The 57,671-nt window shown below is 28.6% G+C and carries 62 protein-coding genes and 3 tRNA genes (2 of these 65 only partly in view); 35 read left to right on the top strand and 30 right to left on the bottom strand.

Annotation, left to right across the window (positions count from 1 at the left end; genetic code table 11):
- From purF to trxA, 4 genes are all read right to left on the bottom strand, one after another.
- On the bottom strand, positions 1–223 hold the beginning of the coding sequence (gene purF, locus ATR_RS01565) for an amidophosphoribosyltransferase (protein WP_115427744.1). 1,124 nt of this gene lie to the left of the window's left edge; the window shows 223 of its 1,347 coding nt (coding positions 1–223); its start codon is at positions 221–223; its stop codon lies off the left edge, out of view.
- Positions 224–236: 13 nt separating this feature from the next.
- Positions 237–1,010: a 4-hydroxy-tetrahydrodipicolinate reductase gene (gene dapB, locus ATR_RS01560; protein ID WP_115427743.1), complete on the bottom strand. Its 774-nt coding sequence runs from the start codon at positions 1,008–1,010 to the stop codon at positions 237–239.
- A 3-nt stretch (positions 1,011–1,013) separates the two neighbouring features.
- Positions 1,014–1,943 (bottom strand): thioredoxin-disulfide reductase, encoded by a 930-nt coding sequence (trxB, locus tag ATR_RS01555; protein WP_115427742.1) that lies wholly within the window; start codon positions 1,941–1,943, stop codon positions 1,014–1,016.
- A gap of 210 nt (positions 1,944–2,153) precedes the next feature.
- A complete protein-coding gene (gene trxA / locus ATR_RS01550) occupies positions 2,154–2,471 on the bottom strand; it encodes a thioredoxin (protein ID WP_115427741.1) in 318 nt (105 codons plus the stop codon).
- 197 nt (positions 2,472–2,668) lie between these two features.
- Here trxA and alaS point away from each other — a divergent pair, with 197 nt between their 5' ends.
- Both alaS and ATR_RS01540 read left to right on the top strand, forming a co-directional pair.
- A complete protein-coding gene (gene alaS / locus ATR_RS01545) occupies positions 2,669–5,224 on the top strand; it encodes an alanine--tRNA ligase (protein WP_115427740.1) in 2,556 nt (851 codons plus the stop codon).
- A gap of 149 nt (positions 5,225–5,373) precedes the next feature.
- Entirely contained in the window at positions 5,374–5,844 is a 471-nt protein-coding gene (locus ATR_RS01540) for a hypothetical protein (RefSeq protein ID WP_115427739.1), read from the top strand.
- Between the two features lie 15 nt (positions 5,845–5,859).
- Here ATR_RS01540 and ATR_RS01535 read toward each other — a convergent pair whose 3' ends face one another.
- Both ATR_RS01535 and ATR_RS01530 read right to left on the bottom strand, forming a co-directional pair.
- Entirely contained in the window at positions 5,860–6,570 is a 711-nt protein-coding gene (locus ATR_RS01535) for an SIMPL domain-containing protein (protein WP_115427738.1), read from the bottom strand.
- Positions 6,571–6,572: 2 nt separating this feature from the next.
- Positions 6,573–7,136 (bottom strand): hypothetical protein, encoded by a 564-nt coding sequence (locus ATR_RS01530; protein ID WP_115427737.1) that lies wholly within the window; start codon positions 7,134–7,136, stop codon positions 6,573–6,575.
- A gap of 79 nt (positions 7,137–7,215) precedes the next feature.
- On the opposite strand from ATR_RS01530, the gene ATR_RS01525 reads away from it, so the two are divergent.
- Entirely contained in the window at positions 7,216–7,644 is a 429-nt protein-coding gene (locus ATR_RS01525; RefSeq protein ID WP_115427736.1) for a hypothetical protein, read from the top strand.
- Between the two features lies 1 nt (position 7,645).
- On the opposite strand, the gene ATR_RS01520 is transcribed toward ATR_RS01525, so the two are convergent.
- The 4 genes from ATR_RS01520 to ilvD all read right to left on the bottom strand — a co-directional run bounded on the left by ATR_RS01520 (position 7,646) and on the right by ilvD (position 12,779).
- Entirely contained in the window at positions 7,646–8,875 is a 1,230-nt protein-coding gene (locus ATR_RS01520) for an ArsS family sensor histidine kinase (RefSeq protein WP_115427735.1), read from the bottom strand.
- The gene (locus tag ATR_RS01515) at positions 8,872–9,549 is read right to left on the bottom strand and encodes a response regulator transcription factor (protein ID WP_228254256.1); all 678 of its coding nucleotides are present in this window, start codon (positions 9,547–9,549) and stop codon (positions 8,872–8,874) included. The genes ATR_RS01520 and ATR_RS01515 overlap by 4 nt, the downstream gene beginning before the upstream one ends.
- Before the next feature lie 12 nt (positions 9,550–9,561).
- Positions 9,562–10,986 (bottom strand): Do family serine endopeptidase, encoded by a 1,425-nt coding sequence (locus ATR_RS01510; protein ID WP_115427733.1) that lies wholly within the window; start codon positions 10,984–10,986, stop codon positions 9,562–9,564.
- Between the two features lie 104 nt (positions 10,987–11,090).
- Complete coding sequence (gene ilvD / locus ATR_RS01505; RefSeq protein WP_115427732.1) at positions 11,091–12,779, bottom strand: dihydroxy-acid dehydratase; 1,689 nt, start codon at positions 12,777–12,779, stop codon at positions 11,091–11,093.
- A gap of 186 nt (positions 12,780–12,965) precedes the next feature.
- On the opposite strand from ilvD, the gene ATR_RS01500 reads away from it, so the two are divergent.
- The 4 genes from ATR_RS01500 to ATR_RS01485 all read left to right on the top strand — a co-directional run bounded on the left by ATR_RS01500 (position 12,966) and on the right by ATR_RS01485 (position 13,658).
- Positions 12,966–13,052: transfer RNA gene (locus ATR_RS01500), tRNA-Leu, on the top strand.
- 10 nt (positions 13,053–13,062) lie between these two features.
- A tRNA-Ser gene (locus tag ATR_RS01495) sits at positions 13,063–13,151 on the top strand.
- Between the two features lie 43 nt (positions 13,152–13,194).
- Positions 13,195–13,270 (top strand) — tRNA-Cys (locus ATR_RS01490).
- A gap of 118 nt (positions 13,271–13,388) precedes the next feature.
- Positions 13,389–13,658 carry a hypothetical protein gene (locus ATR_RS01485; protein WP_115427731.1) on the top strand — a complete coding sequence of 90 codons (270 nt, stop codon included), beginning with the start codon at positions 13,389–13,391 and terminating at the stop codon, positions 13,656–13,658.
- Between the two features lie 35 nt (positions 13,659–13,693).
- Here ATR_RS01485 and ATR_RS01480 read toward each other — a convergent pair whose 3' ends face one another.
- Genes ATR_RS01480 through ATR_RS01465 form a run of 4 tightly spaced genes read right to left on the bottom strand, consistent with a single transcriptional unit; the run spans position 13,694 to position 16,688 of the window.
- Positions 13,694–14,659, bottom strand: a complete 966-nt coding sequence (locus ATR_RS01480; protein WP_115427730.1) for a hypothetical protein — start codon at positions 14,657–14,659, stop codon at positions 13,694–13,696.
- Complete coding sequence (locus tag ATR_RS01475; RefSeq protein ID WP_115427729.1) at positions 14,652–15,323, bottom strand: ABC transporter ATP-binding protein; 672 nt, start codon at positions 15,321–15,323, stop codon at positions 14,652–14,654. Before ATR_RS01475 ends, ATR_RS01480 begins: the two co-directional genes overlap by 8 nt.
- Entirely contained in the window at positions 15,320–16,477 is a 1,158-nt protein-coding gene (locus ATR_RS01470) for an ABC transporter permease (RefSeq protein ID WP_115427728.1), read from the bottom strand. The genes ATR_RS01475 and ATR_RS01470 overlap by 4 nt, the downstream gene beginning before the upstream one ends.
- Positions 16,467–16,688 (bottom strand): hypothetical protein, encoded by a 222-nt coding sequence (locus ATR_RS01465; RefSeq protein ID WP_115427727.1) that lies wholly within the window; start codon positions 16,686–16,688, stop codon positions 16,467–16,469. The genes ATR_RS01470 and ATR_RS01465 overlap by 11 nt, the downstream gene beginning before the upstream one ends.
- Positions 16,689–16,807: 119 nt before the next feature.
- Between ATR_RS01465 and dksA the strand changes: the two genes are divergently transcribed.
- Together dksA and ATR_RS01455 are read left to right on the top strand one after the other, a co-directional pair.
- Positions 16,808–17,179 (top strand): RNA polymerase-binding protein DksA, encoded by a 372-nt coding sequence (dksA, locus tag ATR_RS01460; protein WP_115427726.1) that lies wholly within the window; start codon positions 16,808–16,810, stop codon positions 17,177–17,179.
- Complete coding sequence (locus tag ATR_RS01455; RefSeq protein WP_115427725.1) at positions 17,176–18,174, top strand: tRNA pseudouridine(13) synthase TruD; 999 nt, start codon at positions 17,176–17,178, stop codon at positions 18,172–18,174. Before dksA ends, ATR_RS01455 begins: the two co-directional genes overlap by 4 nt.
- A gap of 26 nt (positions 18,175–18,200) precedes the next feature.
- Here ATR_RS01455 and ATR_RS01450 read toward each other — a convergent pair whose 3' ends face one another.
- Positions 18,201–19,184: a hypothetical protein gene (locus tag ATR_RS01450; protein WP_115427724.1), complete on the bottom strand. Its 984-nt coding sequence runs from the start codon at positions 19,182–19,184 to the stop codon at positions 18,201–18,203.
- A 9-nt stretch (positions 19,185–19,193) separates the two neighbouring features.
- Entirely contained in the window at positions 19,194–19,820 is a 627-nt protein-coding gene (locus ATR_RS01445; RefSeq protein ID WP_170126875.1) for a hypothetical protein, read from the bottom strand.
- Positions 19,821–19,885: 65 nt separating this feature from the next.
- Here ATR_RS01445 and ATR_RS01440 point away from each other — a divergent pair, with 65 nt between their 5' ends.
- Genes ATR_RS01440 through argS form a run of 10 tightly spaced genes read left to right on the top strand, consistent with a single transcriptional unit; the run spans position 19,886 to position 27,423 of the window.
- Positions 19,886–21,184 carry a S41 family peptidase gene (locus ATR_RS01440; RefSeq protein ID WP_115427722.1) on the top strand — a complete coding sequence of 433 codons (1,299 nt, stop codon included), beginning with the start codon at positions 19,886–19,888 and terminating at the stop codon, positions 21,182–21,184.
- A gap of 13 nt (positions 21,185–21,197) precedes the next feature.
- On the top strand, positions 21,198–22,151 hold the full coding sequence (locus tag ATR_RS01435; RefSeq protein ID WP_115427721.1) for a phosphoribosylaminoimidazolesuccinocarboxamide synthase: 954 nt from the start codon (positions 21,198–21,200) through the stop codon (positions 22,149–22,151).
- Between the two features lie 46 nt (positions 22,152–22,197).
- Positions 22,198–22,443: a phosphoribosylformylglycinamidine synthase subunit PurS gene (gene purS, locus ATR_RS01430; protein ID WP_115427720.1), complete on the top strand. Its 246-nt coding sequence runs from the start codon at positions 22,198–22,200 to the stop codon at positions 22,441–22,443.
- 1 nt (position 22,444) lies between these two features.
- Positions 22,445–23,116 carry a phosphoribosylformylglycinamidine synthase subunit PurQ gene (purQ, locus tag ATR_RS01425; RefSeq protein WP_115427719.1) on the top strand — a complete coding sequence of 224 codons (672 nt, stop codon included), beginning with the start codon at positions 22,445–22,447 and terminating at the stop codon, positions 23,114–23,116.
- A 22-nt stretch (positions 23,117–23,138) separates the two neighbouring features.
- Positions 23,139–24,209, top strand: coding sequence for a hypothetical protein (locus tag ATR_RS01420; RefSeq protein ID WP_115427718.1), 1,071 nt, complete (start codon positions 23,139–23,141; stop codon positions 24,207–24,209).
- Positions 24,196–24,882 carry a lysophospholipid acyltransferase family protein gene (locus tag ATR_RS01415; protein WP_115427717.1) on the top strand — a complete coding sequence of 229 codons (687 nt, stop codon included), beginning with the start codon at positions 24,196–24,198 and terminating at the stop codon, positions 24,880–24,882. The genes ATR_RS01420 and ATR_RS01415 overlap by 14 nt, the downstream gene beginning before the upstream one ends.
- Positions 24,872–25,264, top strand: coding sequence for a fluoride efflux transporter CrcB (gene crcB / locus ATR_RS01410; RefSeq protein ID WP_115427716.1), 393 nt, complete (start codon positions 24,872–24,874; stop codon positions 25,262–25,264). The genes ATR_RS01415 and crcB overlap by 11 nt, the downstream gene beginning before the upstream one ends.
- 60 nt (positions 25,265–25,324) lie before the next feature.
- Positions 25,325–25,555, top strand: coding sequence for a twin-arginine translocase TatA/TatE family subunit (gene tatA / locus ATR_RS01405; RefSeq protein ID WP_115427715.1), 231 nt, complete (start codon positions 25,325–25,327; stop codon positions 25,553–25,555).
- Positions 25,556–25,573: 18 nt separating this feature from the next.
- The gene (gene tatA / locus ATR_RS01400; RefSeq protein WP_115427714.1) at positions 25,574–25,798 is read left to right on the top strand and encodes a twin-arginine translocase TatA/TatE family subunit; all 225 of its coding nucleotides are present in this window, start codon (positions 25,574–25,576) and stop codon (positions 25,796–25,798) included.
- A gap of 35 nt (positions 25,799–25,833) precedes the next feature.
- Positions 25,834–27,423, top strand: coding sequence for an arginine--tRNA ligase (argS, locus tag ATR_RS01395; RefSeq protein WP_115427713.1), 1,590 nt, complete (start codon positions 25,834–25,836; stop codon positions 27,421–27,423).
- 19 nt (positions 27,424–27,442) lie between these two features.
- On the opposite strand, the gene rsfS is transcribed toward argS, so the two are convergent.
- Together rsfS and nadD are read right to left on the bottom strand one after the other, a co-directional pair.
- Positions 27,443–27,769, bottom strand: coding sequence for a ribosome silencing factor (gene rsfS, locus ATR_RS01390; protein WP_115427712.1), 327 nt, complete (start codon positions 27,767–27,769; stop codon positions 27,443–27,445).
- A complete protein-coding gene (gene nadD, locus ATR_RS01385; protein ID WP_115427711.1) occupies positions 27,766–28,311 on the bottom strand; it encodes a nicotinate (nicotinamide) nucleotide adenylyltransferase in 546 nt (181 codons plus the stop codon). Before nadD ends, rsfS begins: the two co-directional genes overlap by 4 nt.
- Before the next feature lie 90 nt (positions 28,312–28,401).
- Between nadD and gap the strand changes: the two genes are divergently transcribed.
- The 10 genes from gap (at position 28,402) to ATR_RS01335 (ending at position 40,049) form a co-directional block, all read left to right on the top strand.
- Positions 28,402–29,400 carry a type I glyceraldehyde-3-phosphate dehydrogenase gene (gene gap, locus ATR_RS01380; RefSeq protein WP_115427710.1) on the top strand — a complete coding sequence of 333 codons (999 nt, stop codon included), beginning with the start codon at positions 28,402–28,404 and terminating at the stop codon, positions 29,398–29,400.
- Positions 29,401–29,408: 8 nt separating this feature from the next.
- Positions 29,409–30,611, top strand: coding sequence for a phosphoglycerate kinase (locus ATR_RS01375; protein WP_115427709.1), 1,203 nt, complete (start codon positions 29,409–29,411; stop codon positions 30,609–30,611).
- Entirely contained in the window at positions 30,611–31,324 is a 714-nt protein-coding gene (locus tag ATR_RS01370; RefSeq protein WP_115427708.1) for a triose-phosphate isomerase, read from the top strand. The genes ATR_RS01375 and ATR_RS01370 overlap by 1 nt, the downstream gene beginning before the upstream one ends.
- A complete protein-coding gene (gene fabI, locus ATR_RS01365; RefSeq protein ID WP_115427707.1) occupies positions 31,321–32,142 on the top strand; it encodes an enoyl-ACP reductase FabI in 822 nt (273 codons plus the stop codon). The genes ATR_RS01370 and fabI overlap by 4 nt, the downstream gene beginning before the upstream one ends.
- Positions 32,143–32,441: 299 nt before the next feature.
- Positions 32,442–33,647, top strand: a complete 1,206-nt coding sequence (gene lysA / locus ATR_RS01360; protein WP_115427706.1) for a diaminopimelate decarboxylase — start codon at positions 32,442–32,444, stop codon at positions 33,645–33,647.
- 9 nt (positions 33,648–33,656) lie between these two features.
- Positions 33,657–34,736, top strand: coding sequence for a chorismate mutase (pheA, locus tag ATR_RS01355; protein ID WP_115427705.1), 1,080 nt, complete (start codon positions 33,657–33,659; stop codon positions 34,734–34,736).
- A 15-nt stretch (positions 34,737–34,751) separates the two neighbouring features.
- Positions 34,752–35,855, top strand: a complete 1,104-nt coding sequence (hisC, locus tag ATR_RS01350; RefSeq protein WP_115427704.1) for a histidinol-phosphate transaminase — start codon at positions 34,752–34,754, stop codon at positions 35,853–35,855.
- A gap of 8 nt (positions 35,856–35,863) precedes the next feature.
- Positions 35,864–37,672 (top strand): 1-deoxy-D-xylulose-5-phosphate synthase, encoded by a 1,809-nt coding sequence (dxs, locus tag ATR_RS01345; RefSeq protein ID WP_115427703.1) that lies wholly within the window; start codon positions 35,864–35,866, stop codon positions 37,670–37,672.
- A 122-nt stretch (positions 37,673–37,794) separates the two neighbouring features.
- Positions 37,795–38,817 (top strand): cytochrome-c peroxidase, encoded by a 1,023-nt coding sequence (locus tag ATR_RS01340; protein WP_115427702.1) that lies wholly within the window; start codon positions 37,795–37,797, stop codon positions 38,815–38,817.
- A gap of 92 nt (positions 38,818–38,909) precedes the next feature.
- Positions 38,910–40,049, top strand: a complete 1,140-nt coding sequence (locus ATR_RS01335; protein WP_228254240.1) for an MFS transporter — start codon at positions 38,910–38,912, stop codon at positions 40,047–40,049.
- A gap of 79 nt (positions 40,050–40,128) precedes the next feature.
- On the opposite strand, the gene maf is transcribed toward ATR_RS01335, so the two are convergent.
- On the bottom strand, positions 40,129–40,674 hold the full coding sequence (gene maf, locus ATR_RS01330; protein ID WP_115427701.1) for a septum formation inhibitor Maf: 546 nt from the start codon (positions 40,672–40,674) through the stop codon (positions 40,129–40,131).
- A gap of 67 nt (positions 40,675–40,741) precedes the next feature.
- Here maf and ATR_RS01325 point away from each other — a divergent pair, with 67 nt between their 5' ends.
- Entirely contained in the window at positions 40,742–42,019 is a 1,278-nt protein-coding gene (locus ATR_RS01325; protein WP_115427700.1) for a tellurium resistance protein TerC, read from the top strand.
- 1 nt (position 42,020) lies between these two features.
- Here ATR_RS01325 and ATR_RS01320 read toward each other — a convergent pair whose 3' ends face one another.
- Positions 42,021–42,596: an NlpC/P60 family protein gene (locus ATR_RS01320; protein WP_115427699.1), complete on the bottom strand. Its 576-nt coding sequence runs from the start codon at positions 42,594–42,596 to the stop codon at positions 42,021–42,023.
- Positions 42,597–42,679: 83 nt separating this feature from the next.
- A complete protein-coding gene (locus tag ATR_RS01315) occupies positions 42,680–43,306 on the bottom strand; it encodes a GDSL-type esterase/lipase family protein (protein ID WP_115427698.1) in 627 nt (208 codons plus the stop codon).
- A 128-nt stretch (positions 43,307–43,434) separates the two neighbouring features.
- On the opposite strand from ATR_RS01315, the gene ATR_RS01310 reads away from it, so the two are divergent.
- Positions 43,435–44,841: an anion permease gene (locus tag ATR_RS01310; RefSeq protein WP_115427697.1), complete on the top strand. Its 1,407-nt coding sequence runs from the start codon at positions 43,435–43,437 to the stop codon at positions 44,839–44,841.
- A 283-nt stretch (positions 44,842–45,124) separates the two neighbouring features.
- On the opposite strand, the gene dsbD is transcribed toward ATR_RS01310, so the two are convergent.
- The 7 genes from dsbD to ATR_RS01275 all read right to left on the bottom strand — a co-directional run bounded on the left by dsbD (position 45,125) and on the right by ATR_RS01275 (position 51,210).
- A complete protein-coding gene (gene dsbD / locus ATR_RS01305; RefSeq protein ID WP_115427696.1) occupies positions 45,125–46,897 on the bottom strand; it encodes a protein-disulfide reductase DsbD in 1,773 nt (590 codons plus the stop codon).
- Positions 46,898–46,906: 9 nt separating this feature from the next.
- Positions 46,907–47,266: a thioredoxin family protein gene (locus ATR_RS01300; protein WP_115427695.1), complete on the bottom strand. Its 360-nt coding sequence runs from the start codon at positions 47,264–47,266 to the stop codon at positions 46,907–46,909.
- 88 nt (positions 47,267–47,354) lie between these two features.
- Positions 47,355–48,287, bottom strand: coding sequence for a 30S ribosomal protein S6--L-glutamate ligase (gene rimK, locus ATR_RS01295; protein WP_115427694.1), 933 nt, complete (start codon positions 48,285–48,287; stop codon positions 47,355–47,357).
- A gap of 1 nt (position 48,288) precedes the next feature.
- Complete coding sequence (locus tag ATR_RS01290; RefSeq protein WP_115427693.1) at positions 48,289–48,711, bottom strand: ATP-dependent zinc protease family protein; 423 nt, start codon at positions 48,709–48,711, stop codon at positions 48,289–48,291.
- A 51-nt stretch (positions 48,712–48,762) separates the two neighbouring features.
- Positions 48,763–48,987, bottom strand: a complete 225-nt coding sequence (locus tag ATR_RS01285; protein ID WP_115427692.1) for a hypothetical protein — start codon at positions 48,985–48,987, stop codon at positions 48,763–48,765.
- A 59-nt stretch (positions 48,988–49,046) separates the two neighbouring features.
- Complete coding sequence (locus ATR_RS01280) at positions 49,047–50,420, bottom strand: EAL domain-containing protein (protein WP_170126874.1); 1,374 nt, start codon at positions 50,418–50,420, stop codon at positions 49,047–49,049.
- Positions 50,407–51,210 (bottom strand): phosphatidylserine decarboxylase, encoded by an 804-nt coding sequence (locus ATR_RS01275; protein WP_115427690.1) that lies wholly within the window; start codon positions 51,208–51,210, stop codon positions 50,407–50,409. Before ATR_RS01275 ends, ATR_RS01280 begins: the two co-directional genes overlap by 14 nt.
- A 102-nt stretch (positions 51,211–51,312) precedes the next feature.
- On the opposite strand from ATR_RS01275, the gene ATR_RS01270 reads away from it, so the two are divergent.
- Positions 51,313–51,555 carry a hypothetical protein gene (locus ATR_RS01270; RefSeq protein ID WP_115427689.1) on the top strand — a complete coding sequence of 81 codons (243 nt, stop codon included), beginning with the start codon at positions 51,313–51,315 and terminating at the stop codon, positions 51,553–51,555.
- Positions 51,556–51,600: 45 nt separating this feature from the next.
- On the opposite strand, the gene ATR_RS01265 is transcribed toward ATR_RS01270, so the two are convergent.
- Together ATR_RS01265 and ATR_RS01260 are read right to left on the bottom strand one after the other, a co-directional pair.
- Entirely contained in the window at positions 51,601–52,533 is a 933-nt protein-coding gene (locus tag ATR_RS01265) for a D-2-hydroxyacid dehydrogenase (protein WP_115427688.1), read from the bottom strand.
- Positions 52,534–52,558: 25 nt separating this feature from the next.
- A complete protein-coding gene (locus tag ATR_RS01260; protein WP_115427687.1) occupies positions 52,559–53,536 on the bottom strand; it encodes a hypothetical protein in 978 nt (325 codons plus the stop codon).
- A gap of 169 nt (positions 53,537–53,705) precedes the next feature.
- On the opposite strand from ATR_RS01260, the gene prpB reads away from it, so the two are divergent.
- The 3 genes from prpB to acnD form a co-directional block, all read left to right on the top strand.
- Positions 53,706–54,593 (top strand): methylisocitrate lyase, encoded by an 888-nt coding sequence (gene prpB, locus ATR_RS01255; RefSeq protein ID WP_115427686.1) that lies wholly within the window; start codon positions 53,706–53,708, stop codon positions 54,591–54,593.
- A 44-nt stretch (positions 54,594–54,637) separates the two neighbouring features.
- Positions 54,638–55,789, top strand: a complete 1,152-nt coding sequence (prpC, locus tag ATR_RS01250) for a bifunctional 2-methylcitrate synthase/citrate synthase (protein WP_115427685.1) — start codon at positions 54,638–54,640, stop codon at positions 55,787–55,789.
- A gap of 81 nt (positions 55,790–55,870) precedes the next feature.
- Positions 55,871–57,671 carry the 5' portion of a Fe/S-dependent 2-methylisocitrate dehydratase AcnD gene (acnD, locus tag ATR_RS01245; protein ID WP_115427684.1) on the top strand. The gene runs 791 nt beyond the window's last position, so 1,801 of the gene's 2,592 nt are visible here — the first part of the coding sequence; the start codon lies at positions 55,871–55,873; its stop codon lies beyond the right edge, outside the window.

Below are 57,671 nucleotides of genomic sequence, written 5' to 3'. Positions count from 1 at the left end.
CATAACGATTATGACCAATCGCCATATTTCCTCTTAAATAAGTTAAAGCCTCTTCGTTGAACACTTCAGAAACCAAACCTCTATCTTTTTTTGTATATATTTTTCCATCACATGATGATGAAATTCCAGTTGCCTCTTGACCTCTATGTTGCATGGCAAAAAGAGCTATTGAAGCTAATCTTGCTGCATTTTCATTTCCATAAATTCCTACTATTGCACACATTGTTGATTTCCTTTTATAGACCTAAAGCATCATTAATTGAGTAAAGATTTGCATCTTTTTTTACAAGCCATTTTGCAACTTTTAAAGCACCTTTTGAAAAAGTATTTCTAGCAGTTGCTGTATGATTTAGCTCTAAAAATTCTCCATCATTATATAAACCAACTGTATGTCTTCCAACTATATCTCCACCTCTTAAAGCCATAACTGCTATTTCATCTTTAGTTCTAGCTCCAATTTGTCCATCTCTTCCTGATATTCTTACGTTATCAAGGTCTAACTCTCTTGCATTTGCTGCATGCTCAGCTAAAGTTAAAGCCGTTCCAGAAGGTGAATCTACCTTATATCTGTGATGTTGCTCAACAATTTCAATATCAAAATCTCTTAATGTTTTAGAAGCAAGAGCCACAAGTTTATTTAAAACTGCAACTCCTAAACTCATATTCGTAGCATATAAAATAGGTACTAGCTTACTAGCTTCAAGAAGTAGGTTTTGCTGATGTTTACTAAGTCCTGTTGTTGCAATTACAAGTGCTTTTCTTTTTCCACCTTCTACAACTGCGCTCAAAAGCTCTTCTGTTGCAACTGGGCTTGAAAAATCAATAATTACATCACTCTCATCAAATAAAATATTAATATCATTTGTTACAACTGTATCATCTGGCAATACTTTTTCAATTTTATCAAAGACATGAACACATGAAAGTATAGCTTCACTATCATTTTTCAAATCATCTATTAATAGACTACCAACTCTTCCCGTACTTCCTAAAATACCTATTTTAATCATCTTTTATCCTAAATATTCAATTATATCAACAGCTGCAGTTGCTCCATCTCCAGCTGCACAAACAACCTGTTTTGCCGCATCAATTCTTATATCTCCAGCAGCATAAAGACCTTTTATATTTGTTCTCATTTTTAAATCAACTACAACTTCCCCATTTGGGCTCATCTCACATAAAAAAGTTCCATCTTCTTGTTTTAGTGGTGCATTTAAAACATTTCTTCCAACAAAAACAAATACACCAGGAGTTGGTAAATCTCTTATTTCTCCTGTTTTATTACATTTTACTTTAAGTCCTAATACTCCACTAGCATCTCCAAATACCTCTTCAACAGATACATTTGTAACTTCTTCTATATTATCAGCATTTTTCATATGAGCTATTGTACTAGGTGCCGCTCTATAAGTATCTCGTCTATGCACTAAATATACTTTTTTACACATTTTTGATAAATAGTAAGCTTCTTCTAAAGCTGAATCTCCTCCACCAACAACTGCAACTTCTTTTCCTCTATAAAAAAATCCATCACAAGTTGCACAAGTAGAAACTCCTCTTCCAAAAAACTCATCTTCACCTTTAAAACCAGCTCTTCTTGGAACTGAACCTGTTGCCATTAAAACTGATTTTGCTTCAAACTCTTTTTTATCACTTGTTAAAATCTTAAAAGTGTCTCCACTTTTAGTCACTTTTTCTACTTGAGCCATTTCATGTTTTAAACCAAATTTTTGACACTGTTCTGGCCATGATGCCATTAAATCCATACCAGTCATAACTTCACCTTGACCTGGATAGTTTTCAATCTCACTAGAACCAGTAATTTGACCCCCTGGCATTCCCATTTCAAACATCACAACATTTGATAAGCCACCTCTTGTAGCATATAAACCTGCTGTTAAACCTGCTGGTCCTCCACCAATAATTGCTAAATCCAACATTTTGACTCCTTTTTTATAATATATAATATACCATAACTCTTTTAAAATAGAATGGTACTAAAAAATTTCGTAAGCCAATATAAAAGTTCTTACAAAACTAAGGAAAAATTTTATCATTTAATATTTTATATCTATCTTAATTGGCTTTATAATTAAAAAAAGGAAGATGAAAAACACCTTCCTTTATACTCTTTTTATTTTTAGTAAAAATTATAATAAAGAGTTAATTTTATCTGTTAAGGCTTGTTTTGATGTAGCACCAATTAGTTGGTCTTTAACTTCACCATCTTTCATAAAAATAATTGTAGGAATAGATCTAATTCCGTATTTAACAGCTAAATCTTGCTCTTCATCTGTATTTACTTTACAAATATTTGCTTTTCCTTCAAAATCTCCTGCTAACTCATCAATAACTGGAGCAATCATTCTACAAGGACCACACCAAGGAGCCCAAAAATCCACTAAAGATACACCTTCTTTTGTTGTTGCATCAAAATTTGCCGATGTTAATTCAATATATTTACCCATTTTTTATCCTTAATATTAATTTTTTTTAAACTATATATTAACTTACCCTTGTATATTTACAATTAAAGTTCAAAGATTTTACCTTTAAAAACCTTAAATTTTGTTTTATTATTAATATTTTTTTAAATCTTACTAATCAAGAGTAAATAATATTTTTGATAAAATCAAGAAAATTTTTATAGATGGAAAACAGTATAATGGATATTAGAAAAGAGTATTTAGAGTTTTTTAAAAATAAAGGTCATGAGGTAATATCTTCAATGCCTTTAGTACCAGATGACCCAACTTTGATGTTTACAAATGCTGGAATGGTTCAGTTTAAAGATATTTTTACAGGAAATATCCCTGCCCCAAAAAATAAAAGAGCAACATCTTGCCAACTTTGCATAAGAGCTGGAGGGAAGCATAATGATTTAGAAAATGTTGGTTATACAGCACGACATCACACACTTTTTGAAATGCTAGGTAATTTCTCTTTTGGAGATTATTTTAAAGAGGATGCTATTGCTTATGCTTGGGAGTTTGTAACGGTTAATTTGAGCCTTCCTATTGAAAAGCTTTGGGTTACAGTACACAATAGTGATGATGAAGCTTTTAATATTTGGAGTAAATATATAAGCAAAGATAGAATTTTGAAATTTGGAGATAAAGACAACTTTTGGTCTATGGGAGATACTGGAGCTTGTGGTCCTTGTAGTGAAATTTTCTATGATCAAGGAGAGGAGCACTTTAATGGTCCTGAAGACAAAATGGGTGGAGATGGAGATAGATTTTTAGAAATTTGGAATTTAGTATTTATGCAGTACGAAAGAACAAAATCTGGAGAACTTTTAGCTCTTCCTAAACCATCTATTGATACAGGAATGGGTCTTGAAAGAGTTATTGCAATAAAAGAGGGAGTTCTTAATAACTTTGACTCTTCAAACTTCAAGCCAATTATTGAAACTTTAGAAGAAGTTGCGAATAAAAAAGCAACTAAAGAGAATATTGGTTCATATAGAGTAATTGCAGACCATTTAAGAGCAACTTCATTTATGCTATCTCAAGGGATTCTTTTTGGAAATGAAGGAAGACCTTATGTTTTAAGAAGAATTTTACGACGAGCAATTAGACATGGATATTTAATAGGACTTAGAAAACCTTTTATGGCAAAACTTGTTGATACTCTTGTAAATATTATGGGTGGACATTATGTTGAATTAAAAGAGAATTCAAACTATATAAAAGAGCAATTAACTCTAGAAGAAGAGAGATTTTTCAAAACTATTGATTTGGGAATGAGCTTATTTAGTGAAGAGTTATCAAATACTAAAGATATTTTTAGTGGAAGTGTTGCATTCAAACTATATGATACTTATGGTTTTCCTCTTGATTTAACACAAGATATGCTAAAAGATAGAGGCTTAGAAGTAGATTTAGTAAAATTTGAAGAGCTTATGAAAAACCAAAAAGCTATGGCAAAAGCTGCTTGGAAAGGTAGTGGAGATAGTGCAAATGGTGGAGATTTTAAAACTCTAATAGAGAAATATGGTTTAAATGAGTTTGTAGGATATACAAATATCTCTTACTCTTCAAAAATAGTGGCACTTTTAGATGAAAACTTCAGTGAAGTAGAAGCTTTAAAAAATCAAAAAGGATGGGCACTTTTAGATAAAACTCCATTTTATGCAACAAGTGGTGGGCAAAATGGTGATATTGGAGCAATAGAATTTGATAGTACAAATATTATGGTTTTAGAAACTTCTAAATTCCATAACCTAAATTTATCAAAAATAGATGTAAAAGATATAGGGATATCAAAGAATCAAATAGTTAAAGCTGTTGTTGTAAATAGATATGAGATTGCAAAACATCATAGTGCTACACACTTACTTCAAAGTGCATTAAAGATGGTTTTAGGAGATAGTGTTTCACAAGCTGGATCTTACAATGATGATTTAAAACTAAGATTTGACTTTACATACCCAAAAGCTATGACACCTGATCAGATAAATGAAGTTGAAGATTTAGTAAACTCTATGATAAATAGAGCATTAGTTGGAGTAGTAGAAGAGCTTCCACTTGAAGAGGCTAAGAAAAAAGGTGCTATTGCTATGTTTGGTGAAAAATATGGTGATATAGTAAGAGTTATTAGTTTTGGTGGAGATGTTTCTGTTGAGTTTTGTGGTGGAACACATGTAAAAAATAGTGCTGATATTGGAAGTTTTTATATAATAAAAGAGAGTGGGGTTAGTGCTGGAATAAGAAGAATTGAAGCAGTTGTTGGTGCTAGTGCTTTTAAATATACTAAAGAACAGATAAATAAATTGGCTCTATTACAAACTGAGTTTAAATCGAATGATATAATTTCAGGTGTTAAAAAACTAAAACAAGAGATAAAAGAGCTTAAACATGAGTTACAAAATGCTCAAAGCAAAACTTCAACTCCAATAAATGAAGAGTTAATTAACGATACTAAACTAATAGTTAGTGTTATTGAAAATGGTGATTTAAAGAAAATTGTTGATGATAGTAAAAATGCAAATGAAAAAGTTGCCATCTTACTTCTACAAGCAAAAGATGACAAAGTTTTAATAACAGCAGGAAGTAAAAACACTCCTATAAAAGCTGGTGACTGGGTAAAACAAATTGCTACTATCTTAGGTGGAAATGGCGGGGGAAGAGCTGATTTTGCAACTGCAGGAGGAAAAGATACAACAAAGATGGAAGAAGCAAAAGAAGCTGCTATTTTATGGGCAAAAGATAATTTATAAATTTAGGCTTTATTCTTGAAGACATTTAGTTTTTCTTACAAGGAATACTAAAAAACACAAGGCTACTTTTAGAAGATTCTTAATCTTGCTTATACAATATTATAAATATAGTTCCTTTTTAAATGGGAACTATTTAAAAAGGAGTTTTTATGACTGAATTTTTTTTGGAACACTCTAAATTAATTTTATTCTTTCACCTACTCTCTGTAGTTATCTGGATTGGAGGAATGATTGTAATTAGATTTTCAGTTCACTACTCTTTTTTTAAAATAGATGATGTTAAAACAAGACTAGAAAGAATATTAGAAAATTTAAAAAAGTTTTTTTATATGGTGATTATTTGTATTTTAGCTATCTATATAACTGCTATTTTAATGCATATTGGACTTGGTTTAAAAGCAAATTTTATAGCTATTTTAAAAGAGATTATACTTTTGATTATGACTTTTATCTTTATAAAAATTTTTATACAAAGATACAAAGCTGCCAAATTCTTTAAAAATAGTGAGTATATTTTAGCAAAGAAAGAGCTTGAACCAATAGCTAAATATCTTATTCCAATAAATATTGCTTTTGGATTAGTAGAGATTTATCTAGGAATAGCTCTAAGAGGATTTTAATCCTCTTAAAAAGTTTTAATCAGCTAAATAGTACTCAATAGTGGATACTACCCTAATATTTTTTATGTGATCACTATTTTTATCACGACTTACAACCTCAAACTGACCTTGACTAGCTTTTTTGATTTTTCCTAATTTACTATTTGAATCTTGTGCAAATTTTTGTGCAACAGCTCTTGCATTTGAAGTAGCTTCTTCAATCATACTTGGTTTTATTTCATTTAATTTTGTATAAATATACTCTATTTTACTATCGTAATCATCTATTTTAAATAAAACACCTTTTTGAGAAAGTTCTGATAGTTTACTACTTAAAGCTCTAATTTTATCAACTTCCATACTATAAATATTTATAACTTTTGAAGCTAAATATCTCATTGCAAAATCTTGATTTGAAAACTCATTAGCCATCTTATCAACTATTGACACTGCACCTAAAGTTATATCTTCATCTTTGATACCATTTTCTCTCAAGAATTTTATAACTTTGTTGGTATCTAGATCAATTTTTTGAATTAATGCCTCTAAATCATTACTTGTTTGTGTCATTTTTATTGGCATAATTACAACATTTGCTAAAACTTCTTTTTCAGATAAACCTTTAACAACAACCGTTCTATCAAGCTCCTTAAATTTTACAATTCCATTTGCTACAAAAACCCCCAATCCTATTAAACCAAAAAATAGGAATATTCCTAAAATAAATGATGAACTTCTACTTTGCATTTTTACCTCCCAAAATCTGAACTATCTTTTGAAAAATATGAATAAAAGAAATTGAACCTAACTAAACTACTAAAATAGTCTATATCTAACCTAGGTCTATTTATATATATATTTTCATAAGACATATCATAGTTTTTTATCAAAGATGTAGAGTAAACTCCACTATAATCTACCATTAGCTTATCTTCAAAAACTGTATATTTATTTATAATATTTACATAATATAAATTATCTACTAAATAAGTAGATACTTCTATATTATCAAACTCTTTTTTCTCAATCACTTTATACGATTTTGCCTTAATTGTATCCATAAAGAAAGATACAAAATAGCCTCTTGCTAAGCCATTCCATTTACATGAGCTATCAAGACTTATATACTCAGTAAATATTTTCCCATATTTTATATTATCAGCTAAACTAATATATGAGAAATTTGTACATCTATCATAGGTATTTTGCTTCTTAACTATATTTGTAAACTCATTTTGAATTAAATTTGATTTTGTAGTTGCACAAGATACAAAAAATAGTGAAATTAGTAAAATAGATATTAATCTAAACATTTCAAACTCCTTTTACAACTAAAATTGTACTCTTAAATAGATTTTAATATAATAAAGTATTTTATGTAAAAGAGTATTTATGACATATGAAGAGTGGTTTAAATCCCAAGCAAAATTGCACAAAACTATTATGAATAAGCTTAATAATAAATCAATAGGTGAAATAATTGAATATTTCAGATATGAAAATATGAAAATAAATGAACCAGATTTTTGTCCACTTTACAAAGAAAACAAAAAATGCCATGAAATGGAAAATTTAAACTGTTACTTATGTGCTTGTCCATATTTTGTATTTAATGATAATGGAATTTTAAAACAAAATGAAAAAACCCTATACTCATTTTGCTCTATAAAGTCAAAAAATGGCTCAACTTTTGAAGGAGATGATTATATTCATCATGATTGCTCTAACTGCACTATTCCTCATAAAGAAAAGTTTATTAAAAAAAGATTTAATAAAGATTGGTTAGAAATCATGAAAAATGTACTAATAAATAAGCTTTAAATTAATTATAATTTAATAGCTTTATGATAAAACAATTTTTACCATCAATATGCTCATACTCTAGCTTAAATTTATGTAAATTTACAATAGTTTTTACAATATAAAGCCCCAATCCAAAACCACTACTTCTTTTATCTTCCTGATAAAAGGCATCTGTATAAAAAGAGAGTTCATTCTTCAAAGGCTCTCCATATGATATTACTTTTATAATATTTTTATTGGCTTCTATAATTGCTTTTTTATTTGTTGAAAATTTAATTGCATTATCAAGTAGATTTTTAAGAGCTATTGACATCATATAAATATCAACTTCAAACCAAAAATCTTCTATTTTTTGCTCAATATTTTCTGAATTTATTAGCATCAATTCCATTGTTTTTTGAAAAATTGCTAAGAAATTTATCTTCTCTTTATAAATCATAGTATTTTGTGAAGTGAGTTTCTCTACAGTTGCCAACTCTTTTATAATATCATCCATTCTTCTAAATGCTCTTTGAAGATTCTCTCTTGTTTTATCATCATCAAGTGTTTCCGCAATAAACATAGCTTTAGTAATAGGAGTTTTAAGTTCATGCATCATATTTCTCATAAACAAATCTTTTGATTTTGATTGATTATTGATAATATTTATAGCTTCATTAAAATTTTTAGCTATTGTTCCTACCTCATCATGGCTTTTATATTCTAACTTTATATCTCTATTTCCATTTGAAAATTCAATAATTTGTTTATTTAAAAGCCTCAAAGGTCTTAATTTTCTATTTAATATTTCATACAAAAATATAAATACAATCAAAGAGAGAACAAACCCAGCAATTATAAAGGCAACATTATAATTATGTTGTTTTGTATCTCTTAAAATAATATTGTAACCATATCGTTGTACATATATATAATAAATATCATCAAATCTATATACTCTATAAGTTCCAAGATAATTTTGTGTAATTTTTAACTCTTGAGCGTTGTTTATAATCTCTAACTTTCTATCTCTATCTTCTATTGGCTTTACATTAAATTTTTTGTAAAGTTCATTTAATCTTTGAGCATTTGGATGGTCTTGAAAAAGTATTAAAAAGTTTTCAGCGATTAACTCATATCTATTTTGTAAACTTAAATCATACCTCTCTTTATCATATCTTATAAATATAGCAAAAGTTAGAAAAATAGATACAAAAGCTAAAGCAAAAATTATATTTACAAAAGTTGATATGGAGATATTTCTTATCATATTAGCTGATAACCAATACCTCTTACTGATTTTATATATTGTTTAGAATTATCAATATTTGCAAGTTTTGTTCTAATTCTTGAGATTATTACATCTATATTTTTTAAAGATGACTCATCTTCTATATTATCGCTATTATAAATAAAATCCTCTCTTGAAACAACTCCATGGTTTCTTTGAATAAGTAGTTTTAAAATATCATATTCAGCTAAAGTCAATACCAAACTCTCTCCTTTAAAAAGAATTTGCATATCACTCTCTTTTAACTCAAAAACTCTATTTCGTTGAGCTTTATTATCCTCTATTTTGTTATCTACTCTCTTCAAAATCGTTTTAATTCTAGCTTGAAGTTCTCTTGGATTATATGGTTTTGGCAAATAATCATCCGCTCCTCTTTCAAGTCCCATAACTTTATCCAAAATATCATCTCTTGCTGAACTTATAATTATTGGAATTTGAGATTTTTCTCTTATTTTTGGAATAAGTTCTAAACCATCTATTTCAGGTAAGGTTAAATCTAAAATTAAAAGTTGATACTCTTTACTTAAGTTTAACATTGATAGCCCATTATATGGACTATCCGTCGTTGTAACATCTATATCAAAAGATTTTAAATAATCTGTAATAATTTGAGCTAACTCCAAATCATCTTCTATCATAAGTATTTTAATAATAATTTATCCTTTCTATTGAATTACAAACATAATAGTTTGTCCATATCGATTTATATAAACTCTTTTATGCTCTTTATTATATCTCTTTAAAGCTGTTTCTATATTAGAATAATTTTTAATCTCAACATCTTCTATTTGAATAATTATATCTCCAGCTTGAAAACCTATTTTTTCAGCCTTAGATTTTGGTTCAACATCTGTGATTAATATTCCCATACTCTCAAGAGGTAATCTATATTTCTTAATAGTTTCAGGAGTAATAGTACTAACTTTTAATCCACTTAAAATTATTTGATTATTATCAGGTAATGCACCAGATATATTTGATCTATCTGCTAAAACTATATCCAAAACAATATCTTTTTTATCTCTTTCTATCTCTAATTTAATCTTTTCGTTTGGCATAAAAGATGCTATTGCATTTTGCAAACTATTTCTATCTTTTACCTCTTTACCATTTATTGAATAAACCAAATCACCTCGTTTTAATCCATACTTTGAAGCTGGTGTATCATTTGAAATATCTAAGATTATAGCCCCCTCTTTTCTCTTATAAACTTGTTGGCTATCTTTATCTAAATCAACAATTACAACACCTAAATAACCTCTTACAACTTTTCCATCACTTACAAGTTTACTTACTACATCTTTTACCATCTCAACAGGAATTGCAAAACCAATACCATCATTTCCACCACTTTTTGACAATATTGCAGTATTTATTCCTATTAGTGCTCCTCGGCTATCAACCAAAGCTCCACCACTATTTCCAGGATTTATAGAAGCATCTGTTTGAATATAATTTTCGTATCTATTTATTCCAACTCTATTTTTATTTAAAGCTGATATTATACCCATAGTTACAGTATTTCCAACTCCAAAAGGATTACCAATAGCAAATGTTACATCACCAACCATTAAAGAGCTAGAATCTCCTAATTTAATGGGAGTTAAAGGCTTATTTATATCAATTTTTACAACAGCAATATCACTATCCTTATCTTTTCCTATTAGCTTAGCACTATATTCAGCTGGGTCATCTCCAATAGTTACATTTATCTCTTCAGCATTCTCAACTACATGGTTATTTGTAACTATATAACCATCTTTTGTAACAATAACTCCTGAGCCTAAAGACCTTTGAACTCTATTTTGTTTAAACTGATTTGAGAACTCTTCTCCAAAAAATTTCTTGAAAAATGGGTCATCAAACATCTGTAAAGGAAGAGTGTCCATATTTGGGTTTACACTTCTTTTTGCAGATATATTTACGATAGAACTAACAGAAGATTTTATGCTATTTCCAAAAGATAAAATCTGATTTTGCTGATTTGGATTTACTCTTTGAGGATTTTTATCCATCTCTTCAAACTCAATATTTTTTGCAAAAAGCACACCAGCTAATGCTATAGATACAAAGAAAAGTTTTTTATTCACTTTTGCCTTCCTTATTTATTAAAATTATATTTATAAATTTAACCTATCAATGTAAACTATTCTACAATGATAGGTTAATAAAAAGTAAAATTTATATTGTAAAACTATAAATCTGTTCTTAATACAGCTCCACTGCTTGCATTTGTAACCAATGCTCTATATTGCCCAAGCCAAGAAGATTTTATTGGTTTTTTAAGTGGTTTAAAACTCTCTTTTCTTTTTGCAATCTCTTCATCACTTAAATTTACACTCAAAATATATTTATCAACATCAATATTTATTATATCTCCATCTTTTAAAAGCCCAATCATTCCACCTTCAGCTGCTTCTGGACTTACATGTCCAATAGAGGCACCTCTTGTTGCTCCACTAAATCTTCCATCAGTAATTAATGCAACACTATCTCCTAGCCCCATTCCCATAATAAGGCTTGTTGGTGCTAACATCTCTTGCATTCCTGGACCTCCTTTTGGTCCTTCGTATCTTATTACAACTACATCTCCTGCTTTTACTTTTCCACCTACAATTCCTTTTATAGCTTCAGCCTGACCATCAAAACATACAGCTTTACCACTCATAGCCCTAGCTCCTGTTATTCCAGCAGTTTTTATAACAGCCCCTTGCTCAGCTAAGTTTCCATATAAAATAGCTAATCCACCAACCTCACTATATGGATTATCAATAGTATGAATAATATTTGTATCAAGAATTTTTGAATCTTTTATTCTATCTTTTAGAGTTTCCCCTGTAACTGTAAGATTATCAAGTAAAATATCATCTCCTCTTTTACTCATCTCATGCATAACTGCACTTACTCCACCAGCTTTATTTATATCTTCCATGTGAACTGTTGTTAAGCTAGGAGATATTTTTGCAATATGAGAAACTCTTTTTGAAATATCATTAATATCTTTTAACTCAAAATTAACTCCTGCCTCTTTTGCAATTGCTAACATATGTAAAACAGTATTTGAGCTTCCTCCCATTGCCATATCAACTGCAAAAGCATTTTTTACTGCATTTTCATTTAAAATATTTTTTAATCTAAACTTATCACTATTTGCTTTATCAAGAGCAATTTCACAAATTCTTCTTGCAGCTTTTCTATACAGCTCTTCTCTCTCTTTTGTCAAAGCTAAAATAGTACCATTTCCAGGAAGTGCTATTCCCATAGCTTCCATAAGTGTATTCATAGAGTTTGCAGTAAACATTCCAGAACAAGAGCCACCACTTGGACATGCATTACATTCAATATCTTTTAGCTCTTCTTCAGTTATTTCCCCTGCTTCAAACTTTCCAACAGCTTCAAATGCAGTTGCTAAATCTATTGGAGTACCATCTTTTGAATATCCTTTTTGCATAGCTCCACCACTTACAAAAACAGTTGGTACATTTACTCTTAAAGCACCCATAATCATACCAGGAACAATTTTATCACAGTTTGGAATAGCAATCATGGCATCTAATTTATGTGCATTCATAACAGTTTCTATAGAGTTTGCAATTAATTCACGACTAGGAAGTGAAAAAAGCATTCCATCATGACCCATAGCAATTCCATCATCAACTCCAATAGTATTAAACTCAAAAGGCACACAACCCATAGCTTTTATCTCATCTTTAATGATTTTTGAAACTTTATCTAGAAAAAAATGTCCTGGAATAATCTCTATAAATGAATTAGCAACTCCAATAAATGGCTTATTAAAATCTTCATCTTTTAATCCTGTTGCTCTTAAAAGAGACCTATGTGGGGCTCTATCGTAACCTTTTTTTACTTCATCACTTCTCATACTAATCCTTATTTGATTTTTAAAAAATATGTCTTGATTATACAAATATTAATTTTTAGAATATATTAAATAGAGAGAAAAGATAAGAAATTAATTTTTTTATGAAAAACTCTTGACAAATAAAAAAAAAGCCACTATAATTCCAGTCCATTTTAAGTGAAGGCTTAAAAAGGTTCTTAAAAATATGCGAGTGTGGCGGAACAGGTAGACGCGCGGGACTTAAAATCCCGTTCCAGTTTTGGAGTGTGGGTTCGATTCTCACCATTCGCACCACTATAAGAGTAGAGGATTGACAGAGTTGGTCGATTGTACCGGTTTTGAAAACCGGCGAGGTGAAAGCCTCCGAGGGTTCGAATCCCTTGTCCTCTGCCACTCTTTAATAATAATCAAATTTTTCTTTTTGATTTACTTTGTTGGAGGTATAGCAAAGTTGGTAATGCCTCGGATTGCAAATCCGACATGCGTTGGTTCGAGTCCGACTACCTCCTCCATTTATATAATTTCATTTTAAATTACAAAAAAATATTCAATCCACAATTATTCTACTATTAATTTGCTATTATTCCGAAATTTGTTTTTTAGCAAATAAATATATAAAAAAGGTTTAAAATGAAAAAAGTATTATTATCGTTATCAGTAGCATCTCTATTATTTGTAGGTTGTACAGAAGATAAAAAACCAGCTGAAACAAAAGTTGAAGCTCCTAAAACTGAAGTTACAGCACCAGTTCAAGAGAAAAAAGAAGAAGTTACTGAAACTCCAAAAGAAGAGACTAAAGAGGAAGTAGCAAATACTGCTGAAGAAAAAGAGCTAAAAGCTACAGAAGAAGATAAAAAAGAAGAAGTTACTGAAACTCCAAAAGAAGATGACAAAAAATAATTTTAAAGATATATAAATCCGTGATTTACACGGATTTATAAAAAAACTCCATTTACTGAATAATATTTTAAAACAAAAAAACTCACTAAAAATACAAATAAAGTTGTAAATATTAAAGATAATTTATAAAATATATTCATATCTAAGCCTTTATTTTTATAAAAAATAGCTAAACATAAAGAGATGAAAAATCCTAAAAAAAGTGATGTCCATATAAAGTATCCAATAAAATAATACTCAGATTGAAGCATACAAAATGGACATTGATGTGTTGGAAGCTCATAAATATAAGTTGAAAAAAAGTACGTTACTGCAAAATATGAGATATAAAGAAACAGTATATTAAATAAAAAAAGAAAAATAGCTTTTTTCTGAATATTTAAAATAGCAATCAAAACAAATATTATATAAAATAGAATCACTAAGCTTGAATTATCCAATCCAAAAGGTATTTTACTAGAGATGCTACTTGTTTCAAATATAATAGAACAACACTCAACTGCTTTATTTATAGGGATATTAACTAAAAATACTAAATCTAAAATATACTCAAAAGTAAGAGAAAAGAATATAAAAATAAAAAGTACTAGTTTAACTTTTGTATATTTATAATCTTTTTGTTTCAAATCTAAAGAGTTTAAGACAAACCAAACTCCAATGAAAAATAAATTTATAAGCTTTAAAAAAAGAGTGATTTCCCCATATTCTAAAGAGAAAATACCAGCTGCACACATGGCCCCTTCTATAAAATGTGATAATTTATCAATAGAAAAAATAAAATAAAAGAAGAGTAAAATCTTTACCAAAAGAGTAAAACTAATAATTAAAATTACCAAATATGTTCTCTTTTCAAGTTTATATTGCAAAATTGTACTTTTTGTAAAATCCCAATTCCTTAAAATTGTTATTGAATATATAAAAGATATTAATAAAAGAGTATAGATAGTAGTTTGTAAAAATAGGAAAAGCAATATCTCATTTGATAAAAAAACACTATTCAACTAACTCTCCATTTTTTAATTCAAATATCTTATCTACAAAATCTAAATCAAAAAATAGTGGATCATGAGTCGCTACAACTATAGTTTTTCCAGCTTTTTTCAACTCTCTTATACTTTTAATAAAATTTAAAGAGTTTTCAAAATCAAGAGAAGATGTTGGCTCATCACACAAAATAGTGTTTGCCCTATTTACCAATGCTCTTGCAATTGCACATCTTTGTTTTTCTCCACCTGAAAGATTTGAAACTATCTCATCTTTTTTATGTATAATATTTGACAAACTAAGAATCTCTTCCACTTTTTCATCAATCTCTTTTTGTGAGAAACCCAAAGGAATTAGTGGAAAACTAACATTTGCAAAAACAGTTAAATCTTCAAAAAGATTAAAAGATTGAAAAATATAAGCTATATTTCTTGCTCTAAAATTACTAGAGTGAATATCTGGATACTTTGATACTACTTCATTATTAAAAAAAATTTCACCAGAACTAGGCTTTGAAATAGTAGCAAGTATCGATAAAAGTGTTGATTTTCCACTTCCACTTACACCTTTAAATATCACAAATGAACCTTCTTTTATCTCAAAATTTATATTTTTTAGTGCATAAAACTCTTTTTTACTACCTTCAAAATATATTTTACTTATATTTTTTACTACTATCATTTTAAACTTTCATATGGATTTATCGCTGAAATCCTCCATACAGGGATTAAAACTGAACTCAAAAATAAAACTATAAAAAATAAAAAAAGTGTTACAAAAGTGGAAAACTCAATATATGGGTAGATTATAAAATCATTTTTTATATTTGAAAAATCTATAAATATATTTTTTAGTATAGGAGCATTTAAAATAAATACAAAAATATATGCTAATAATATTCCAAAAAGGTAAGAGATAAAAGCTACAATAAAATTTTCACTCATTTTGATTTTTATAATATCTCGTACACTATATCCAATAGCTTTAAATATAGCTATTTGTTTCCTCTCATTTATGCTTATTGAAGAGTATCTTTGATATAAAATAATTATAAATGAAAATATAACTACCAAATAAAGTATCAAAAAAACTCCTCCTTTATAGTTAAAAATTGTCTCATATTTTTTTAAAATATCCTCTTTTTGAGTAATTTTTAAGTCCAAATCTAATCTTTGAAGTTTCTGTTTTATATTTGCCCTTTCAAGCTCATTTGGAACATCAAAAGCAATATTTGTTGAAAAATCTCTATTTATACCTAAAATATCCCTAGCAAGGTTTATATCCAAAATAATAATATCACTTGATACTATATTTGATTCTTTTTCTAACACTTTTACTATATTTACTCTTTTTACATCTTTATTTGGAAGCAAAAAATCATAACTATTTTTATATTGATATTTTTTTAGTAACTTAGATACTTCTAAACCTACAATCATCTCATCTTTTGATATATTTTCAATACTCAAATTTCTTAACTCTTTATTTATATTTGAAAAATCTACTCCAATAATAGTAAAATAAACATCTTCACTCAAAAATTTATATCTTCCATAAACTCTTTTTGAAATATTTTGAACTCCATAAATTTCTCTTATTTTATCTTCAATTTGATTATTTATATCAAAAATTCTTCCAGCAAACTCCCTTTGAATAATAAAATCATTGTGAGTTTCCAATGTTTTTAGAATCTCATTTTGCAAAGAAGATTTTATAAAAATAACTGTTGATATTAAAAATATTATCAAAGTAGATAGTATAAAAATAGATATGTATTTTGTTTTTTGCTTATGAAGTAACAAAAAAATAAGATTTATAAATACACTACTCTTCATATACAAATCCAAAACTACTTATTTTTGGGTTAAGATAAATTATATTATCAAAACTATTTTCATAATCTTTAAATCTGTAATCATAATTAGAATATGCAAGATTTGATAACTTTATAATAGATAATATATCTGAACTTAGTTTATTATTGTACAAAATATTTGTAGATAAAAATAAGAAAAGAGCAGTTATTAAAATAGATATAAAGCTCAAATATACTTTGCTTAATGTTGTAATGCCCTGCTCCTAATTATTATTAAAATATTTTACCAATTTTAAGTTAAATATCTGTTAATTATAGATATAATTGCGATTTTACACAGGAGAAAAAAATGGCAAATAAAAGTCAAATTGATGAGTTAAAAGCTATATTACTTGAGAGAAAAGAGACAATCTTAAATAATGTAAGAAATAGTAGAGATAGTATTGACCAACTAAAAGATCAAGATTTAAATGACGATTTAGATTATGCTGATTTTGTTAGTGACTCGTTTAAAGAGGGAATGATTGCAAATCATCAGTTAGATGAATTAAATCAAATTGAAGAGGCTTTAAAAAAGATAAACGATTCGACTTATGGAATATGTGATATGTGTGGAGTAAATATTCCAATTGGAAGATTAAAAGCAAAACCCTTTGCAAAATTTTGTACAGAGTGTAGAACTGTTTTTGAACAAGAGCAACAAAAAAGAGCGGCATATTGATAAAAAGAGTTTATCCATCGAATGATAAAGTTCTAAATTTCAAATTTACCCAAAATGATGTTGATTTTATTGTTGAAGAACAAGCAATAAAATTTTCATCATATGGTAACTTCTTAATTTTAAAAATCAAAAAACAAAACTGTGATACTTGGGAATTAATAGATAGATTATCAAAATTCTTAGGCATTTATTCAAATGATATTGGGTATGCAGGGCTAAAAGACAAAAGAGCAACCACAACACAATACATTTCTATCCCAAAAAAGTATCAAAAAGATATAAAAAACTTTAAATCAAAAAAGATAGAGATACTTGATACTTTTTTACATAATAAAAAGCTAAATATTGGTGATTTAGAAGGTAATAGATTTAAAATAAATCTTTATGAACTTGAAATAGAAGATCTTTTCCATATTGAAAAACTTCTTAAGTTTGTTTCAAAAAATGGTTTTCCAAACTACTTTGGATTCCAAAGATTTGGAAAAGATGTAAAAGAGAACTTAGAAAAAGCAAAAGATTTACTCTTTGGTGATGCAATAATAAAAGATAGAAAAGTAGCAAAAATGCTTCTTAGTGCTTATCAAAGTACATTCTTTAATGCTTGGTTAGTTGAGAGGTTAAATCTTGATAAGAGTGGATTTAAACTTTTAAATGGAGATATCTTTTATGATATAAAAAATAATAAATTTTTTACACCAAAAGTTATAAATGATAAAATTATAGAAGATTTCAAGAATAAAATCATAACTCCAACTGGTCTTCTTCCAGGTCGTGATGTTTTTAAAGCCAAAGATGAAGCTTTAAGAATTGAACAAAAATATGATAATAGTGAAATAACTGAAAAAGGTTATAGAAGAGAAGCTATTGTTTTTCCAGAGATTTTATCATGTAAATATGACAAAGAGAATAAAAGTTGCAGTTTGGATTTTATTTTACCAAAAGGTTCATATGCTACTGTTTTGATAGAACTCTTGGCAAATAGGAATTTGGATTAAGAATAGCAAGATTATCTTGCTATTTTTTATGGTAGAGTTATATAATCTGAGTTAAAATAGACTTTATTATCTATTGCTATTAATCTTTTTTCATTATCAAAACTAAATTCATACACAGTATCATTTCTAAAATCATCACTTATATTGATTAGAAAGCCTTGAGATTCAACAGCATATAAAGAGTTTCCATATGCTAAAGCATGAAATTTTGCATATTTATATTTTCTTTTTGCAACCTCTTCTAAATTTGGAGTTAGTTTTATAATATTTCCATCAACTGTTGCTATATAAATATACCCATTTTTTATAATAATATCTCTAATATCATACTCTTTACTAATAATATCTCTAGCAGATATAGCTACAACTTTATGTGCATTTGCAACAATCAAGCTCTCACTTTTTTGCTCAACTTCAAGGCTTATAATATTTTTAAAATCACTATCTGTATCAACAGAAATATTTCTTACAACCTCATTTGTTGCTGATGATAAAATTAAAACCTTTCCATTTAAAGTAGGAAACAGTATAAGGCTTCCCATAAAAATTGGGTTTGCAACTCTTGTATCATTTGCTAAAGACAATGGAAGATACTCTTTAAATAGAGTTTTATCTGTATTTATATCAATTAACTCCATACTATTATTTGAGTATATTAATGCTAATTTTTCATCTCTTTTTGCAGCTGCGACAACAACATCTTTAACTTTTCTCTCTCTTGTTCCAAGTAAGATTTTATCTATATAGTTTGTAGCAATAACTTCGCCCTCTTCTGTAAAGTTTATAAACTCAAAACCTTCTGGAAGTTGAAAACTAGAGATACCTTTTTTTGTAATAATCTCATTGTCTTCTAACGTTGCTCCAATTTTATTCATAGATTTTATTGAAGATGACATAGATTTCTTATTTAATTCAATATTGCTACTTGTCTCTTCTGGCTCATAGTATTTTTTTCCAGAACAAGCTGTAAAAAGTGCGATTACAACAACTGACAATAGTATAGATTTCATTTTTATTCCTTATTTTGTAACTAAATGGTGTTTTAAAAGTGTTGCTAATTCAAAAGCTCTTGAATCTTCAGATATTTTACTTAAAAGTTCTCTTGCTTCTTCATATTTTTGACTATCAACTAGCATTAATGCTTGATTAAAAATAGCATAATCTTTTAGCAAAAAATCTGCTTTTTTTGAAACTAAATCTAACTCTGTTTGATTTGAATTTAAAATTGCAACCTGAAAATCAAGTAGTTCTTTTAAATATTTTAGGTTAATATTGGCACTTTTAAACTCATTTTTTGCATCTAAATATAAAGCCACTTCATATAAATCTCTATTTTTTTCCTTTAGCTCTTCCAAAGAGTTCTTATCTCCTTTTTCAAGGAAACTATTTAGAGCAATATTTGCATCATATAGGTTGCTTTCATCTATTTTACTCTTTACAAAAAACGATACAGAACCAACAATTGCTACAATAAGCAATCCAAATATCAATTTCTTATATTTTTTAAAAAATCTTTCAGTTTTTACAAAACTTTCAAGAAATTTCTCTTCACTATTTAACTCATTTTTGATGTAATTTACATCATCTTTTATACTCATGTGCCTAGCCTTTTTAAAAAGTAGCTGATATATTACAAAATTTTTCATAAAATATTACTTTTATAAACTTTTTTGTATAATTTTAGCCTATAAATTTTAAAGGTTATCACAAAATGAATAAACTATTAATAGCAACATCTATTGCATTTGTGTTGTCACAAAATATATTTGCAAAAGAGGCACCTGTTGAAAACGAACAAACAAGATTTGAATCTTTATCAAAACTTACAAAAGTAATAGGAACTGTTGAAAAATACTATGTTGATGATATTAAACTTCAACAAATTGTTGATAAAGCTCTAAAAGGCTTAATGCAAGAGTTAGATGCGCATTCTAGTTACTTAGATAAAAAAGCAAGTAAAGAGATGAGTATTCAAACTCAAGGAGAGTTTGGTGGATTAGGAATTACTGTTGGTATGAGAGATGGTGCTTTAACTGTTATCTCACCAATAGATGATACGCCTGCATTTAAAGCAGGAGTAAAATCAGGAGATATAATTCTAAAAATAAATGAAACTTCTACTATTGGTATTACTTTAGATGAAGCTGTAAATATGATGAGAGGGGAGCCTAAATCAGATATTAAACTTACAATTGTAAGAAAAGGTGACAATAAACCTCTTGAGTTAGCTATGAAAAGAGATATTATTAAAGTTCAATCTGTTTTTGCAAAAAAAATAGAGGGAGAAAATCTTCTATATCTTAGAATTTCAAGCTTTGATACAAAAGTTACAAATGATTTAGAAAAAGCTATAAAAGAGAATAAAGATGCAAAAGGAATAGTTCTTGATTTAAGAAATAATCCAGGTGGTCTTTTAAATCAAGCAATTGGAGTTGTTGATTTATTTGTAAAAAATGGAGTTATTGTTTCACAAAAAGGAAGAGATGCTGCTGATGAAGAGAAGTTTGAAGCGAGTAAATTTGGAACAAAAACAGATTTACCTTTAGTTGTTCTTGTAAATGAAGGTTCTGCTTCAGCATCTGAAATTGTAAGTGGTGCTTTACAAGATCACAAAAGAGCTATTTTAATAGGTGAAAAAACTTTTGGAAAAGGTTCAGTTCAAGCTGTACTTCCAATTGATAATGAAAAAACTGAAAATATAAAATTAACTATCGCAAAATACTATCTTCCAAGTGGAAGAACAATCCAAGCAGAAGGTGTAACACCTGATATTATTGCAAGTGCAGGGAAAGTTGTACAAAGCGAAGAGAATGGTTTAAAAATTAAAGAGGCTGACCTTAAAAAACATCTTGAAGGTGAACTAAACAAAGTTGATGATAAATTAAAAGCTGAAGAAAAAGCAGTAAAAGATGAATCTAAAAAAATCATTTCAAAAGATGATTTACAAAATGACAACCAATTAAATACATCTTTAGCAGTTTTAAAAAGCTTAATTATAATGAATAAATAATTTAGGAAATTTTATGAATATTGAAAAAATCAAATCTTTAAATCTTTGGCCAGAGAATAAAAAAACAACTACTCAAAAAGGTTTTGATGAGTTAGAAAATAGTGGCTACAATCTTTTCTATATAGGAAAAAATGCTGATCTATATAGCTGCCCAGGAGATGAACCAAAAGTTTTACTCGTAAGAAGTGATAGAACATCTGTTTTTGATATCCCTTTGAATTTTGAAATCGAGGGAAAAGGAATTATACAAACAGAAATTTCAAACTTTGGAGCAAAATTTGCAGCAAATAATGGTATTAGAACAGCAATTTTAGATGAAAAAATAGCTAACAATATCTCTGTTGCACCTAGATGTCAACTTATGAAACTATGTAAAGCTCTTGAATCAAATATTGATGGTGAAATTGTACAATTTGAACTTATCTTTAGAAACTATCTAACAGGTTCTTTATTCCAAGCTTTACAAGAGAATAAAGATCCTTATGGTTTAGATTTACCAAATAATTTGAAAGAGTGGCATAACTTTGAAACTCCTCTTTTTACTCCAACAACAAAAGGCTTAAAGGATGAAGCACTAAACTCTAAAAAAGTAAGAGATACTTTCCCTGAAATTATCACAAGCTTAGAAAAACTATTTAAAGATTTTACAGATTTTGCAAAACAAAGAGGAATAGTTGTAGTTGATACAAAGTTTGAAATTTTTGTGGATGAAAATGGGAAATGGGTTCTAGGTGATGAAGTTTTAACTCCTGAAAGTTCAAGATTTATTGCTTTAGAAGATTTTGAAAAAAATAGCTTTATCTCAATGGATAAACAAATTTTAAGAGATTTTGGTAAAAAAGAGAATTGGAAAGAGAAGTCAAAAACTTTGAAAGCTGGAGAAAAACTAGAGGTTAATGTTCCAAAAGAGATTAAAGATAAGATCTTAAGTGGATATAAAACTATTTTTCAAAGATTAAGCAAATAGTTTTTTGGATATAATCGCAAAAAAAAATAGACAAGAGGTTTAAAATATGAAAGCAATAGTAAATGTAGGATTAAAAAAAGGTGTTTTAGATGACCAAGGAAAAGCAATAAATCATGCTTTAGGAACTTTGGGATTTAAAGATTTAATATCTGATGTTAGAGTTGGTAAGCAAATTATCATTGAGTTAAACTCAAATGATAAAGAGAAAGCAAAAGAAGAAGTTGAAAAAATGTGTGAAAAACTTCTAGCTAATACTGTAATTGAAGATTATAGTGTAGAAATAGTTGGTTAATATGAAAGTAGCAGTATTACAATTTCCAGGAACGAACTGTGAGTTTGATGCACACTATGCATTTAAAAAACTAGGATGTGATGTTGAAGTTGTTTGGCATAAAAATAGCAAACTTCCAGCAAATACAGATTTAGTTATTGTTCCAGGTGGTTTTTCTTATGGAGATTATTTAAGAAGTGGCGCAATTGCTAGATTCGCTGCTATTATGGAAGATGTAAAAAGATTTGCAAAAAATGGTGGAAAAGTTTTAGGAATTTGTAATGGTTTCCAAATTTTACTTGAAGCTGGGCTTCTTCCAGGAGCTATGAAAAGAAATGATACTTTGCATTTTATATCAAAACATCATCATCTAAAAGTAATTGATAACCAAAATGAGTTTCTAAGACTTTTAAATGTTGGTGATGTTGTAAATATTCCAGTAGCACATCACGATGGAAACTATTTTATAGATGAAGAGGGTCTAAAAGAGCTAGAAAGAAACAATCAAATTCTTCTAAAATATTGTACAAAAGATGGTGAATTAACAAATATGAATGGAAGTATCTCAAATATTGCTGGAATTTGTAATAAAGAGAGAAATGTATTTGGTCTAATGCCACATCCTGAAAGAGCTATAGAAGAGATTTTAGGTTCAACTGATGGTATTAACATGCTAAAAGGGTTTTTAAAGTAGAGTAAAATCTACTTTAAATAGTATGAGAAAATCACTCTTATTTTTTATAGCCCTTTGCTCTTTCTTTACAGCAAATCTATTTGCAGCAAAAAATCTATATTTATCATATACAAAAATACCAACAAATATTTATAAAAATCAAAAATTTGAGATAAAAATTGAAGCTATGATTACTACTTCAAAGTTTACAAATATAAATACAAAGTTTTTAAACTACTCAAATATAGAAGTTTTAAATCCAAACTCTTCATGGAAAAAAATATCAGAGGATAAGTATGAAAATAGATATTATTTCAAAGTAAAAAGTACAAATTTTACTCTTCCTCTTTTTGAAGTTAATCTTTTTAATTCAAATGAATTAATAGACCAAAGTATCTTAGAATCTTTGCAGATAAAACACTCAAATATTGGGAAAATAGATGATAGATACTCAAATATTGTTGCCGAAAACATAATTCTAAAAGCATTTAAAACAAAGCAGTACAACAATGATAATGCACTTACAATAATTGACTTAGATGCAATAAACTCAAATTTGAGTGATTTTAAACTTAAAAATGTAGAAGAACAAGGCTTATCAAGTATAAAAGAGTGGGAAAATATAGAAAATATGGTTTACTATTTTGTAACTCCAATTTTTCAAAAAAATCTAATATTTACATATTTTAACACTTCAACAAATAGTTTCAAAGAGATAAAAGTTCCACTAATTTTGCAAAATGAGTTAGTAAGTACTCAAACAGATTTAAATCCAAATGACTCAACTTTTGAAAAATATAAAAAAATAGCTGCTATAATTGTTTTTGTAATTTTTCTTTTAATTTATATTTGGAAAAGATGGAGAATAGTTTTAATTTTAACTATTATCTCTTTAGTTGTTGCAGTTTTATACAATTTACCAAATAAAAAAGGTGTAATAAAAACTAACTCTTATATCTATATTTTACCAACAAAGAACTCAACAATATTTTTCAAAACAGAAAAAGATGAGAGAGTTGAAGCTTTAGAGAAAAGAGAAAACTTTGTAAAAATATTAGGAGTTGATAGCGATTTTATTGGTTGGGTAAAGGAGGATAGTTTTGAAGAAAATTAGAGGCTTAATTGTTTTTATACAATTTTCTATAAGTGTTGCTATTGTCGTATTTTTTATGTATCTATTTAGAAATCATACTCACAAAGTAATAAAAATTTGGATGAGAGTTCAAATGTTTTTTCTTGGAATTACTCTTGAAATTGATGGAGAACTTGATGAAAGTTGTAATTTAATTTTAATAAATCATCAATCTATGCTTGATATCATTGTCATGGAGCATCTTCATAGCAGAAATATCGCTTGGGTTGCAAAAAAAGAGATAGCAGATCTATTTTTCTTTGGACACATTATAAAAGCTCCTAAAATGATAAGTGTTGATAGAGAGAATAAAGCTGGTCTTATAAAACTTTTAGCAGATGTAAAAAATAGACTTGAACTTGATCGCCCAATTGCAATGTTTCCAGAAGGAACAAGAAGTGATGGGACTTTTATGGGTGAGTTTAAAGCTGGAGCTAAAATGGTTGGAAATAAGTTTAATCTAAAAGTTCAACCTGTTGTTTTATTTAACACTAGAAATATTATCAACTCACAAAAAATGGAAGCTTCTCCTGGCGTTGTAAAAGTTGTCTATTTAGAACCTATTCTTGCTAGTAAAGACTCTTCTTGGTATGAAGATTGTGAAAAGAAGATGAAAGAGGTTTTCCAAAAAGAGTATCAAAACTATGTCTCTTAATTGGCAAATAGCTCTAGCTGTTGGCTTTGGTGGAGCTTTTGGTTCAATATTAAGATTTTATGCAGTTCTTTATGTACAAAAAATGGAGTTTGGCTCTTTTCCTTTTGGAATACTTTTTGTAAATATTTTTGGTTCTTTTTTAATAGGTATTTTATATGCTTATTTCTCTACAAATGATGTTTCAACTATATTAAAAGCCTTTTTAATAGCTGGTTTTCTAGGTGGTCTTACAACATTTTCTACATTTGCATTAGATAGCTATTTACTATTTAATAGCTCTTTGAATTTTGCAATATTAAATATTTTATCAAATCTTTTTGGATCAATATTTTTTGTACTAATTGGATTTAAGCTCACTATATTTATAATAAAGTTGTTTTAGTTAAAAATTTTTAAGCTTTTTTGGTTATAATATTTTTTATATCAAAAATAAGGAATAGCTATGCATATGCCAAGTGGTATGCAATTATTAGTAATTGTTTTAATCGTGTTAATTTTATTTGGTGGGAAAAAAATCCCTGAACTTGCAAAAGGTTTAGGAAGTGGTATTAAAAACTTCAAAAAAGCCGTAAAAGAAGATGATGAAGAAGTAGCAACTGCTTCAAAAATAGAAGAAAATGAAAAAAAAGTTGATACAAAATCTACTTCTTCAACAGAAACAAAACAAGCTTAATTTAAATAAAGGATTTTCATGAGTATGCCAAGCGGAATGGAACTAGTAATTATAGTTATAATTGTGCTGCTTTTATTTGGTGGGAAAAAAATCCCTGAACTTGCAAAAGGTTTAGGAAGTGGGATTAGAAATTTCAAAAAAGCTATAAAAGAAGATGATGAAGAAGTAGCAAATAAACCTACTGAAGCAACAGATAAGAAAGCTGAAATCCCAACACAAAAAGAAGAGATAAAAAATTCATAAGATATGAATTTCAGAATAAATAAGAAGAGAAGAACTTGCAAAATATTGTTAAAAAATTTATAGAAGATAAACTAAAAAAAGAGATAGTTTTAGAAAAACCCAAAGATAGCTCTTTGGGGCATTTTGCAACTCCAGTTGCATTTTCTTTAGCAAAAGAGCTCAAAAAATCCCCAATGATTTTAGCAGATGAGTTAATTTTACAACTAGAAAACAAAGAGCTTTTTGAGAAAATAGAGGCTGTAAAAGGTTTTATAAACTTTACTTTATCAAAAAGTTTTATAGAAAAACTTACAAATCAGGCTTTAGAAAAAAAAGATGATTTTGCGAAAAGCACTTTAAAAAGTGAAAGAATTCTTTTGGAGTATGTAAGTGCAAATCCAACTGGACCACTTCATATAGGACATGCAAGAGGTGCAATTTTTGGAGATACTTTATACAAAGTTGGCTCATACCTAGGATACGATATAACAACAGAGTATTATATAAATGATGCTGGAGCTCAAATGCAACTTTTGGGAACTAGTGTTAGTTTAGCTGCTAGAGATTTTATTTTTAAAGAAAAAGTAAAATATCCAGAGAGCTACTATCGTGGTGACTATTTAGTAGAGATTGCTCAAAAAATCATAGAGAAATATGGAAAAGAGATTATCTATGATGAGAGTAAATTTGAAGAGATGGCAATTTTCGCAAAAGATATTGTTATGGAAATAATAATCAAAGATTTAAATGATTTGGGAATAAATTTCCAAAACTTTGTATCTGAGAAATCTCTTTATGGCTCTTGGGATAGTACAAAAACTGTATTAGAAGAAAATGGCTCACTATATACAAAAGATGACAAAACTTATCTAAAATCTACACAATTTGGTGATGATAGCGACAGAGTTGTTGTAAGAGATAATGGAATTCCAACATATCTAGCTGGAGATATTATATATCACAAAAATAAGTTTGATAGAGGTTTTGACAAGTATATAAATATTTGGGGAGCTGATCACCACGGATATATTACAAGAGTAAAAGCGGCAATTGAGTTCCTAGGAAATAGTTCATCTAAACTAGAAGTTATTTTGTCTCAGATGGTTCAACTTCTTAAAGGAAAAGAGCCATATAAAATGAGTAAGAGAGCAGGAAATGTGATACTTATGTCAGATATAACTGCAGAAATCGGAAGTGATGCTTTAAGATTTATCTTCTTAACAAAAAAGAGTGATACTCACTTAGAGTTTGATATTGATATGTTAAAGAATCAAGATTCAACAAATCCAATTTTCTATATAAACTATGCACATGCTAGAATAAATCAACTTTTTGTAAAATCATCTTTAAATGTTGAAGATATAAAAGATGAGAGCTTTGAAGCTTTAAATAGTGAAGCTTTAAATTTGGTTTATGAGTCACTTCTTTTAAACTCTATTTTAGAAGATGCTTTCTCAAAAAGAGAGATGCAAAAAATTACTGAATATTTATATAACCTTGCTTCTAGTGTACATAAGTTTTATAATGAACATAAAATTATTGGAAGTAATGAAGAAAAAACATACTTAAAAGTTTTAAGTATGGCAAAACTAAGCCTAAAAACAGGACTTAAGCTTCTAGGAATTGAAGCAAAAGAGATTATGTAATCTCTTTTGCTTTATTAGCTTAATCTCTTAGTCTTTGAAAACTCTCTAAAAACTCTTCAAGATTATATTTTTCTCTATATTTCTCACTCATTAAATGAATAAAAATATCTCCTAAATCAATAACTGTCCAGTTATCATCTTCATCAACTCTTAAAAACTCTTCACCTTGTGGTTTTAACTCTATTTTTAAATAATCTAATAAAGCACTTGCATGTTTTGGATTTAGTGTTGTTGCAATAACAACATAATCAACTAAATACTCCTTAGAACTTAAATCAAAAACCTCAACATCAACCGCTTTTTTATCTTCTAAAATAGCTTTAATATTCTCTATTCTATTGTTCAAATTTTTCCTTTTTTTAAATTTATAATCTCTTTTTGTATCTTATTTGGAATAAATTTGATATCAATTTGCTCCCTTAAATTTGTAGAACTAATATCTATATCTATATCCAAAGTTTTAAAATCATCTATAATATGTGAAGCAAAATTTGCTCTTCTAGCAACAACAAACTCAACATCTTTTTTAAGTTCATCAATCTTGTACCATTTATGAAGATTTACTAAATTATCTTCTCCTACAATAAAATATATTTTTGAAGGATTATATAAAGTTTTAATGTAACTTATAGTTTCATAAGTGTAGCTTAGTTTTTCTTGATTTATCTCAAAATCGCAAATTTCAACATTTGAAAAATCTTTAAATACCTTTTTTAATAATTCAAATCTTATTTTTGGTTCAAACAAAAATGAATTCTTAAAAGGATTTAAATAAGTTGGCACTATAATTAACCTATCTATATCCAACTCTTTTAGTGCAGTTTTTACAATAAGCTCATGGGCTATATGAACAGGGTCAAAACTGCCACCAAAAATTGCAATTTTCAAAAAATATCTACCTTTATTTTATGATTAAATTATATTATAGCAATTTTTAGATAAAATATTTGCTATTTAGAATTTTAATAAAGGGATTAGATGGCTATTAAAGTTGCAATAAACGGATTTGGAAGAATAGGAAGATGTGTAGCTAGAATTATTGCTACAAGAGATGATATAGAATTGGTTGCTATAAATGACACTGCAAAAGCTGAAATGCTAGAGTACATTACAAAATATGATACTGTGCATGGAACTTTTGATGGTGATGTAAAGATTGAAAATGGCTACTTAAAAATGGGAAAAATCAATGCGAAACTATACTCAACTAGAGATGCAAATGAACTTACTTTTACAAAAGATTGTGGAGCAGAGATTGTTTTAGAGTGTACTGGTGCATATCTTACAAAAGAGTCTTGTCAAGTACATATAAATAATGGTGCAAAAAAAGTTTTAATGAGTGCTCCTGCAAAAGATGACACAAAAACTTATGTTATGGGTGTAAATGAAAATACTTATAACGGAGAAGAAATTGTGTCAAATGCTTCTTGTACAACAAACTGTTTAGGACCAATAGCAAAGATTATTGATGATGCTTTTGGAATAGAAAAAGGTCTAATGACAACTATTCATTCATACACAAATGACCAAAATATCCTAGATGTAAAACATAAATCTGATAAAAGAAGAGCAAGAGCTGGAGCACAAAATATGATTCCTACAAGCACTGGTGCTGCAAAAGCTATGAAATTAATTATGCCTCAACTTGATGGAAAACTTCATGGTCAAAGTGTAAGAGTTCCAACTCCGAATGTATCAATGGTTGATGTAAACTTTTTAATCAAAAAAGATACAACAAAAGAGGAGATAAATGCACTATTTACTCAAAAATCAAAAGAGTTATCTGGAATTGTAAGTGTTGATAATGATATGTTAGTATCTAGTGATATAGTAGGAAATACAAACTCTACAATAATCGCAAGTGATTTAACACAAGTAATTGGTGGAAATATGATAAAAATTATGAGCTGGTATGACAACGAATGGGGATATTCAGCAAGACTTGTAGATTTAGCACTTTATATATCAAAAAGATAGGGCGAAATATGACTTTACAAGAGATGAAAAACATAAATATTGCTAGTAAAAAAGTTTTTATTAGATGTGATTTTAATGTTCCTGTTGATGAGTACAACAATATAACAGATGATAGAAGAATTAGAAGTGCTTTAAATACTATAAGATACTGTATTGACAATGACTGTTCAGTTATAATAGCAAGTCATTTTGGAAGACCAAAGGGTGGCTTTGAAGAAAAATACTCTTTAGCTCCAATTGCAAAAAGATTACATATTTTATTGAAACAAGAGATAAAACTAGCTCCAAATGTAGTTTGTAGTGAGACTTTAAAAATGGCAAAAGAGCTAAAAGCTGGAGAAATTATGCTTTTAGAGAATATGAGATTTGAAGCTGGTGAAACAAAAAATGATGAAGAGCTAAGTAAAAAATTAGCTTCTATGGCAGAAGTCTATATAAATGATGCTTTTGGGGTTTCTCATAGAGCACACTCATCAGTTGAAGGAATGGCAAAATATTTTGATTTAGAACATAAAGCTGCTGGTTTTTTACTAGCAAAAGAGATTAAATTTTTTCACCATATTGTTGAAAATCCAAAAAGACCTTTTGTATCAATTGTTGGTGGTTCAAAAGTTTCTGGAAAACTTGAAGCCTTATATAATCTTGTTCCAAAGGTTGATAAGATTGTAATTGGTGGTGGTATGGCATTTACATTTCTAAAAGCTTTGGGTTATGAGATTGGAAAATCATTAGTTGAAGAGGATTTAATCTCTGAAGCTCTAAAAATTATGGAATTAGCAAAAAAAGAGGATACAAAACTATACTTACCAGTAGATATTGTAGTAGCTGAAGCTTTTGATGCTGAAGCAATTGCAAAAATAGTTCCTGTACAAGAGATACCAAGAAACTGGATCGGTCTTGATATAGGCCCTGCAACAGCTCTTCTTTTTAGTGAAGTTTTAAGCGATGCAAATACAATTTTATGGAATGGACCTATGGGTGTTTATGAGATGGAGAAATTTGCAAAAGGTAGTACAAAAATCTCACATGCTGTTGCTAGTTCATATGCTACAACTGTTGTTGGAGGTGGAGATACAGCTGATTTAGTGAGAATAACTGGGGATGAAGCTGATATGACATTTATAAGTACAGGTGGAGGAGCTTCACTAGAGCTTATAGAGGGGAAAATTTTACCAGGAGTTAAAGCTCTTGTAATTGATGGTGAAAAATAATGCCAATAATTGCAAGTAATTTTAAAACAAATCACACAAGAGCAAGTACAAAAGAGTATTTAGAAAAAGTAAATAACTATTTAAAAACTAGCCAAAACTCAAACAGTGTATTTGTTTTTCCTACTTCAACTTCTATTGATAACTTCTCTTTAGAAAAAAACTTAGAAATAGGTATTCAAAATGCCTATTTTACTAATAATGGTTCTTTTACAGGAGAGATTGGCTTAGAGCAATTAGAAGAGTTTAATATTAAAACTATTTTAATAGGACATAGTGAAAGAAGACATATTTTAGGGGAAACTGGAGAAGAAATTGCAAAAAAGTTTGAGTTTTATAAAAATTTAGGCTTTACTATTATCTATTGTATTGGTGAGCCTTTGGAAGTAAAAGAAGCTGGGCTTGATAAAACCTTAGAATATATTTTTGAACAATTTATAGGTATTGATACTAATTATGAGAAGCTAATTTTAGCCTATGAACCAGTTTGGGCAATTGGTACTGGAAAAACAGCAACAAATAGTGATATAGAAAATATTCATAAAGCGATCAAAGAAAAGATACAAAAACCACTTCTTTATGGTGGAAGTGTAAAAGTAGAAAATGTAAAAGATATTTGTAAAATTGCAAATGTTGATGGTGCATTAATAGGAACTGCTTCTTGGAAGGCAGAAGATTTTATAAAAATTTTAGAAAATACGAAGGATTTAAAATGATAATGAAAGGTAAAAAAGGGGTTATCTTAGGTGTAGCAAATGATAAATCTATTGCTTATGGAATTGCAAAAGCATGTGCAGCGCAAGGTGCAACAATTGCATTTACTTATCTAAATGATGCTCTTAAAAAAAGAGTTGAACCAATAGCGCTTGAGTTTGGAAGCCAAAATCTGGTTTATCCATGTGATGTTTCAAATCCACAAGAGATAAAAGATTTAAAAGTTTCATTAGAAAAAGATTTAGGAGAGATTGATTTTATCGTTCACTCTATTGCGTTTGCACCAAAAGAAGGTCTTACTGGAAGATTTCATAATATATCAAAAGAGGCATTTGATATTGCTATGGATATATCTGTATTTTCTTTAATAGAGATAACAAAAGAGCTAAAACCACTTTTAAGTAACAACTCTTCAATTTTAACTTTAACATATTATGGTGGAGAGAAATATATTCCAAACTACAATCTTATGGGAGTTGCAAAAGCAGCTTTAGATATGACAACTAAATATTTAGCTGAAGATTTAGGGAAAGATGGTATTAGAGTAAATGCTATTAGTGCTGGACCTATTAAAACTTTAGCAGCAGCAGGAATTGGAGATTTCAGATTTATGTTAAAATGGAATGAAGCTCACTCTCCACTTAAAAAGAATGTAACTATAGAAGAAGTTGGAAATTCTGGAATGTATTTATTAAGTGATTTAAGTAGTGCAGTAACTGGTGAAATTCACCATGTAGATAGTGGATTTAATATAATGGGAATGCCAGCAGTAGATTTTTCAGGTGAAAAACCTCGAATTGCTTGGAATGGTGAAAAATAGAGTTCCATTTTTTGCCAAAGTCTTAGTTTATAAAGAATTTTTAGGCAGATAATCTTACTATTGTAAGAGAATGTTTAAAAATTCTAAACCTTGATTTTGGCTAATAATTTAAACTCTCTTTCACCTTTAACTTTCAAGAAAAGAAGAGTTTTTAAAAAAGTAGAGCAAAAACCTATGTAGTTTTAGGCTCAAAATTCATAAAAATTTTGGGATACTCAAAACGAAGCTGTTTAAGTATATTTTTTTAAAAACTTTTACAAAAAGAAGTAAATTTTTAAAATAAATTTTTTTGGAGAAATATGAATATAGATTTTAAAAAACTAGCAGACAAATACCAAACACCGTTTTATCTTTATGATTTTGACCATATAACAGCACAATATACTGAGCTAAAAGAGTCATTTAGAGCAAGAAAATCATTAATAGCATATGCTGTTAAAGCAAACTCAAACTTAAGTGTAATAAAGCATTTGTCAAATTTAGGAGCTGGGGCTGATTGTGTAAGTATTGGAGAGGTAAAAAGAGCTTTAAAAGCTGGTGTTCCAACATATAAGATAATCTTTTCAGGTGTTGGAAAAAGTGATGAAGAGATAAAAGAGGCACTAATTCTTGATATTTTACTTATAAATGTGGAAAGTAGTGCAGAACTTGATAGAGTTGAAGAGTTGGCAAAAAGTTTAAACAAAGTTGCAAGAATTTCTATTCGAGTAAACCCAAATATAGATCCAAAAACTCACCCTTATATTTCAACTGGACTTCATGAAAATAAGTTTGGAGTAGATATTGATACAGCAAAAAGAATGTATATAAAGTGTAAAAACAGTGAACATTTAGAGCCAACTGGAATACATTGTCATATAGGTTCACAACTAACACAACTTGAACCTATAAGAGAGTCAATAAATATTGTTGCAAATTTAGTTAGAAATCTAAAAGCAATAAAAATTGAGTTGTCTTTTATGGATGTTGGTGGAGGTTTAGGAATTGTTTATAAAGATGAAACCCTAATCAACACTTATGATTATGCACAAACTATATTAGACTCACTTTTTGGACTTGATTTAACAATAATTTGTGAACCAGGAAGATTTATAGTTGGAAATAGTGGTATTTTTGTTACAAAAGTTTTATATGAAAAAATCAATGGAAACAAAAGATTTGTAATTGTTGATGGAGCTATGAATGATTTAATAAGACCTGCTTTGTATGATGCTTATCATAGAGTTGAAGTTTTAAATAATAATAAAAATTTAAGTGATTGTAACCTTGTTGGACCAGTTTGTGAAAGTGGAGATTTTTTTGCAAAAAACATAGACCTTCCAGAGACACAAAGTGGTGATTTAATAACAATTTATAGTGCTGGAGCTTATGGTTTTACAATGAGTAGTAACTATAATACTAGAGCTAGAGTAGCTGAAATTGCAATTGAAAATGGGAATGATAGATTAATTAGAAAAAGAGAGAGCTTTGAAGATTTAATTGCAAATGAAATAGAGTTTTTATAAGGGTTAAAAATGGCAAATGAAGAGGCATTAATAGAGATAAGAAAAGGGCTAGATAGCATAGATAATAAACTTTTAGATCTTTTAGATGAGAGAATGAAACTAGTTCATAAAGTAGGAAAAATTAAAGCTCAAAGTGGTGGTGCTATTTATAGACCTGAAAGAGAAAAATCTATTATTGATAGACTTGATAATATAAATCAAAAAAATGGTGGACTTTTAAATAGAAGTGCTATAGAGGCACTTTTTTTAGAGATTTTTGCAATATCAAGAAACCTTGAGTTACCTGAAAATATAGGATACCTAGGACCAAAAGGAAGCTTTACTCACCAAGCAGCAGAGAGCAGATTTGGAGCTATGAGTTCTTATGTCTCTATCTCTTCAATTAAAGGAATATTTAAAGAATTAGAGTCAAAAAAGATAAAATTTGGTGTAGTTCCAATAGAAAATTCATCAAACGGAATAGTAAACGATACTATAAATGGCTTTACTAATTTTAACTCAAAAATAGTAGCTGAAGTTATTTTAAATATTCATCATACACTAGCAACAACTTGTGATAAAATAGAAGATATAAAAAAGATATATTCAAAAGATATAGCTTTTGATCAATGTAGAAAATTTTTAAATAATTTTGGATTAGATGAAGTTGAATTAATCCCTGTTGAATCAACTACGAAAGCGGCAAAACTAGCAGCAAATGAACCAAATAGTGCAGCAATTTGTGCTCATGTGGCTGCAAAACTCTACAATCTTCCAATTTTATTTGAGAATATAGAAGATAAAGATAATAATAAAACTAGATTTTTTATCTTAAGTGATTTTGAAAACTCTTCTAGTGGAAATGATAAAACCTCTATTTTAGTGAAATTTCCAGATGAACAAGGAGTTTTAGTAAAATTCTTAAATGATTTTAATAATGCAAATATAAATCTTACAAAGATAAAATCTCATATAGTTGAAGGAGACTCTATATTTTTTATAGATTTTGATGGTCATAAAGATGATGAGAATGTAAAAAGAGTTTTAGAAAAACATCAAAGTAGTATAAAAGTTTTAGGCTCTTATGTAAAAGAGATAAAAGATATATAATCACAAGGAGAAAAAATGAAATTTAACAAAGTATTAAAAAACCTATCAACTTATGAGGCTGGAAAACCAATAGAGTTAGTTGTAAGGGAGTATGGAATAAATCCAAAAGAGGTTGTAAAACTTGCTTCAAATGAGAACCCTTATGGTACGAGTCCAAAAGTTGTTACTAAAATAAAAAGTTTAGTAAAAAATATGTACTTATACCCTGATGACTCTATGTTTGAACTAAAAGAGGCTTTGGCTTCTAAGTTTGAACTAAATAGTAAAAATGTGATTATTGGTTCTGGAAGTGACCAAATTTTAGAGTTTGCAATTCATGCAAAATGTAAAAAAGGTTCAAAAGTTCTGATGGCAAAAACAACATTTGCTATGTATGAGATTTATGCTAAACAAGTTGATGCCCAAATTGTTAAGACAAAATCATCTCAGCACAACTTAAAAGAGTTTAGTAAACTTTATAAAAAACATGGAGCTGATATTATCTTCTTATGTATTCCAAATAATCCTTTAGGGGAGTGTTTAGATAAAGATGAAGTTTATGAGTTTTTAAAAACTATTGATAAAAATACTCTAGTTGTAGTTGATGGAGCATATCAAGAGTATGCTTCTTTTAAAGATGAAAAAAAGAAAATTTGCCCAAAAGAGTTAATAAATACTTTTCCAAATGCTATATATTTAGGTACTTTCTCAAAGGCCTATGCACTAGGAGGAATGAGAGTTGGTTATGGTTTTGCACAAGAAGAAATTATATCAACCTTTTATAAGATAAGAGCTCCTTTTAATATAACAACTCTAAGCCTAGCTGCTGCTATTGAAGCTTTAAAAGATGAAGAGTTTGTACAAGCTTGTATAGAGAAAAACTTTATTGAGATGAAAAAGTATGAAGAGTATTGTCAAAATCGTGGATTTGAGTTTATTCCATCTTATACAAACTTTATTACAATCTTATTAAAAAATTTCATATCAAAAGAGGTATCTCAAAAACTTTTAGAAAAAGGGATGATTATAAGAGATTTAACAGGTTATGGATTAAATGCTATTAGAGTTACAATTGGTACAGAAGAACAGAATATAAAGCTATTTACACTTTTAGATGAAGTTTTAGAAGAGTTAAAATAGAGTCTATTATGCAAGTAAAAGAGAAATCACTAAAAGAGTTAAATGAGCTTTCAAATAAAATTAGAGAGCGGATTATAGATGTAGTTTCAAGGAAAGGTGGGCACTTTTCTTCAACTTTAGGTGCCGTTGAACTTACTATTGCTATGCACTATGTTTTTGATATAGAAAAAGATCCATTTATCTTTGATGTTTCTCATCAGTGCTATGCACACAAACTTCTAACTAATAGATGGGAAGAGTTTGAAACTATTAGACAATTTGGTGGTTTAAGTGGTTTTACAAAACCAAATGAACACAAAGCTGATTATTTTGTAGCTGGTCATAGTTCAACATCAATCTCTTTAGCCGTTGGAGCTGCTAAAGCTGCTAAGTTAAAAAAGGAGAATAGAATTCCAGTTGTAATGATTGGAGATGGTTCTATGAGTGCTGGAATGATTTATGAAGCACTAAATGAGTTAGGAGATTTAAAACTTCCTGTTGTAATAATCTTAAATGATAATGAAATGAGCATTGCAAAACCAATAGGTGCAATTTCAAAATATCTATCAAAACTTCTAGCTGGAAAATTTTATCAAAGTTTCAAAACAAGTGTTGATAAATTTATAAGAAATAATATGCCAGAAGGTACTACATATTTAGCAAAAAGAGTTGAAAACTCTTTTAAACTAATCACTCCTGGTATTTTGTTTGAAGAGATGGGAATAGACTATATTGGTCCTATTGATGGTCATGATATTGAAGAGATTATTGAAGTTTTACAAATTGCAAAATCTATGAACAAGCCAGTAATTGTTCACGCAAAAACTGTAAAAGGAAAAGGTTACAAAATAGCAGAAGGGCAACACGAACAATGGCATGGGGTTGGTCCTTTTAATATTGAAGATGGTGAGTTCATCAAAAAAAATACAAAAAAAAGTGCTACTGAAGTTTATAGTTATGCCCTTTTAAATCTTGCAAAAAAATATGAGAATGTAGTTGGGGTAACTGCTGCTATGCCAAGTGGTACTGGAATTGATAGATTAATAAAAGAGTTCCCAAATAGATTTTGGGATGTTGCAATAGCAGAGCAACATGCAGTTACAAGTATGGCTGCAATGGCAAAAGAGGGATTTAAACCATTTATTACAATCTACTCCACTTTTTTACAAAGAGGTTTTGACCAAATAATCCATGATGTGTGTATTATGAACTTACCTGTTGTTTTTGCTATGGATAGAGCTGGAATTGTAGGAAATGATGGTGAAACTCACCAAGGGGTCTTTGATATAAATTTCTTAAGATTTATTCCTAATATGATTTTATTTGCCCCTAGAGATAATTTCACTTTAGAGTTTGCTTTAGAGTTTGCTTATACTCTAAGTAGCCCTTGTGCTATTAGATACCCAAGAGGCTCTTTTAAAGAGTTAGAGTACAAAGCAAATGAGTTCTCTTTAGGAAAAGCTGAGTTATTAAAAGAGGGAACTAGTAATAAACTATTTATTGGTTATGGTGCAGGAGTTAGCAAAGCAATAGAGGTAGAGAAGCTTCATAATGAAGATATAGCAATACTTGATTTAAGATTTGTAAAACCTCTTGATAGTGATACTTTAATCAATTTATCAAAAAAATATAACTCTTGGTATATTTTTAGTGACTCAATAAAACAAGGAGGAGTTGCAAGTGCTATTTTGGAACTCTTAAGTGAGAAAAATATTACAAATATTTATTTAAAATCTTTTGAATATGAAGACTCTTTTATTGATCATGGTGATACAGTACAAGTTGAAGAACTACTACAACTTTTACCATCTCAATTAGTGAAACTTATTGATAAATAGGACAAAAACTATCTTCAATTATAAGATAAATTTATAATTTAATTCAGAAAAAGCTATCAATTTAAGTTTTTATTAATAAAAATTTTCCTATGATTTATTAAATCATTTAGGAGGATTTAATCATGAAACTAAAAATTTCTTTAGCACTACTTTTAGGTGCAGGTTCGCTTTTTGCAAATCAAACTTTGATTACAAAAGCAAAAAATGCAGGTTTGGAAGCTATTCCATCAAATAAATCAGCTTTAATGAAACTAATTGATGACCCAAAGGATCCAATTACAGATGCAAAAGTTGATTTAGGAAAAAAACTATATTTTGACCCACGACTTTCAAAAAGTAATCTAATATCTTGTAACACTTGTCATAACCTAGGTTTAGGTGGTGCAGATGGTATTCCTGTAGCTATTGGTCATGGATGGACTGCAAATCCACATCACTTAAACTCTCCAACAGTTTATAACTCAGTATTTTTTAAAGCACAATTTTGGGATGGAAGAAGCCCTCATCTACAAGACCAAGCAGCAGGTCCAATTCAAGCAGCTCCAGAGATGGCAGCACCACCTGAACTTGTTGTAGAAAGAATTAACTCAATTCCAGCTTATGTAGAAGAGTTCAAAAAAGCTTATGGAAAAGATGTAAAAGTTGATTTTGATAAAATAACTAGTGCAATTGCAACTTTTGAGAGAGTTTTAGTTACTCCATCAAGATTTGATAAATTCCTAGAAGGTGATACAAAAGCTTTAACAAAAGATGAGCAAGAGGGGCTTCAAACATTCTTAAATAAAGGTTGTACAGCATGTCATACAGGAGTTGCTCTTGGTGGAACAATGCAACCATTTCAAGTTGCTAACCAATATAAATTTATAAATGTTGGTGACTTCAAAGGTGATGAAAATGGTATGGTAAAAACTCCTAGTTTAAGAAATATTAGTGAAACAGCTCCATATTTCCACAACGGACAAATTTGGTCACTAGCAGAAGCAGTAAAAGAGATGGGTTCTGTGCAGTTAGGAATTGATATATCAGATAGTGATGCAACTAAAATTGTAACATTTTTAAAAGCATTAAAAGGTACTAAACCAGCTATTACTTATCCTCAACTTCCAGAAGTAACAAGCTCTACTCCAAAACCATCATTTAATTAATAAAACTAAGGCTTCTGCCTTAGTTTTTAACCACACTTAACTACAAACAAATATTTTTAAGAGTAAAATTAGCTTTTTAAAAGGATAACTATTTGAATAAAAATCTACTTATTATTATTTATGGCTTAATTGTTACAATGTCTGTAATGTATGCAACCCAGCCACTTCAACCACTTTTAGCACAAGAGTTTAATATTACAATTATTGAAGCATCTCAATTTACAGCAATTATTCTGTTTTTTTTGGCAGTTGCACCAATAATTTATGGCTATATTTTAGAAAAAGTAGATGCAAAAAAGATGTTAATAAATGCCTCATTTATTTTACTTATCACAAATATCTTTTTAGGATTATCAAAAACTTATGAGTTTTTTCTATTTTTTAGATTTTGTGAAGCTTTAGTAATTCCTGCTATTTTAACTTCCCTTATGAGTATTTTGGCAAATATTGATAAAGAAAATGTAAAGTTTAATATGTCTATTTATGTTGCTGGAACTGTTTTTGGTGGACTTGTTGGAAGGATTTTTTCAGGATTTATTGCTACAAATCTCTCTTATGAGTATGTTTTTTACTCTTTATCTCTTGCTATATTTATATCTATAATTTTAATTAAAAAACTAGAGTTTGATGGTGAAGCAAATATCATAAAACCAAAGTTTAGTGATGTTTTAAATATATTAAAAGATAGAAGATTTATGGTGATATATTTTGTAATGTTTTTTGTCTTTTTTGTCTTTTCAGGAGTTTTAAATGTTCTACCTTTTAGAGCAAAAGAGTTGGAAGAGGGATTATCTGAATTCAAGATAGCTTTACTTTATGTAGGATACGGAATGGGTGTTGTAGTCTCTCTAACTTCAAAAAGAATAGTAAAATTCTTTCAAGGTGAGATAAATACTATACTTTTTGCTGTGATTTTTTATATATTTACAATAGCTTTTTTACAAATAGAGAATATTTTGCAACTTTTTATGCTACTTTTTTTGGTTTGTATAGGAATGTTTACAACACATACAGTAAGCACTCAACTTGCAAACTCTATGAAAGCTTCACAAAAATCACTAACATCTGGAATGTACCTAACTTTTTACTATTTAGGAGGAGCAAGTGGTTCTATTGTTCCATCATATATCTATAAAGCTTTTGGTTGGAATATTATGCTTTATGTTTTTATAGTTTTACTTTTACTTGTCTCTTTTGTCGTTTTTTTTAATAGAAAGCTATTTAAAATATAAGTAAAGCTGAAATCAAGTATTAAATATATACTGTTATTTGTATTTTCATAAAAGTTAATCCTACAATTTTATCAAATATTTATAAAAATGGTAAAAGTTTTTCAATACTTAAACCCATAGCTGTACTTTCTAAGCCTTTTACATTTTTTATATAAGGTTTACAAAACCCCTCAACCATTATGGCTCCAGCTTTTCCAAAACATTCACCACTATTTAAATAGTTTTGCATATCTTTTTCATCAAATTTTGTAAATTCATAAGTAGTAATTGAAATATCAATAAGTTCTAGCTTTTTACTTTTAAAAATCATACAAGATATTACAGATGTAAAATTTCCACTTTGAAGCTCTAGCATAGATTTGGCATCTTCATAATCTTTTGCTTTTCTAAGAAGTTTACCTTCACAAGTTACTACACTATCAGCAACAAGAAGTGGCATATCTTCAATTCCAAACTCTTTATACAACTCTTCAAATTTTCCTTTTGTAGCTAAATAGCAAAACTCTTTTGGGTTTTGGGTTTTTATACTATCTTCATCAAAATTCCCACCATTTTGTATAAAATCTATATTAAAAGATTCTAGAATCTTTGCTCTAGTTGGTGATTTTGAACCAAGTCTTATCAAAATATTCCTTTTTTGCTTTGGATTATACAAAGTTTTTATATAATAGATTTTTAACAAAGAGGTTTATATGAAGTTTTTATCAAGAGTTTCTGGTATTTTAATATTTTTAAGTTTTATCTTTGTAATCTTCTCTTACTTTTTTTATAGTGATTTTAAAATATATGGAGTGGCTTTTATTTGGTTAGCTTCAAGCTTTCTATTTTTTACAATCAAATCAAAAAAACTAATCTTAATTTTGCTATTTTTTACTCTTTTGGCCTTTTTATATAGCTATATAAATGGCTTTTACATAGATTTTAAAAAAGCTTTTAGTGTAAATTTATATCTTCTTACTCTTTTAATTGCCGTTGGATTCTTAAAACTAATAGCAACTCCAAAAAGAGAAAAAAATGAACTTCCAAGAGGTAAAAATTCATTTTTAAAAACATATTTTGGAGTTCATATTTTTGGTTCTATCATAAATCTATCTGCTTTACTCTTAGTTGCAGACAAAATGTATAAAAAAGCAAAACTAACCCCACTTCAAATGGTTTTATTGACTAGATCATTTGCTAGTGATGCCTACTGGTCACCATTTTTTGTAGCATTTGCTGCAGCTTTAACATATGCACCAAATTTAAATACCATTTTTATAATCTCATTTGGACTTTTTTTGGCTCTAAGTGCTTTTTTAATCACCTATATTGAGCTACGAAATGAAGATTTTTCAAGCTTTTATGGCTACCCACTATCTTTTAATACTCTATACTTGCCTCTACTTTTAGCATTTTTTGTACTTTTAACAAATCATTACTATAAAGATTTACAAATCATTTTACTAATATCTCTTTTCTCCTTTTTACTTACTATTACTTTTTTACCAATAAAAAGAGGTTTAGTTGAAAGCATTAGGATTTTAAAATTTCATATAATAGATGATTTACCAAAAATGAAGAGTGAAATATCTCTATTTTTAGTAGCTGGACTTTTTGGGATTATTGCTGGAAGTGTTCTTTTGGGACTTAACTTCTCTCTTCCATTTGATACATTTGACTACAAAGCGGCAAGTATTGTACTATTTATATTTATAATTTTAGCATTTGTTGGAATTCACCCAATTATATCTATATCAATTTTGGGAGATTTTTTTACAAATGCAAATCATACATTACTTGCAATGACATTTTTAATGGCATGGGCTACAACAGTTTCAACATCACCAATATCTGGGTTAAATCTTACAATGAGTGCTAGATATAGTTGCAATGCAAAAGAGATATTTAAATTAAATATTATTTATGCTATAAAAATGTATATTGTTTGTGTTATAGTATTATTTATAATGTCAAAGTATTTAGGAGTTTAAGCTACTTTAAAACTCTTGTAGCTTTCCAATATCTATTTTTAAAATATCCATCATCTATTCTTGAGATTGTAACACCAACTTTTGTAGAAGCATGCATAAATTGACCATTGTCAATATATATTCCTACATGTTTTGTTTTACCTGTATGAAAAAATACTAAATCGCCCATTTGCAACTCACTTTTTTTGATAGATGTTCCAACAAGTGATTGAGACCTACTATCTCTAGGAAGCTTTAAATCAAACTTTTCTAAAATAGCTTTTTGTACAAATCCTGAGCAATCTATCCCTTTTTTTGTATATCCACCCATTCTATACTTTGTACCTTTCCACTCATTGTAAAAACTAAATAGTTCATTATTTATATTGCTATCTCTTTTTGACATATAGTTAGAGTACGTAATATCATCTCTAAAGTTGCTATTTTTCAGATGTTTTTGCTCTTGATTTAACTTGCTATCATACGCAAAGTTACTATCTGGAGTAGAGAGGTTTTTTTGACTTGTAGAGGTTGTAGCACAACCTGAGAAAACAATTCCAAATAAAATAATTGTGAATAAACTAGCCTTTATTTTCATTCTTTTCCCTTTTTTATCAAAATATAATGTTTTCGATTGTACAAAAAAACAATTCAATTTGTCAAGTTTTACTGGTTATTCTTTTAATATTTAATCTCTTTTAAAGTTTTTATCCATACTTTATAAGCTTCTCCGTTTAAATGTAAATCATCTTTTGTAAACTCTTTTAAAAGAGTTTTTTGTGGAGCAAGGGTGGGATTTAGATTTATAAAAATAGTTTTACTATTCTTTGCAAACTCTTCTAGTTTATGATTTAATCTTTGGATTTTTGGATTAAAATCCTGTTTTCTACTCTCTCCAATATATAACGTAGCTTGTATAATCACCTCAATGTTTTTTTCTTGAAAAAATTTAACAATCTTTTTATAGTTTTCAAATACCAAATCTTCACTATATCCTCTCATAATATCATTTACACCAATCATTATAAAAACTCTTTTAGTATTTGGATTTATAGTATAAAGTCTATCTAAAACTCCACTTGTTGTATCTCCACTAATTCCTCTATTTTGAACTGTTTTCCCCCAAAGTTCACTCCATTCACCCTCATCTGTAATAGAATCACCCAACATCATAATCTCAATATCTTGTCTATCTTTTAACATCTCAAATTGGCTCACTTTATGCTTATAGTATGGATCATTTTGGATTTTCCACTCTGATGATAAAAGTCCAATAACAAATATCGAACATAAAAATAAAACTCTCATTATTTTACTCCAAAATTTTTTGTTAAGTATAACAAATATTCATTAAATAGGCATTCTTTTAACTTCTATTAAAAATCTTTTGTAGAAAAATATATTATAATGCCTTGATTTTTATATTAGGAGGATTTATGTCGAAAAAGAGTATTAAATTACTAATACCTGTATTAGTAGCTCTTGTTTTATGGTTTATTCCTGCACCTGAAGGTTTATCTTCAAATGCATGGCATTTTTTAGCAATTTTTTTAGCTGTTGTAGTTGGTCTTATTCTTGAGCCAGTTCCTGCTGCTTTAGTAGGTTTTGCTGGAGTTTCTATTGTTGCATTCTTAGGATTAGTTGGAAATCCTAAAGAGAGCATCACTTGGGCATTAAGTGGGTTTGGAAATAGTGTTATTTGGTTAATCTTTGCTGCATTTATGTTTGCACTTGGATACAAAAAAACAGGACTTGGAAGAAGAGTATCTTTACTCATGGTTAAATATATGGGGAAAAGCACTTTAGGTTTAGGTTATGCTGTTGCATTTTCTGATTTAATCCTATCTCCATTTATGCCATCAAATACGGCAAGAAGTGGTGGAAGTGTTTATCCAGTAGCTATTAATATCCCACAAATTTTCAACTCATTACCAGATAACGAACCACGAAAAATTGGATCTTATATCTCTTGGGTTGCAATTGCAACAACATGTGTAACAAGTTCTATGTTTTTAACTGCACTTGCTCCAAACTTACTAGCTATTGATTTAATAGGGAAAAGTACAGGTCATACAATTACTTGGATGGAGTGGGCAAAAATTATGCTTCCACTTATGATTCCTTTGTTTATTTTAACTCCTTGGCTAACTTATGTTTTATACCCACCTACACAAAAGAAATCTCCTGAAGCTCCAGCTTGGGCAGCAGAAGAGTTAAAAAAATTAGGTGCAATTACATTTAAAGAGTATTTAATGGCAGGACTTGCAACTGTTGCTTTAATTTTTTGGATATTTGGAAAAGAGCTAGGAGTTGATGCAACAACTACTGCTATTTGTATTGTTTCAATAATGGTTTTAACTGGTGTTATTACTTGGGATGACTTACTTTCAGATAAAGCGGCATTTAATGTATTTATCTGGTTCTCAACTTTAGTTGCTATGGCTGATGGATTAAAAAAAGTAGGTATTTTAGAGTACATAGGGAAAAATTCTCAAACTATGTTATCTGATTTAAATACGACATCACTTATTATTGCTTTAATAGTGTTATTCTATATTCTACACTACTTCTTTGCTAGTACAACAGCTCATGTTACTGCATTAGTTCCACTATTTATGGTTATTGCAACTACTTTAATACCTGTTGATCAAATAGTTCCATTTACAATTATTTTAGCTGGAAGTTTAGGAGTTATGGGAATTATAACTCCTTACGGAACAGGACCTTCACCTATTTGGTATGGTGCTGGATATATCTCACAAGCTAGATGGTGGGCATTAGGTGCTATTTTTGGATTACTTTACTTAGTAGTTATTTTATTAGGAGTATTCTTATTTATTTAAAAATTAAAAGAGAGTTTTTCTCTCTTTTAAAATAGTATTTACCTATTTTTCCCACCCTATTGCTTACTATCATAACAAAAATAACAAAGATAAAAAGTTTTTTTTAAAATAAAGCACTAATATTTAAGAAAAAAATAGAAGTAGTAACAGATATATTAGGTATTTTCATATCTATAATAATCTCTAAAAGAAGTTGTAAAGATTGGAAAATCAAAATCATAAGATTCTGTAGTAAATTCTATACAATAACTCTTAGAAAGAAGCTATTGTATATCAGTTTTATTTAATTTGGAAAGCTTTTATTTACTATATCTAAAAACTCTTTTGGGTTCTTGTAACCAACTATTTTGGCACTTTTTACTTCATTTTTATCTTTATCCCAAAAAACAATTGCAGGAGGACCAACAACTCCAAATCTCTTTTGAATATCTTTATCTTCTTTGGTATTATCTGTAACATCAACTTTTAAAAGAGTAAAGTTTTGAAGTTTATTTATAACCTCAGCATCTTTAAAAGTTATCTCATCTAACTCTTTACAAGACACACACCATGATGCCCAAAAATCTAGAATTACTGGCTTACTTGATTTAGCTAGTGCATCTTCTAGCTCACTTATATTTTTAATATATGTAAAGTTTAACTCATTTTTTTGAGTAACTGCTACACCATTTGTAAACTTTTCTAGTGGTTTTAGTGGATTTGTTGCACCACTTACTGCACCAACAAGTAAAATAGCTCCTAAAATCATCAATACTTTTGAGATACTTTTTACAATAATATGAGTATAAATTTTCAAATAAACTCCAAAAGCAATAAATAAAAATGCCCATAAATACATAGTTACTGTTGGATTAATAACTCTATCAAGAAGCCAAATAGCAACTCCTAGCATAATTATTCCAAATATTTTTGTAACACTCTCCATCCAACCACCTGGCTTTGGCATAAATTTACCAGCACCTAAACCAATAAGAAGAAGTGGAACTCCCATTCCTAAACTCATAACAAAAAGGGCTACTCCACCTAAAATAGCATCACCTGTTTGTCCTATATAAACCAATGCACCAGCAAGTGGAGGAGCCACACAAGGTCCTACAATTAAAGCTGATAAAAATCCCATAATTGCAATACCAAGCATTCCTTGTTTCTCTTTTCCATCTGTTGTTTTGTTTATCTTTGTTTGTAAAGATGCTGGAAGTCGTATTTCAAAATATCCAAACATTGAAAAAGCAAGAGCAATAAACACAAAAGCAAAAACAACTAAAACATAAGGATTTTGTAAAGAAGCTTGTAAATTTGCCCCAAATACTCCAGCAATAATTCCTGCTAACGAATATGCAAAACTCATAGCGAATACATACACAAAAGACATTAAAAAGCCTTTTTTTGCACTCATAGTCTCATTTTGTGAAGCTTTTACAATAATTGATGAAAGAATAGGAATCATAGGAAATACACAAGGGGTAAATGATAATAAAAGACCAAAACCAAAGAATGTTGCAATTACTAATAAAAAACTACTATCTTTAAAAGTTGCAGCTATGCTATCTGTTTCATTTAAAGCTTCATTTTTAAAAATATTTTCTTCTTTTTTATCCTCTTTTAAAACTACTTCATTTTTAGGCTCTTCTTTTAAACTAGCATCAAAAAAAACAACCTTTTTCTCACTCATTGGTGCATAACATAGCCCTGCTTTCGAGCAACCTTGAAATTTAAGCTCAACTTCAAACTTATTTGAGTCTATCTTACTTTTTAGTAAATCATATGGAACTTTTATATCCAAATCATCTAGTTGAACTATAAATCCATCGTATTCTACAGGTTTTGGTAGAGTTATTTCCTCTCTTAATTCAATTTTTTTTGGTTTTGTAATATTTATTTGAATTTTATCATCATATAAATATATATCTTTCCCCAATTCTAGTTTTATAGCTAAACTATCCTCTTTCTCCTCAAATTTTACTTTAAAAGCCTCTTCAGGTTCTAATATTTTATTTCCCAACTCTATTGAAAATGAGTAGGTAAAAAGTAGTAAAAGTAGCAGTAATTTTTTCATATCTCTCTCCTAATTAAAATCTTTTTTTGATATATTTAAAAGTTCATCAGATGTTTTTATACCAACATACTCATTTATTGGTTTGCCATCTTTAAAAAGTATAAGTGTAGGAAGTTTTTTAACTCCATACTTTTTTGCCAAAACTAATTCATTTTCAATATTTACTTTGTAAATAGTTACATTATCTGGTTTACTAATCTCAAAATCTTCAAGATTATTTGCTAATATTTTACAAGGTGGACACCAAGAAGCATAAAAATCAACAATCACATTCTTGCCATCAATTTTCTCTTTAAAATTATCAACATTTAACTCTTCATAAGAAAATAAGAAATTAGCCAATAGTAATAAAACTATAATTTTTCGCATATTTATCCTTTAAAAAAGTAGATTATATATTAAATTTGTAAATGAATAGTTTAAAATAAATATTATATTTACTTATAATATTTATTTATTATGCCCCTATATTATCCTTCTTAATCTTTCTTTTTACAGGATTAGTTGGACTATTTGGTTTTATATTTTGCTCTATATAATCCATTATTTTTTTTGCAACATTTATATTTGTTGATTTTTCAATTCCCTCTAAGCCTGGGCTTGAGTTTACCTCCATAACCAATGGTCCCCTTTTTGAACTTATCATATCAACACCACAAACTCCAAGCCCCATGGCACGAGCTGCTGCTATTGCAGTACTTTTCTCTTTTCTACTTAATTTATATACACTAGCCGTTCCACCTTGATGAAGATTTGATCTAAAATCTCCATCAGCACCTTGCCTTTTCATAGCTGCAACAACCTCGCCATTTACAACAAAAACTCTAATATCACTACCACTTGCCTCTTCTATATACTCTTGTACTAGTAAATTTACATCCATTCCATAAAAAGCATCAAGAACTGATTTTGCAGCCTTTTTGCTATCAACTAAAACGACTCCAACCCCTTGGGTTCCTTCTAAAATTTTTAGAACCAAAGGAGTTCCACCACTTAGTGCTATTACATCTTTTGCATTTGATTTATTTGAGGCAAAAACAGTCCTTGGTAAATCTACACCATTTTTTGACAAAACTTGTAAGCTTCTTAGTTTATCCCTACTTCTTGTAAGTGCTAAGTTTCCAGTTGTACTAAAAACATCTTGCATCTCAAAGTGTCTCACCATAGCAGCTCCAAAAAATGTTCTACTTGCACCAATTCGTGGAATTATTGCATCTGGAATTGGCAAAATACTCCCCTCATAATTTACAACTAACTCATTTTTCATAATCTCTATTGTACACTTTAAATAATCTATAATTTTTACTTTCCAGCCCTTATTTTGTGCCTCTTCAAATAATCTTTTTGTAGAATACAAATTTTCATTTCTTGATAATATATAAACTAACATCTTATTTTCCTTTTGTTAAATTCTTTTTTGAAACATCAACCAAAAATCTATCTTTTAAAAACTTTCTTCCTATTAGCATAGGATATTTCATATCAGATCTATTTGTAAGTGAAACAACTGTATTATAAATTTTTCCTGCAAATTTTACACTAACCTTTATTGAAGCTCTTAGCTCTACAACGCCATTTGAACTTTTTACACTCTTTGTCTTATAAAGAGGTATTTTAATCTTTTTTCCATGATATGAGGTATGAATTTTATCTAGTAGTTTGAAGTGTACAAAGTTATCTTCATCTATAAATATATCATCACAATGAAGGGAGTTTGAGTAAGCTCCTGTATCAATCTTTGCATCTAAATCAAAAAGTTCTAAATCTAAAATTGAGATAGTCTCTACTCTTCCAATAGTTTTTAATTGCAACATAATTCCCCCTAAATATAGGAGATAATTATATCACAATATATTTTCTTAGCTCTATTTTTTCAGATTTTTTGCTTTATTTAAAGCCTCTATTAATCCATCTATATTTTCATAAGGAATATGTGCTTTCCACTGTACATCATCACCATTTAATGCAATTGCAATACTTATAATATCAGCTGTATTTGCTCCATAAGGCTCAGTTACATTTGAAATAACAATTTTTCCTTTTTTTGTACCTGCTAAATCAAGCTCTTCTATCTTTGTAATAACACTCATTTTTTCTCCTTTAATATTTTGATAAAATCTATCCAAAAAATACTTTTTTAAAGATTAATTTATAAAAAATCTGCCTCTGGCTTTCCAAAATAATAACCTTGAAATTCATCTACATCTAATTTAAGTAAAAGATTAAAAATTTCTTCACTATGAACAAACTCTGCAATAGTTTTTATATTTAAAGTTTTACTAAAAGCAATAATTGACTTTACTATCTCATAAGAGTCTTTGTCTGTATCTATATTTTTTATCAAACTTCCATCTATTTTTAAATAATCTGGTTGTATTCTAATTATTCTTATAAAGTTTGAATACCCACTTCCAAAATCATCTATTGCTATTTTTATACCTAATTTTTTATATTTTAAAACAAACTCTTCTAAAAAATCATAATCATTTAAATTTTCACTCTCTAAAATCTCAAAAACTAATCTACTTCTATCTTCAAATTTTAAATTTTCTAAAACACCATCTAAATAGTCAATAAACTCATAATTTAAAATATCTTTGAAACTCAAATTTATACTTATTGATTTATCTGTTTTTAAAAGATTATCTAAACTTTTTGATATAACTATTCTTGAAAGTTCAAGATACTGTTTTGTTTTAAAAGAGATTCCCAAGAATTTATCTGGGGTTACAATAACTGCTTCATTGTTATCATCTAAATCTTTTATCCTCATAAGAGTTTCATATTTAATAACTTCTCTATTTTTATTTACAATTGCTTGATAAAAAGGGATAATTCTTCTCTCTTCCACAGCTTTTTTTATTCTTTCCCTCCAAAATAGAGATTGAATTATTACATCTTTTGAATCAAGTTCATTGTTATATACAAAATAACTTTGGTTTAATGATTTTGCTTTTTTTAAAGCCATAGCAGCAGTTAATATTGGTTCTTCCTGAAAAATAGATACTCCCAAAGTCATTGAGACAACAATATCAACATTAAGTTTATCAACAAAAATCTTTCTATTTAAAAATGTATGTTTTAAATCTTCAATAAGTATAAAGATATCATTAAATGGCATATTAACTACATTAGTAATGGCAAAAATATCTCCACTTAATCTATAAGTTACTACTCCATAACTACTTTCAAACCTTTTTAAAATCTTTGCAATCTCTTTTAAAACCTCTTCTGCATTTATGAAACCATATAGTTCATTTAAATCTTCAAAGGCATCTAAATCGAGTAAAATAGCTACAACAGCCTCTTTATTTTTTATACTATCTTCAAGGGCTTTTCTGTTTTTAAGCCCAGTTAACTCATCTTTATAAAGTCTCTCTTCTACCTCTTTTTTTGCTTCATGAATAACTTCTTTACAAATTTGTTTATGCTTTTTAATCTCTCTTATATATAGGATTATAAAAAAGAGTGCAACAATTGTAGTTAATAGTAAAAGAGAGTTTGATAAGTCAATATTTTGCAATTTTTTGACCAAACCTTACATTTTGGTTTATAACGTCTTCTAAAACTACAAAATCTTTCTCCCAAATCATAACAACTGTCGAACCCATTTTAAAATAACCTAGACAATCACCTTTTGAAATCTCAATATCTTCATAAGTATAAACTTTTATCTCTTTTGTATCTTTATTTGTTTCAACTTTTGGTTCAAATTCAAATACCATTTGTCCAACATTTAAAGCTCCAACAAAAACCATATAAAATAGTTTTCCATCTTTTTCACACTCTAAAACTACTCTTTCATTTTGTACAAAAAGCTCGAACTCTTTATTTAAATATTTTAGATTAACTGGATATAGTTTTCCTGGTACATGAATAAGTTTTTTAAGTTTAAAATTAACTGGAGCATGATATCTGTGGTAATCTTTTGGTGAGAGATAAAAGTTCATAAACTCACCATTTTCTACTTTTGAGAAATTATCTCTACAATAATAAGTTAAAAGCTCTTCAACACTATATTTCATACCCTTGATTTGTAATGCAGTATCATTTTCAAGCTTTCCACATTCAGTAATAAGACTATCTGTTGGTGAGATAAAAATATTTTTTGCACTATCTATATCTCTTTTTATAATTAACTCTCTTGTAAATAGTTCATTTAAAGATTTATAATGTTTTGCATTTTTAAACTCTTGTAAATCTAACTTCATAAATTTTTTATAAGCCTGATTTATGCATTTTTGAATAGGTTTTGGAAACTCTTTTTTTGCAAATTTGCCAAAATATTGTGATAGAAGATTTGTAATATGCATATATACCCCTTAAATAATTAGTCTTAAATTTTAGCTTTTTTTTGCTATTTTGTTGCTTTAATAGATTTTCTTAATCTTTTAATATTAATATTCGAGGTAAAAATGTATAAAATAGTAGTTCAAGACAAATGTAAATGTTTTTTTGATAGTAATTTAGCTGGGAGTTTTGAATTCTCTTCAAAAGATGATGCTCTTTTTAAAGCAATTGAGATAAAAAACATTATGAATAAAACTTTCTGTAAAAAACATAATTTTCAAATTCAAGAGATGTTTAATAATTTGGTAATAAAATTCTATAAAGATGAGCCTGTTAGCTCTTGTTGTGGAAATGGTTGTTGCATGTAAATTTTATTAGGTCTATTTTTATAAAAATAGACCTGTTTTAAAACATCATCTTTTTGATATAAACTCTTCTATATTCTTTTCAACTTTTTCTATCAAAGTTTTTCTAGCCTCTATACTGGCCCATGCAATATGTGGAGTTAGAAAAAGTCTATCTTTATTTTTTACTTTTAAAAGTGGATTACTCTGTTCTATTGGCTCTTTAGAAACAACATCAAGTCCACAATAAATCTCTTTTTCATCTAATATTTTTGCTAAATCAGACTCATTTATAATACCACCTCGACCAAGATTTAATAAAATAGTGCCATCTTGTAAAAGTTTTAGCTCTTTATATCCTAATAAATCCTTTGTTTTATCATTTAATGGTGCATGAATAGAGATAATATCGCAAGTTTTAAGTAACTCTTCTAGACCTACACTCTTATATTGGCTATTTTGATTTTTTCCACTTGTTGAGTAGTAAACAATTTCACAAGAGAAAGCAGCTAGTTTTTTTGCTAAATTACTTCCAATATCTCCCAAACCAATAATTCCAACTCTTTTTTTATCTAGCTCAAAAAAAGGCTCATCTATATGTGTAAAGATATCACTCTTTTGCCAATTTTGTTCATCTACATATTTTTTATAGTAGTTAAGTTTTTGAATAAAGTAAAAAATCATAGAAAATCCCAATTGGACAACACTATTTGTAGAGTATCCAGCTACATTCTTAACCTCAATATTAGAAGATTTCGCATACTCTAAATCCACATTATTTGTACCTGTTGCTGTTATACATACCAGTTTTACTTTAGAGTTCTCTAATTCATTTTTTCCTACATAAACTTTATTTGTAAGAATAATATCTGCATCTTTAACTCTATTTTTTGTATCTAAAGGTTCTGTAACATCATAAGATACAAGCTCTCCAAACTTATCAAAAATTGATAAGTCCATATCAAATCCCAAAGTTTTTCTATCTAAAATAACTATTTTCATATTCTATCCTTTTTAATTTTATACGTTAATCTCTTCTATGAGCAACTCTTGGAGGAGTTACCTCTTTTTGTAACTCAATACTAAGATTGTTATAAAAAAGCTCTCCATAATTTGTCTCTCTATTTATTGTCTCATAAGCTTGAGTAATAGTGTTATTGTATTTTACTGCATCTTGAAGTATCTTTAAGATTTTTACAGAATCCAAAAAATTTACATGAGATGGAGCTTCTATTGATGAACTATAATATTTATGCATTCTTTCAACTAAACTTTTATTTCTTATCTCTATAAAAACAGACTCTATTGGAGATTTAAAAAAAAGTATCTTATTCTTTACATTTATTGAGATATAAGTTGTCTCCATTCCATATATTTTTCTTGAAAATGAATCAAATAAAAATAGTTTTTTATTATAGTTATTATTAAATAGTTCATACATTAGCTCCAAAACTTTTATCTTCTCATCTCTTGTAAAAAAATTTCCAATACTTGCAAAACAAAAGCTAAGAACAGATTTTATAGAGTACCACTCTGTTGTATCATAATCATATCTTAACATTTGATCAATTCTCTCTTGTTTCAATTCTTCTATATCAGAACCATTTGTTGTTTTGTACACTTTTCGTACAGCACTATCTCTATACATAGGTCCTGGAAACTGTGCTTGAATAACAAATCTTCTATTTTTTTCATGTTCTATTATGTATTTTAGTCTTCCTTTATAGTCTTCATCTATAATTCTAACCTCTCTTTGAGGAATAGATGTAATAGATTTTAAAAACTCATCACCACTACAAGCCTCCTCCCAAATATACTTTGGATACCTAAACTCTTTACATATTTTACTTTGAATTTCAGCATTTATTTCTATATTGTTTACTCTGTCTATCCACGATGTTACAGTTCGTCTATCCTTGTCTATTAAACTTGCAAATTTTGAAATACTAAGATTTGAGCGATTAAATATCTCTATAAATTTTTCAATAGAATTTTTAAAATCCATAAGCTTCCTTTAATACCATTTTTGTATATTGTACAAAAAAAATACATAAAAACATATTTTATACAAAATTTATAAAATGTATAAAAGTTGTAAAATTAGAATTTAAATCATACATACAAAAAAAGACAAAATAGCTATAATTATTTCACAATATTTTAAAGGATATATTATGACAAGTGCAGGAAAAAAATTTAGAGAGGCTCTAAAATCTTCTCACCCATTACAAATTGTAGGTACAATTAATGCTTATCAAGCATTACAAGCTACAAAAGTTGGACACAAAGCTATTTATTTAAGTGGTGGTGGAATTGCAAATGCATCTTATGGTTTACCTGATTTAGGAATGACTATGATTGAAGATGTTTGTATTGATATTAGAAGAGTTACTTCTATTTGTGATACTCCACTAATAGTTGATGCTGATACAGGTTGGGGACATGCATTTAATGTTGCTAGAACTGTTAAAGAGTTTATTAGAAGTGGTGCTGCTGGAATGCATATTGAAGATCAAGTTGCTGCTAAAAGATGTGGTCATAGACCAAATAAAGAGCTTGTAACTACTGAAGAGATGTGTGATAGAATTAGAGCAGCTGTTGATGCAAAAAAAGAGTTAGATCCTGATTTTTATATCATTGCAAGAACAGATGCACATGCAAGCGAAGGTCAAGCTGCTGCAATTGCAAGAGCTAAAGCTTATGTTGAAGCTGGTGCAGATGCTATTTTCGCAGAAGCTGTACATACTTTAAAAGAGTACAAAGAGTTTACAGATGCTATGAGTGTTCCTGTTTTAGCAAATATTACAGAGTTTGGAGCAACTCCACTATTTACAACTGAAGAGTTATCAAGTGTAGGAATAGCTATGGTTTTATACCCTCTTTCAGCATTTAGAGCTATGAATAAAGCTGCATTAAATGTTTATCAAGAGTTAAAAGATAAGGGAACTCAAGAAGGTGTTATTAGTACAATGCAAACAAGAATGGAACTATACGATATGTTAAATTACCACTCTTATGAGCAAAAAATGGACGAACTTTTTTCAAAAGGAAAAGCTAAGTAATTAGCTTTTTTTAACATAAAACTAAATTTAACTAAGGAGAAAATATGAGTACTACAAGTACAGAGTTTAAACCAAAAAAATCTGTTGCGCTTTCAGGTGTAGCAGCTGGAAGTACAGCATTATGTACAGTTGGAAACACAGGAAATGATTTATATTATAGAGGATATGATATTTTAGAGTTTGCTGAAAAAGCTGAATTTGAAGAGATTGCATATTTAATAGTTCATGGTGAACTACCTAATAAAGAAGAGTTGAAAGCTTATAAAGAGAAACTTAAATCTTTTAGAGATATTCCAGATGGTGTAAAAGTTGCATTAGAGCAATTACCAAAAAATTGTCACCCAATGGATGTTATGAGAACAGGTTGTTCAGTTCTTGGAGCATTAAATCAAGAAGATGAATCTCATCCAAAAGCTGCAGCACAAGATATTATTAATAAATTAATGGCATCTTTTGGTTCTATGCTTTTATATTGGTACCATTTTGCATATAATGGAAAAAGAATTAATGTTGTAACTGATGATGATACAATTGGTGGACATTTCTTACACTTATTACATGGTGAAAAACCAAGAGAATCTTGGGTTAAAGCTATGCATGTATCTTTAATTCTTTATGCTGAACATGAATTTAATGCTTCAACTTTTACTTCAAGAGTAATTTCTGGAACAAATTCTGATATGTATTCTTGTATAACTGGTTCTATAGGAGCATTAAGAGGTCCAAAACATGGTGGAGCAAATGAAGTTGCATTTAGAATTCAAGAGAGATACTCTTCAGCAGATGAAGCAGAAAAAGATATCAAAGAAAGAATTGCTAAAAAAGAGATTATTATTGGATTTGGTCACCCTGTTTATGCTACAAGAGATCCAAGAAATGTTGTTATCAAAAAAGTTGCAAAAGAGCTATCTGAAGAGAATAAAAATATGCTAATGTATGATGTAGCTGCAAGACTTGAAGAAGTTATGTGGGATCAAAAGAAAATGTTCCCAAATCTTGACTGGTTCTCAGCTGTTTCTTATAATCAAATGGGAATTCCAACAGATATGTTTACTCCTATTTTTATTATTGCAAGAGTTACAGGATGGGGTGCACATGTTATTGAACAAAGAGAAGATGGAAAAATTATTAGACCATCAGCTAACTATACTGGACCAGAGCCAAGAGCTTATGTTCCTTTAAAAGACAGAAAATAACCTTTTTAAAATTTAGGTTAGGTTTAAAACTAGCCTAAATTTTTTTACAATCAATTTCAAAATAAAAAATGGAAAAATAAAATGACAAATGAAAAATATCTTAAACAGTTAAATGGTTTAGATACAAAATACTATGATGTAAAAAGTGCAGTTGAAGATATCACTCCTGGTTCTTTCGCAAAACTTAACTATACATCAAGAGTGTTAGCAGAAAACCTACTTAGAAAATGTCCAAGTGTTGATTTAAAAGAGTCTTTAATTCAACTAATTGAGAAAAGAACAGATAAAGATTTCCCTTGGTATCCATCAAGAGTTATCTGTCATGATATTCTAGGACTTACAGCTTTTGTTGATTTAGCAGGTCTTAGAGAAGCAGTTGCAAGTAAAGGTGTTGATCCACAAAAAATTAATCCAGTTGTTCCAACTCAATTAATTGTTGACCACTCACTAGCTGTTGAGTGTGGTGGATTTGACCCTGATGCATTTCAAAAAAATAGAGATATTGAAGATAGAAGAAATGCAGATAGATTTGACTTTATAAACTGGACAAAAAAAGCATTTGATAATGTTGATGTTATTCCTCCTGGAAATGGTATTATGCACCAAATTAACCTAGAAAAAATGTCTCCAGTAATTCATAATATAGATGGAATTGCAAGTCCAGATACACTTGTAGGAACAGATTCACATACTCCTCATGTTGATGCTCTTGGAGTTATTGCAGTTGGTGTTGGTGGACTTGAAGCTGAAAATGTAATGCTTGGGAATCCATCTTATATGAGAGTTCCAGAAATTATTGGAGTAGAAATTACAGGTACAAGAGCTGCTGGAATTACAGCAACTGATATTGCTTTAGCATTAACATCATTCTTAAGAGAAAATAATGTAATCTCTGCATATTTAGAGTTCTATGGAAGTGGAATTAAATATCTTGATTTAGGTGATAGAGCAACTATTTCTAATATGACACCTGAATATGGTGCAAGTGCTGCTATGTTTGCTATTGATGATAGAACTATTGATTACTTAAAAATTACAGGAAGAACTCCTGAGCAAGTAAAATTAGTTGAAACTTATGCAAAAGCAAATGGATTATGGGCAGATAGTTTAGCAGAAGCTACATATGCAAGAACTATCAAATTTGATCTATCAACTGTTACAAGAAGTTTAGCTGGTCCTTCGCAACCTCATAAATTAGTTCCTACTTCAACACTTGATGCTGAAGGGATTACTAAAAAAATAGAAATTTCAAATGATGTTATGCCAGATGGTGCAGTTTTAATTGCAGCTATTACATCATGTACAAATACTTCAAACCCAAGAAATGTTGTTGCAGCTGGATTATTAGCTAAAAAAGCGAATGAGCTTGGATTAAGTAGAAAAAGATGGGTAAAATCTTCACTAGCTCCTGGTTCAAAAGTTTCTGAAATATATTTAAAAGATTCAGGATTACTTCCAGAACTTGAAAAATTAGGATTTGGGATTGTAGGATTTGCTTGTACAACTTGTAATGGAATGAGTGGAGCTTTAGATCCAAAAATTGAAGCTGAAGCTGCTGCAAGCGGTGTTTATACAACAGCTGTATTGTCTGGAAATAGAAACTTTGATGGTAGAATTCACCCATTTATCAAAGAGGCATTTTTAGCTTCTCCTCCACTTGTAGTTGCTTATGCTCTTGCTGGAAGTATTAGAGTTAATATTGAAACAGGTGTTATAGGAATTGACAAAAATGGAAATGAAGTAAGACTTAAAGATCTTTGGCCAAGTGATGAAGAGATTGATGCAATAGTTTATAAATCTGTAAAACCAGAGATGTTTGCAAAAATATATGATCCAATGTTTGCAAAAACAGATAAGGGAGAGAAAGCTGAGCCATTTTATA

It is taken from the genome of Aliarcobacter trophiarum LMG 25534, from assembly GCF_003355515.1.
Lineage (GTDB): Bacteria > Campylobacterota > Campylobacteria > Campylobacterales > Arcobacteraceae > Aliarcobacter > Aliarcobacter trophiarum.
The sequence above is the reverse complement of the archived record's forward strand: the minus strand, read 5'-3'. Positions and strand labels throughout refer to the sequence as shown.

Bases quoted from the DNA above. Each gene is read 5' to 3' on its own strand.
- dapB (WP_115427743.1), bottom strand. From the start codon at position 1,010: ATGATTAAAATAGGTATTTTAGGAAGTACGGGAAGAGTTGGTAGTCTA.
- trxB (WP_115427742.1), bottom strand. From the start codon at position 1,943: ATGTTGGATTTAGCAATTATTGGTGGAGGACCAGCAGGTTTAACAGCA.
- trxA (WP_115427741.1), bottom strand. From the start codon at position 2,471: ATGGGTAAATATATTGAATTAACATCGGCAAATTTTGATGCAACAACA.
- alaS (WP_115427740.1), top strand. From the start codon at position 2,669: ATGGATATTAGAAAAGAGTATTTAGAGTTTTTTAAAAATAAAGGTCAT.
- ATR_RS01540 (WP_115427739.1), top strand. From the start codon at position 5,374: ATGACTGAATTTTTTTTGGAACACTCTAAATTAATTTTATTCTTTCAC.
- ATR_RS01535 (WP_115427738.1), bottom strand. From the start codon at position 6,570: ATGCAAAGTAGAAGTTCATCATTTATTTTAGGAATATTCCTATTTTTT.
- ATR_RS01530 (WP_115427737.1), bottom strand. From the start codon at position 7,136: ATGTTTAGATTAATATCTATTTTACTAATTTCACTATTTTTTGTATCT.
- ATR_RS01525 (WP_115427736.1), top strand. From the start codon at position 7,216: ATGACATATGAAGAGTGGTTTAAATCCCAAGCAAAATTGCACAAAACT.
- ATR_RS01520 (WP_115427735.1), bottom strand. From the start codon at position 8,875: ATGATAAGAAATATCTCCATATCAACTTTTGTAAATATAATTTTTGCT.
- ilvD (WP_115427732.1), bottom strand. From the start codon at position 12,779: ATGAGAAGTGATGAAGTAAAAAAAGGTTACGATAGAGCCCCACATAGG.
- ATR_RS01485 (WP_115427731.1), top strand. From the start codon at position 13,389: ATGAAAAAAGTATTATTATCGTTATCAGTAGCATCTCTATTATTTGTA.
- ATR_RS01475 (WP_115427729.1), bottom strand. From the start codon at position 15,323: ATGATAGTAGTAAAAAATATAAGTAAAATATATTTTGAAGGTAGTAAA.
- ATR_RS01470 (WP_115427728.1), bottom strand. From the start codon at position 16,477: ATGAAGAGTAGTGTATTTATAAATCTTATTTTTTTGTTACTTCATAAG.
- dksA (WP_115427726.1), top strand. From the start codon at position 16,808: ATGGCAAATAAAAGTCAAATTGATGAGTTAAAAGCTATATTACTTGAG.
- ATR_RS01450 (WP_115427724.1), bottom strand. From the start codon at position 19,184: ATGAAATCTATACTATTGTCAGTTGTTGTAATCGCACTTTTTACAGCT.
- ATR_RS01445 (WP_170126875.1), bottom strand. From the start codon at position 19,820: ATGAAAAATTTTGTAATATATCAGCTACTTTTTAAAAAGGCTAGGCAC.
- ATR_RS01440 (WP_115427722.1), top strand. From the start codon at position 19,886: ATGAATAAACTATTAATAGCAACATCTATTGCATTTGTGTTGTCACAA.
- ATR_RS01435 (WP_115427721.1), top strand. From the start codon at position 21,198: ATGAATATTGAAAAAATCAAATCTTTAAATCTTTGGCCAGAGAATAAA.
- purS (WP_115427720.1), top strand. From the start codon at position 22,198: ATGAAAGCAATAGTAAATGTAGGATTAAAAAAAGGTGTTTTAGATGAC.
- purQ (WP_115427719.1), top strand. From the start codon at position 22,445: ATGAAAGTAGCAGTATTACAATTTCCAGGAACGAACTGTGAGTTTGAT.
- ATR_RS01420 (WP_115427718.1), top strand. From the start codon at position 23,139: ATGAGAAAATCACTCTTATTTTTTATAGCCCTTTGCTCTTTCTTTACA.
- crcB (WP_115427716.1), top strand. From the start codon at position 24,872: ATGTCTCTTAATTGGCAAATAGCTCTAGCTGTTGGCTTTGGTGGAGCT.
- tatA (WP_115427715.1), top strand. From the start codon at position 25,325: ATGCATATGCCAAGTGGTATGCAATTATTAGTAATTGTTTTAATCGTG.
- tatA (WP_115427714.1), top strand. From the start codon at position 25,574: ATGAGTATGCCAAGCGGAATGGAACTAGTAATTATAGTTATAATTGTG.
- gap (WP_115427710.1), top strand. From the start codon at position 28,402: ATGGCTATTAAAGTTGCAATAAACGGATTTGGAAGAATAGGAAGATGT.
- ATR_RS01375 (WP_115427709.1), top strand. From the start codon at position 29,409: ATGACTTTACAAGAGATGAAAAACATAAATATTGCTAGTAAAAAAGTT.
- ATR_RS01370 (WP_115427708.1), top strand. From the start codon at position 30,611: ATGCCAATAATTGCAAGTAATTTTAAAACAAATCACACAAGAGCAAGT.
- fabI (WP_115427707.1), top strand. From the start codon at position 31,321: ATGATAATGAAAGGTAAAAAAGGGGTTATCTTAGGTGTAGCAAATGAT.
- lysA (WP_115427706.1), top strand. From the start codon at position 32,442: ATGAATATAGATTTTAAAAAACTAGCAGACAAATACCAAACACCGTTT.
- pheA (WP_115427705.1), top strand. From the start codon at position 33,657: ATGGCAAATGAAGAGGCATTAATAGAGATAAGAAAAGGGCTAGATAGC.
- hisC (WP_115427704.1), top strand. From the start codon at position 34,752: ATGAAATTTAACAAAGTATTAAAAAACCTATCAACTTATGAGGCTGGA.
- dxs (WP_115427703.1), top strand. From the start codon at position 35,864: ATGCAAGTAAAAGAGAAATCACTAAAAGAGTTAAATGAGCTTTCAAAT.
- ATR_RS01340 (WP_115427702.1), top strand. From the start codon at position 37,795: ATGAAACTAAAAATTTCTTTAGCACTACTTTTAGGTGCAGGTTCGCTT.
- ATR_RS01325 (WP_115427700.1), top strand. From the start codon at position 40,742: ATGAAGTTTTTATCAAGAGTTTCTGGTATTTTAATATTTTTAAGTTTT.
- ATR_RS01320 (WP_115427699.1), bottom strand. From the start codon at position 42,596: ATGAAAATAAAGGCTAGTTTATTCACAATTATTTTATTTGGAATTGTT.
- ATR_RS01315 (WP_115427698.1), bottom strand. From the start codon at position 43,306: ATGAGAGTTTTATTTTTATGTTCGATATTTGTTATTGGACTTTTATCA.
- ATR_RS01310 (WP_115427697.1), top strand. From the start codon at position 43,435: ATGTCGAAAAAGAGTATTAAATTACTAATACCTGTATTAGTAGCTCTT.
- dsbD (WP_115427696.1), bottom strand. From the start codon at position 46,897: ATGAAAAAATTACTGCTACTTTTACTACTTTTTACCTACTCATTTTCA.
- ATR_RS01300 (WP_115427695.1), bottom strand. From the start codon at position 47,266: ATGCGAAAAATTATAGTTTTATTACTATTGGCTAATTTCTTATTTTCT.
- rimK (WP_115427694.1), bottom strand. From the start codon at position 48,287: ATGTTAGTTTATATATTATCAAGAAATGAAAATTTGTATTCTACAAAA.
- ATR_RS01290 (WP_115427693.1), bottom strand. From the start codon at position 48,711: ATGTTGCAATTAAAAACTATTGGAAGAGTAGAGACTATCTCAATTTTA.
- ATR_RS01285 (WP_115427692.1), bottom strand. From the start codon at position 48,987: ATGAGTGTTATTACAAAGATAGAAGAGCTTGATTTAGCAGGTACAAAA.
- ATR_RS01275 (WP_115427690.1), bottom strand. From the start codon at position 51,210: ATGCATATTACAAATCTTCTATCACAATATTTTGGCAAATTTGCAAAA.
- ATR_RS01270 (WP_115427689.1), top strand. From the start codon at position 51,313: ATGTATAAAATAGTAGTTCAAGACAAATGTAAATGTTTTTTTGATAGT.
- ATR_RS01265 (WP_115427688.1), bottom strand. From the start codon at position 52,533: ATGAAAATAGTTATTTTAGATAGAAAAACTTTGGGATTTGATATGGAC.
- ATR_RS01260 (WP_115427687.1), bottom strand. From the start codon at position 53,536: ATGGATTTTAAAAATTCTATTGAAAAATTTATAGAGATATTTAATCGC.
- prpB (WP_115427686.1), top strand. From the start codon at position 53,706: ATGACAAGTGCAGGAAAAAAATTTAGAGAGGCTCTAAAATCTTCTCAC.
- prpC (WP_115427685.1), top strand. From the start codon at position 54,638: ATGAGTACTACAAGTACAGAGTTTAAACCAAAAAAATCTGTTGCGCTT.